Origin of the sequence: Streptomyces sp. NPDC005863 (genome assembly GCF_042871345.1) — a bacterium.
GTDB lineage: Bacteria > Actinomycetota > Actinomycetes > Streptomycetales > Streptomycetaceae > Streptomyces.
Genome location: NZ_JBIAII010000005.1, coordinates 461,374 through 519,044, shown reverse-complemented (window position 1 = coordinate 519,044; position 57,671 = coordinate 461,374). Strand labels below are relative to the sequence as shown.

Sequence of the window (57,671 nt, the reverse complement as noted above, 5' to 3'; positions counted from 1 at the left end):
CCCGTACGTCTCGAACGCGACCTCCCGCTCATCAGCCGCTGGATGAACGATCCGACCGTGGCCGCGTTCTGGGAGCTGTCGGGACCCGAGGCCGTCACCGAAGCCCACCTGCGCTCCCAGCTCGACGGCGACGGACGCAGCGTCCCCTGTCTGGGCGTGCTGGAGGGCATGCCGATGAGCTACTGGGAGATCTACCGCGCGGATCTCGACCCCTTGGCCCGTCACTATCCCTCCCGCCCGCACGACACCGGTATCCACCTCCTGATCGGCGGCGTCGCCAACCGGGGCCGTGGCCTCGGCACTTCGCTGCTCAGGGCCGTGGCCGACCACGTACTCGACCATCGCCCCGCGTGCACACGCGTCGTGGCAGAACCCGACCTGCGCAACACCCCCTCCGTCTCCGCATTCTTGAGCGCCGGCTTCCGCTTCTCCGCCGAAGTGGATCTGCCCGACAAACGCGCGGCGCTCATGATCCGTGACCGGGCCCTGCGCGCCGTGCTCTGACCCCGTCACTCTTAGTAACTCCGCACGACCCGATCCGGTTCCCTCCCTGAGGAGTCCCCGTGCCGAATCCGTCCGCCGGCCAGATCCCCCGCCCCGCCGCCGAGCTGCACGACCCGCCCGAGCTGACCCAGGACAGATGGCGGCAGGCAGGCCGCCGCCTGCTGGCGAAGATGATCGGCGAGTTCGCGTACGAGGAGGTCATCCACCCCGTACCGGCGGCGGGCGAGGAGGCGGACACCTACCGGCTCCGCCTCGAACCGGCCGGGCTGGACGGAGCCTCCGCCTCCGACGGAGGGCAGGACGCCTGCCTCACCTTCCGGGCCCGACGCGGCTCGTACGGCAGCTGGTACGTGGACGCGGCCGGCCTGACCCTCGCCGAGGGGGACGGGCCGGCCGTCGCCGTCGACGACCCGGTGCGTTTCCTCGTCCGGGCCCGCCGGACCCTCGGCCTGGACGGTGCCACACTCGGTCATCTCATCCGCGAGCTCACGGTCACGCTCAGTGCCGATGCCCGGATCGACCACACGGCGCTGAGCGCGGCCCAGCTCGCGGACCTCGGCTACGCGGAACTCGAAGGGCACCAGACCGGCCACCCCTGGATCGTCCTCAACAAGGGCCGCGTCGGCTTCTCCGCGGCCGACACCGACCGGTGGGCGCCCGAGGCCCGCCGCCCGACACCGCTCCCGTGGATCGCCGTCCACACCGACCTCGCCGAGTACCGCGGCGTCGCGGGACTGGACACGGCACAGCAGCTCTACGACGGCGAACTCACCGCCGACGCCAGGCAGGCCTTCGCCGACTTACTCCGGGCACGGGGACTGGACCCGCGGCAGTACCTGTACCTCCCCGTGCACCCCTGGCAGTGGGACGAGATCGTGCTGCCGCTCTTCGCCCCGTCCATCGCCGCGGACGCCATCGTGCCGCTCTGCAGCGACGGCGACCTGCGCCTGCCTCAGCAGTCCATCCGCACATTCCTCAACGTGTCCCGCCCCGACCGGCACACCGTGAAGCTGCCCCTGTCGGTCCTCAACACCCTGGTGTGGCGCGGGCTGCCGACAGGCCGTACGGTCGCCGCCCCCGCCGTGACGGCATGGATGCACGCGCTCCGCGACGGGGACCCCTTCCTCCGGGACGAGTGCGGGGTGATCCTGCTCGGCGAGGTGGCCTCGGTGGCCGTCGAACACCCCGTCTACGACGGGCTGCCCGAAGTCCCGTACCAGTACCGGGAACTCCTCGGAGCGATCTGGCGCGAGCCGGTCGACCGCCATCTCGCGCCGGGGGAGCGCGCCCGCACCCTCGCCTCGCTCACCCACACCGACCCCACAGGGCGGGCCTTCGTCGCGGAACTCGTGGAACGCTCGGGGCTGGCGCCGACGACCTGGCTGCGCCGGCTCCTCGCCGCGCTGCTGCCTCCCCTGCTGCACTTCCTGTACCGCTACGGCACGGTGTTCTCCCCTCACGGGGAGAACACGATCGTGGTCTTCGACGACAAGGACGTGCCCGTCCGCCTGGCGGTGAAGGACTTCGTGGACGACGTCAACGTCAGTGACATATCGCTGCCCGAACAGGACTCGATGCCGGCCGCCGTCCGCGACGTACTCCTCACCGAGCCGCCCGGCTTCCTCACGCAGTTCATCCACTCGGGTCTCTTCGTCGGGGTCTTCCGCTATCTCGCGCCGCTCTGCGAGGAGCAACTGGGGATCACGGAGGGCGACTTCTGGGCGTACGTGCGTGCCGAGATCCTCAGGTACCAGGCCCGCGCCCCGGAGCTCAAGGAGCGATACGAGATGTTCGACCTGCTCACGCCCCGTATCGAGCGGCTGTGCCTCAACCGGAACCGCCTCCACCTCGACGGTTACCGCGACCGGGCGCAGCGCCCGCACGCCGCCGTGCACGGGACCGTGGCCAACCCCCTCCATCAGCCTTGATCGGCGCAATGTCAGTGGGGCACCGTAGGGTGGTCGCGCTATGACGAAGCCCTCCCTCCCCGAGCTCCTGCACGCCGCCGTCACCGCCGTCGGCGGCACGGAACGCCCTGGCCAGGTGTCCATGGCCGAGACCGTCGCCGAGGCGATCGACGACGGCTCCCACCTGCTGGTCCAGGCCGGCACCGGCACCGGCAAGTCCCTCGGCTATCTGGTGCCCGCCCTGGCGCACGGCGAGCGCGTGGTGATCGCCACGGCCACCCTCGCCCTGCAGCGCCAGCTCGTGGAGCGGGACCTGCCGCGGACGGTGGACGCGCTGCATCCGCTGCTGCGCCGCCGCCCTCAGTTCGCGATGCTCAAGGGGCGCTCGAACTACCTCTGTCTGCACCGCCTCCACGAAGGCATGCCGCAGGACGAGGAGGAGGGGCTCTTCGACCAGTTCGAGGCGGCCGCCCCCACCAGCAAGCTGGGCCAGGACCTGCTGCGGATGCGGGACTGGGCGGACGAGACCGAGACCGGCGACCGCGACGACCTCACCCCGGGCGTGTCCGACCGTGCCTGGTCTCAGGTGTCCGTCTCCTCCAGGGAGTGCCTGGGCGCCTCGAAGTGTGCCTACGGGGCGGAGTGCTTCGCTGAGGCGGCCCGCGAGCGCGCCAAGCTCTCCGACGTCGTCGTCACCAACCACGCGCTGCTCGCCATCGACGCCATCGAGGGCGCCCCCGTCCTGCCCCAGCACGAGGTGCTGATCGTGGACGAGGCGCACGAGCTGGTCTCCCGGGTCACCGGCGTGGCCACGGGCGAGCTCACGCCGGGGCAGGTGAACCGTGCCGTGCGCCGCGTGGCCAAGCTGGTCAACGAAAAGGCGGCGGACCAGCTCCAGACCGCTTCGGAGGGCTTCGAGCGGCTGATGGAGCTGGCGCTGCCCGGCCGGCTGGAAGAGATCCCCGAAGACCTCGGGTACGCGCTGATGGCGCTGCGCGACGCCGCGCGGACGGTGATTTCCGCGCTCGGCTCGACCCGCGACAAGTCGGTGCAGGACGAGGACGCGGTCCGCAAGCAGGCGCTCGCCTCCGTGGAGTCGATCCATGACGTGTCGGAGCGCATCACGAACGGCTCCGAGTGGGACGTCGTCTGGTACGAGCGGCACGAGCGCTTCGGTGCCTCCCTGCGGGTGGCCCCCATGTCCGTGTCGGGGCTGCTCAGGGAGAAGCTCTTCGCCGACCGATCGGTGGTCCTCACCTCCGCCACGCTGAAGCTCGGCGGCGACTTCAACGGCGTGGGCGCGTCGCTCGGCCTCGCCCCCGAGGGCACGGAGTCCGAGGACGCTCCCGTCTGGAAGGGCCTCGACGTCGGCTCGCCGTTCGACTACGGCAAGCAGGGCATCCTGTACGTCGCCAAGCACCTGGCCCGTCCGGGCCGCGAGGGAACCCGCGGTGACATGCTGGACGAGCTGGCGGAGCTGATCGAGGCGGCCGGCGGCCGGACCCTCGGCCTGTTCTCCTCCATGCGCGCCGCTCAGGGGGCCGCTGAGGAACTGCGGGAGCGGCTGGACGTGCCCATCCTGCTGCAGGGCGAGGAGACCCTGGGCGAGCTGATCAAGGGCTTTGCGGCGGACCCCAGGACGTGTCTGTTCGGGACGCTCTCGCTCTGGCAGGGCGTCGATGTGCCGGGCCCCAGCTGCCAGCTGGTGATCATGGACAAGATCCCGTTCCCGCGCCCCGACGATCCGCTGATGAGCGCCCGCCAGAAGGCGGTGGACGACGCCGGCGGCAATGGCTTCATGGCCGTCGCGGCGACCCATGCGGCGTTGCTGATGGCGCAGGGGGCGGGGCGTCTGGTCCGGGCGTCCGGGGACCGCGGCGTGGTGGCCATCCTGGATCCCCGCCTGGCCACCGCCCGCTACGGCAGCTATCTGAAGGCCTCGCTGCCCGACTTCTGGTACACGACGGACCGCAATCAGGCGCGCCGCTCGCTGGCCGCCATCGACGCCGCGGCCAAGGCCGTCGAGGACGCGTAGGCACGGGCGGCCGGGGGCCCCGCAGTCAGGGGCGGCCGGGGCGCCTGGCGGGCGCGGGGTTTGGGCAGGGCACGGGTCGGCCGACCCACCCCCCTCCGGCCCACCCCCCTCCGGACGCAGCAGGGCCCCGGGACCGGCGCAGTTGGTCCCGGGGCCCGGTCAGGGCGGAGTCCTCAGACTCGCCGCAGCACCGCCACCACCTTGCCGAGGATCGTCGCCTCGTCACCGGGGATGGGCTGGTACGCGGAGTTGTGCGGGAGCAGCCAGACGTGGCCGTCCTCGCGCTTGAAGCGCTTGACCGTCGCTTCGCCGTCCAGCATGGCGGCCACGATGTCGCCGTTCTCCGCCACGGGCTGACGGCGGACCGTGACCCAGTCGCCGTCACAGATGGCGGCCTCGATCATCGAGTCGCCGACGACCTTCAGGACGAAGAGCTCGCCGTCGCCCACGAGCTGCCGGGGGAGGGGGAAGACGTCCTCCACCGACTCCTCGGCGAGGATCGGCCCGCCGGCCGCGATACGGCCGACAAGCGGGACGTACGAAGCGGCGGGCTTGCCGGTGGTGTCGGTGGGCTGGCTGCTCGGCTGGTCCGAGCCCCGCACCTCGTACGCCCGCGGGCGGTGCGGGTCGCGGCGCAGGAAGCCCTTGCGCTCCAGGGCCATCAGCTGATGGGCGACGGAGGAGGTGCTGGAAAGGCCGACGGCCTGACCGATCTCCCGCATCGACGGCGGGTAGCCGCGCCGCTGCACGGAGTCCCTGATGACCTCGATCACCCGGCGTTGCCGGTCGGTCAGTCCCGAACTGTCGGCGCGGATGCCTGGAGGTCGGCCCGGCAGGGAGCGGGTGGGCGCGGGCCCCTCCTGGTTCGTGGCTGCGTCATTCATGGCATGCACCGGCTCGAGTCGGCTCTGGGAACGGTCCTGGGCAGTGATGGTGGCGCTGTCAGCGGTGGTGGTCACGTCGGTCGGCCCCTCTCGAGATGTTCTCTCCCTAGCTAGCCAACGGTAGTTGCTTTCGAAAGGTTGCGCCAAACACACGTTCGAGTGAAAAAGTGCAGATTACCCGCCGCGATCATGTGTTTGGGTGTATGGCCGACGCTCTGGCCGAACGGCAATTCGGCTCATTACGGTACGCTTCACCGCCGGGACCGTGAGCCCCTCAGCGGGGCTCCCATAGTGCCATCCAGCACCCCGTCAACCCCGCACCGGCCCCCCCGCCGCGAGCGGCGTGCGGGGCGGTCGTGTCCGCCCGAGGCCCGATGGGGCGACACGACACGCGCGGTACCGAAAAAGCGGCCCAACCCCAGATCTAGTGGTTGGATTGCGGCAGCAGCCCAGAAGTTGTGGTCCATGGTCTTCCGGGGCCTCCCGGATCGCCTATGCTGGGGGCTGCTTCGAGGGCCCCAAGGGCCTGTTGAGGCTTATGAGTCGTGCCGTGAAGGAGGGTTGGGAGTTCCATGCACTGCCCCTTCTGCAGGCACCCCGACAGCCGCGTCGTCGACAGCCGGACCACCGACGACGGCACGTCGATCCGCCGGCGCCGTCAGTGCCCCGACTGCTCCCGCCGTTTCACGACGGTGGAGACGTGCTCACTGATGGTGGTCAAGCGCAGCGGCGTGACCGAGCCCTTCAGCCGTACCAAGGTCATCAACGGTGTCCGTAAGGCGTGCCAGGGCCGTCCGGTGACCGAGGACGCGCTCGCGCTGCTCGGCCAGCGGGTCGAGGAGGCCGTGCGTGCCACCGGGAGCGCGGAGCTGACCACGCACGACGTGGGCCTTGCCATACTGGGCCCGTTGCAGGAGCTCGACCTCGTCGCCTACCTGCGCTTCGCGTCCGTGTACCGGGCCTTCGACTCGCTCGAGGACTTCGAGGCCGCCATCGGGGAGCTCAGGGAACAGCGGCTGTACGCGGAGCCGCGCGACGCGGGCGGAGAGCGCGTCGTGAACGATCGCGGGCCCGGAGGGACTGCCGAAGTCCCGGTGCCCGCCACCGCCGCCGACTGACCGGCTGACCGACCGGCCGGCGGCGAACCAGACCTGTTGAGGGCGTCCTCTGCGACGTCCGCAACACCAGACACACATCCGTGCCACAGGGAAGAACGTGGCACTTCAGGGCGTTTTAGCCTGATACAGGGAGGCGGCATGACCGAGACGACGAGCGGCCCGGCACGAGGTTCCCGCGCCAAGGGGTCCAAGGCCAGCAAGGGTCTGCGTATCGAGCGCATCCACACGACCCCCGGCGTGCATCCGTACGACGAGGTGGTCTGGGAGCGCCGAGACGTCGTCATGACCAATTGGCGCGACGGCTCGGTCAACTTCGAGCAGCGTGGCGTCGAGTTCCCCGACTTCTGGTCGGTGAACGCGGTCAACATCGTCACCAGCAAGTACTTCCGCGGGGCCGTCGGCACCCCGCAGCGCGAGACCGGCCTCAAGCAGCTGATCGACCGCATCGTGAAGACGTACCGCAAGGCCGGTGAGGACTACAGCTACTTCGCCTCGCCCGCGGACGCCGAGATCTTCGAGCACGAGCTGGCGTACGCCCTCCTGCACCAGATCTTCAGCTTCAACTCGCCGGTCTGGTTCAACGTGGGCACGCCCCAGCCGCAGCAGGTGTCCGCCTGCTTCATCCTGGCCGTCGACGACTCCATGGAGTCGATCCTCGACTGGTACAAGGAAGAGGGCATGATCTTCAAGGGCGGCTCCGGCGCCGGCCTGAACCTCTCCCGCATCCGTTCCTCCAAGGAACTGCTGTCCTCCGGAGGCAACGCCTCGGGTCCCGTCTCCTTCATGCGCGGTGCCGACGCCTCCGCAGGAACGATCAAGTCCGGTGGCGCCACGCGCCGCGCGGCCAAGATGGTCATCCTCGACGTCGACCACCCCGACATCGAGGGCTTCATCGAGACCAAGGTGAAGGAAGAGGAGAAGATCCGCGCGCTCCGCGACGCGGGCTTCGACATGGACCTGGGTGGCGACGACATCACGTCGGTCCAGTACCAGAACGCCAACAACTCGGTCCGCGTGAACGACGAGTTCATGAAGGCCGTGGAGTCCGGCTCCAAGTTCGGTCTGCGGGGCCGGATGACCGGTGACGTCATCGAGGAGGTCGACGCCAAGTCGCTCTTCCGCAAGATGGCCGAGGCCGCGTGGGCGTGTGCCGACCCCGGCATCCAGTACGACGACACCATCAACGCCTGGCACACCTGCCCGGAGTCCGGCCGCATCAACGGCTCGAACCCGTGCAGCGAGTACATGCACCTGGACAACACGTCCTGCAACCTCGCCTCGCTGAACCTGATGAAGTTCCTGAAGGACGACGGCAAGGGCAACCAGTCCTTCGACGCCGAGCGCTTCTCCAAGGTCGTCGAGCTGGTCATCACCGCGATGGACATCTCCATCTGCTTCGCGGACTTCCCGACCCAGAAGATCGGCGAGAACACCCGCGCCTTCCGCCAGCTGGGCATCGGCTACGCCAACCTCGGCGCCCTGCTGATGGCCACCGGTCACGCGTACGACTCGGACGGCGGCCGCGCCCTCGCCGGCGCCATCACGTCGCTGATGACGGGTACCTCGTACAAGCGTTCCGCCGAGCTCGCCGCGGTCGTCGGTCCCTACGACGGGTACGCCAAGAACGCCACGCCGCACAACCGCGTGATGAAGCAGCACGCCGACGCCAACGCCTCGGCCATCCGCATGGACGACCTGGACTCGCCGATCTGGGCCGCCGCCACGGAGGCCTGGCAGGACGTGGTCCGCCTCGGCGAGAAGAACGGTTTCCGTAACTCCCAGGCGTCGGTCATCGCCCCGACCGGCACCATCGGTCTCGCGATGTCCTGCGACACCACGGGCCTGGAGCCCGACCTCGCCCTGGTGAAGTTCAAGAAGCTCGTCGGCGGCGGCTCGATGCAGATCGTCAACGGCACCGTGCCGCAGGCCCTGCGTCGCCTGGGCTACCAGGAGGAGCAGATCGAGGCGATCGTCGCCCACATCGCCGAGAACGGCAATGTGATCGACGCCCCGGGCCTCAAGCCCGAGCACTACGAGGTCTTCGACTGCGCCATGGGCGAGCGTTCCATCTCCGCGATGGGTCACGTCCGCATGATGGCCGCCATCCAGCCGTGGATCTCGGGCGCCCTCTCCAAGACGGTCAACCTCCCGGAGACCGCCACCGTCGAGGACGTCGAAGAGGTCTACTTCGAGGCGTGGAAGATGGGCGTCAAGGCGCTCGCCATCTACCGCGACAACTGCAAGGTCGGCCAGCCTCTCTCCGCCAAGACGAAGGAGAAGGAGAAGGCCGAGGTCACCGAGAAGGCCGAGGACACGATCCGTGCCGCGGTCGAGAAGGTGGTCGAGTACCGCCCGGTCCGCAAGCGTCTGCCGAAGGGGCGTCCCGGCATCACCACGTCCTTCACGGTGGGTGGCGCCGAGGGCTACATGACCGCCAACTCCTACCCGGACGACGGTCTCGGCGAGGTCTTCCTGAAGATGTCCAAGCAGGGCTCGACCCTCGCGGGCATGATGGACGCCTTCTCCATCGCCGTCTCGGTCGGTCTGCAGTACGGCGTGCCCCTGGAGACGTACGTCTCCAAGTTCACGAACATGCGGTTCGAGCCGGCCGGCATGACGGACGACCCGGACGTGCGGATGGCGCAGTCGATCGTCGACTACATCTTCCGCCGCCTGGCGCTCGACTTCCTGCCCTTCGAGACGCGCTCCGCGCTCGGCATCCACTCCGCCGAGGAGCGTCAGCGCCACCTGGAGACGGGGTCGTACGAGCCCAACGAGGACGAGGTCGACGTCGAGGGCCTGGCGCAGTCCGCCCCCCGGCAGACCGAGTCCCTGAAGGCCGTCGCCACGCCGCAGGCCGAGTCCGAGGCGGCCAAGGCCGCTCCGCAGCAGGCGCACACCAGCGCCGAGCTCGTGGAGATGCAGCTGGGCATCCAGGCCGACGCGCCTCTGTGCTTCTCCTGCGGTACGAAGATGCAGCGTGCGGGCTCCTGCTACATCTGCGAGGGCTGCGGCTCGACCAGCGGTTGCAGCTGACCGGGCGGATCAGCCGGAACCGGGTTGGATGGCGTCGGATGCGACACTCGACGTAGCTGAACCCGAAGCGCGTTCTCTGTGAGGGAGGGGCGATGGCCATGAGCCGTCGCCCCTCCCTTCTGCGTCGGGTCCCTGGACGCACGGCGGCAGGGGCTCAGCGCTCGGAGCCCATGACCGAGGCGAACGTCGTCGGGTCGGTGTCGAAGCCGCGGACGTCCTGACGGAACGACCAGGCCCCGGACTCGTCCCGGATGAACTCGGCGACGGTCGAAGCCGGGTACCCGGAGACCTCGGACAGGTCGAGCTGCGCCAGGTCCGTGTACCCCTCGCGGATGCGGACCGCGGTGTTCGGGATCTCTCCGAAGACCCGCTGCCCCTCCTGCTGCTGTATGGCCACACCTACGACGACCCGGACGAACGAGCCCGCCAGCCGGTCCAGTTCCAGGGTCATGACCTCGTCGAAGCCGAACCCCTGCCCCGTCGTGCTGTCCCGGTTGAGGGTGATCGTGCCGTCGGGGGAGCGGCTGTCGAAGTGCACCAGATAGACCGGGCTGCCGTACGGGGCGTCCGCCGCATACGTCGCGGCGATGATGTCGAGATCATTGGGCGGCGCCCCGGCCGGGCTCGGGTCCCACTTGAGCCCGACTTCGACCTTCTTGATTCCCTTGCTGACACTGCTCACCGGATATCCCCCTCCTCGTGACCTGGCCCTGCGGAGCCGCCAGGCATCTCCGACACCCACGCTACGACGTACCCCGGACAACGGGGGATCATGGGCGTATGACATGGAACGGGGAAGAACTCGATGTCGAGGCCTACTTGGCGAGACTCGGGCACACGGGCGGGACGAAGCCGGATCTGGACACGCTGCGCCTGCTCCACACGGAGCACGTGGCGGCCATCCCCTTCGAGAACCTCGAGATGATGCTCGGCCGGCCGGTCCCGCTGGACCTGCCCGCACTGCAGAACAAGCTGCTCCACAGCCGGCGGGGCGGCTACTGCTACGAGCAGAACCTGCTCTTCGCGGCCGCCCTCGAACGCCTCGGCTTCGACGTCACCGGGCTCGCCGCCCGCGTCAGGGCCGGAGCCTCCGTCACGCGCGCGGTGACGCACATGCTCCTGAAGGTCGAGGTGGACGGCGAGGCGTTCCACTGCGACGTCGGCTTCGGCGCCGACGGGCTGCTCGAACCCATTCCGCTGCGCGCCGGCGTGGAACGGCAACAAGGAGAGTGGCGTTACCGCGTCAAGCAGGAGGACGAAGGCGTCCTGGTGCTGCAGACGCAGAGCTCCGACGGCTGGTTCGACCTCTACGCGTACACACAGGAGCGCCGCCTTCCCGTCGACTACGTGGTGATGAACCACTACACGTCGACTCATCCCAGGTCGTCGTTCATCCGCCGCCCCGTACTGCAGAAGGCCGGCCCAACGGTCCGTCGGCGCCTTGTGGGCGATCAGCTAACGCTGACCCGCGCGGATGGCACGGTGGACGAACGAAGCGTTCCTGTGGGCGAATTGATGTCCGTTCTCGACCGGGAGTTCGGTATCGAACTCGATGCGGACGACTCTGCCGAGCTGATCAGGGCGCACTACGCCGGAGCGTGACCCGGGCCGGGCTCCGCGCCGTACGATGGCGCGGTGCTGGTCAAGTGGATTCGCTGCACCGTGGTGGACCGTCGGGGGTTCGAACGAGGACAGCGAAAGTGGGCGGGGCTGTTGGGAGAGCCGGGATTCCGGGGGCAGGGCGGGGGGTGGAGCCGGGGACGGCAAGGCGTCGCTCACGTCTTCGCGTTCTGGGAGAGCCGTGCCTTCTACGACTCCTTCATGGCCCGCTCGCACGACCGCCTCGCGGCCGCGCAGGCCGGCACGCACAAGAACCTCCGGGCCAAGCTCTTCGACCACCGTTTCGACGTGAAGACCGGGTTCGAACCGCGCTTCACGGACGCCGATGTGGTGCGTGTGGCGCACTGCAGGGTCCGTGAGCCGCGGGTCGAGCACTTCGCGCTGATGCAGGAGAAGGTCTGGAACCCGGCGATGGCCGGTTCACCGGGCATGGTACGCGGACTCTTCGGAGAGGCGCCGGGCCACGAGTTCCTGGTGCTCTCCATGTGGCAGTCGGCCGCCGAACACGGCAAGTACCGCGCCGAGCGGGTGGAACGCCTGTCTCTCCGGGCGCAGACGGACGCCGATGTGTCCGCGCTTGCGGGAGACATCGTGGAGTTGGAGCCGTCGTGGACGGTGTGACTCGGTGATTCAGTGATTCAGTGACTGGGCGGCTGGGTGACTGGCTCACTTGCCGTGCGTCACCTCCGAGCGAACGCGCCCCCGCGGGTCGCTGCGACGGCTGCCGCCGCCGACTGGTCGGCCAGCGCCGCGTCGACCGGTTCGCGGGTGATGAAGACGCGGAGCAGCAGCGGGGCCGAGACGGCGCGGACGAGCGCCGCCGCGTCCGTGTCCGGGGGAGCTTCGCCGCGGGCCACGGCGCGAGCCACGACCGTCTCGCAGCGTCCGAACCGCTCGGCGTAGAAGGCGTGCAGGGCGTCGGCGGCCCGCTGTGACTGGAACGCCGCCGCGACGAACGCGGTCGGTGCGGAGGCGGCCGTCTCGTCGGTGAAGGAGTCGACCACCTCGCGGGCCAGCTCACGCAGGTCACCCTCCAGGCTCCCCGTGTCCGGCGGGGTCCAGGTGTCCTCACCCGCCATGTCCAGGGCGTCCGCGACCATGCCCTCGAGGCCGCCCCAGCGCCGGTACAGCGTGGTCTTGTGCACCCCCGAGTGGTCGGCCACGTATTCGACGGTGAGGCCCGGGTAGCCGTGGTCGGCGAGGCCGCTCAGCACGGCGTCCCGAACGGCTGCGCGAGTGCGGGCCGTGCGGCCGCCGGGGCGGCGGGTGCCGGGGGCGGGGTTCGCCGGCTCCTCATCTCGCTCGCTCATCGCTTCGTTCCTCTCCTTCGGCATGCCGCGGCTCCCGCGGAATCTCGAGCCACAAATTTATCGCTACTCGCGTTGCATTAGCTCCGGCAGTGTGTCACACTCGTCGTAATGCGACAGCAGTTGCGTTTGCTTGGTGGATGTGAAACCGGGGGGTGCTTTGCCCATGCCTACTCAGATCTCTCTGCATGGTGTGACCAAGACTCGTGGGGAGCGCCTGCTCCTCGACGGGGTCTCACTCGCGATCCGCCCGGGCGAACGCATAGGGGTCGTGGGGGAGAACGGCGCGGGAAAGTCCACGCTGCTGCACCTGATGTCCGGCGACGAGCGGCCCGATGAGGGAGAAGTGGTGACCGTCGCAGAGGGAGGAGTCGGCCTCCTCGCGCAGACTCCGCGACTCCCGGCCGACCGCTGCGTCGCGGACGCGATCGACGCGGCGCTGGCCGAACTGCGGTCGATGGAAGCGCGGTTGCGCGATCTCGAATCCGGCCTCGGCGCCGCCACCGAGCGGGAGTTGGGCGAGTACGGCGACCTCCTGACCGCCTTCGAGCTGCGGGGTGGCTACGAGGCGGACGCACGCGTGGACAAGGCGATGCACGGACTGGGCCTCGCTCACATCGACCGGGACAGAGTCCTGGGCAGCCTGTCCGGTGGCGAACAGGCCCGGCTGGGCCTCGCCTGCCTGCTGGCCGCGTCACCCGAGCTCATGCTCCTGGACGAACCGACCAACCACTTGGACGAGAGCGCGCTGGACTGGCTGGAGGACGCCCTGTCCGCACACCGCGGGACGGTGGTCGCCGTCTCCCACGACCGCACGTTCCTGGAGCGCGTCACGACCGCGATCCTCGAAGTGGACGCGGACCGCCGCTCCGTCGTACGGCACGGCGGTGGCTACCAAGGACTCGTCGCGGGGAGGGCGGCCGCCAGACGGCGCTGGGAGCAGGAGTACGCGCAGTGGTGCGAGGAGACGAGTCGCCTCCAGGAGTTCATGGCGACGACGGCACACACCGTCGCCGGTGGCCGTGGCATGAAGGACAACAACAAGATGGCCTACGACCGGGCCGGAGGGCGGGTTCAGGCGTCCGTCTCCGGACGCGTGCGGAACGCCCAGGAGCGGCTCCGCAGACTGCGGGAACAGGAAGTGCCCCAACCTCCGGAACCGCTGCGGTTCGTGGCGCGACCCGTGACGGGCGCGGCCGAGGGAGCCCTGGTGGCCCTGCGGGACGTGCGCGTGGGCGAGCGCCTCACCGTGGACTCGCTCACCGTCTCGGCCGGCGAACGACTGCTGATCCATGGCGGGAACGGCGCAGGAAAGTCCACGCTGCTGCGCACCATGGCGGGCGTGCTCGGACCCGACGCGGGCACCGTCGTCCGCAGAGGCCGGATCGGCTACCTCGCCCAGGAAATACCGGTCCAACGACCCGCGGAACGTGTCCTGGACGTGTTCGGCAGAGGGCTCAGAGGGCTGGGGCTCGCCGTGGACGAGCAGCGGGAACTGCTCCTCTCGTTCGGCCTGTTCCACCCCCGCGACCTGCACGTCCCGGTGGGGTCCCTGTCCGCGGGGCAGCGGCGGCGGCTCGCCCTCGCGCGGCTGCTCGCCAGACCCGCCGACCTGCTCCTGCTCGACGAGCCCGCCAACCACTTGGCGCTCGGCCTGGTCGAGGAGCTGGAGGCAGCCCTCGAACAGTGGACCGGAGCCCTGGTGGTCGTCTCGCACGACCGATTGCTGCGCCGGCGTTTCACGGGCCGAATACGCCGGATGGAGGCCGGGCGGCTACCCGACTGAGCAGCCCGCCGGTGACCCGATCTAGGGTTTCCTTATGGCACGCCCGCGGCGCATCTTCCTCGTCCGGCACGGCGAGTCGGCCGGAAACGCCGACGACACCGTGTACGAGCGCGAGCCCGACCACGCACTCGCCCTCACCGAGACCGGTTGGTCCCAGGCTGAGGACACCGGCAAGCACCTGCGGGAACTGGTCGGACGCGAGCGGGTGAGCGTGTACGTCTCGCCCTACCGCCGCACCCACGAAACCTTCCAGGCGCTGCGGCTCGACCCCGAGCTGGTGCGGGTGCGGGAGGAACCGAGGCTGCGGGAGCAGGACTGGGGCAACTGGCAGGACAGGGACGACGTACGCCTGCAGAAGGCCTACCGCGACGCGTACGGGCACTTCTTCTACCGCTTCGCGCAGGGAGAGTCGGGAGCCGACGTCTACGACCGGGTGGGGGCCTTCCTGGAGAGCCTCTACCGGAGTTTCGAGGCCCCGGACCATCCGCCGAACGTCCTCCTTGTCACGCACGGACTGACCATGCGCTTGTTCTGCATGCGGTGGTTCCACTGGTCGGTCGCGGAGTTCGAGTCGTTGTCCAACCCGGGGAACGGAGAGATGAGGGTGCTGGTGCTCGGGGAGGACGGCAAGTACACGATGGACCGGCCGTTCGAGCAGTGGCGGGAGCCCGAGTCGTACGGCGTCACCGGATAGACATGGCCTCACCGCATGGGGACGGCCTCACCGCATGGGGACGGCCTCACCGAATGGATACGGCCTCACCGGATAGAGTGGCAGGGCGATGACCGCTGACTCCTCTCCCGACCTGCGCCTCGAGCGCGCTCTGGCCAGCCTGCGCGGACTGGCGGTGGGGGATGCGCTGGGCTCACAGTTCTTCGTGCCCGCGCACTACCCGCTACTCAAGCGCCGACAGCTGCCCGATGCCCCCTGGAAGTGGACCGACGACACGGAGATGGCTTGCTCCGTGCTGGCCGTCCTCATGAAGCATCGCCGGATCGACCAGGACGCACTGGCCCGGTCGTTCGCCGAGCACCATGATGTCGACCGTGGGTACGGTCCCGCGGTGAACCGGTTGCTGGGTCAGGTCCGGGAGGGCGGGGACTGGCGTGAGCTGGCCTCCGCGCTGTTCAAGGGGCAGGGGTCCTGGGGGAACGGGGCCGCGATGCGGATCGCTCCTCTCGGCGCCTGGTACGCGGACGACCCGGAGCAGGCGACGCACCAGGCGGAGATCTCGGCGTATCCCACGCACCAGCACCGTGAGGCGGTCGTCGGAGCCATGGCGGTGGCCGCGGCGGCGGCGCTGACGGCAACTCCCACCGGGCCGCCCACGCCGCAGCAGCTTCTCGACGGCGTGATCGACCTGGTGCCGCGCAGCGCGGTGGGGGCGGGACTGCGCAGGGCGCGGGACATGCTCGACTACGGCGATGCGGGGACGGTCGCGGCGGTTCTGGGGTGCGGGCGTCGTACGACGGCCCATGACACGGTGCCGTTCGCGTTGTGGTCGGCCGCGCGGGGGCTCGGATCGTACGAGCGCGCCGTCTGGGACACCGCGCGGGTGGGCGGGGACATGGACACGACCTGCGCCATCGTGGGCGGAGTGGTGGCGGCCGGCGAGGGCGGAGCGCCGCCCGCGGAGTGGCTGGAGCGGACCGAGGACCTGCCCGGGTGGGTTCCCGGGGGCGGGGTCTGACCGCAGGGCGGGGCGAGGCTCGGTAACGGCACGGCGTACCGACGCGGTGTAACGGCACGTCGCACTGTCACGGTCATGCCACAGGCATGGATCGGCCCGGGGCTTGGATGTCGCGCCCGGCTACGCTGAGGCGGGCCGCCAGTTGATCTTGGCGTTGGCCTGGCGTGCGTTGAACTGGATGCCGGTTCCGGCAGTCCCGAGGCCACCTGTGGGGGGCCGCGTGCTGTGAAGAGCCGGTCGGGGGAGGGGTCCCGTGTCAGACACATCAACTGGGCGTGGTGCGGCGGACAGACGTGATGCGGCGGAGGGACGTGCGGCGGCGCCGGGCGGTTCTCCGTCGGCTCAGGGTGAGGCTGAGACCGCCGAGACCCCCGGGACGACCGAGACCCCCGGGACGGCCGAGACCGCCGAGGTAGCTGCGCCTGCCGAGGTGGATGGCGGCGTCCCTCGTGCCGGGGGGCGTGGGCGTGCCACGAGGGCGGGTTCGTACGGTGCTGCGCGTGGCTATCCGCGGGCGGGAGAGCGTGCGGGGGAGCGGGTGAGGACGCAGGACGTGGAGGGGGCGAAGGAGCAGGTTCCGCCGCTCCTTGCGGATTTGCGGGGTGAGCCGGCGGAGGCTGTGGGGCCGGTGACGTTGGGCGCTGTGCTGGTCGCCGGGTTGTTGAGCATGGTGCTGCTCGGGGACGGGCTGGCGTGGAACCTGTTGATCGTCGCCGTTCCGGTCGGGGTCGCCGCGTGGTTCTCCGCGCAGCGGGACGGGCGTCGTGGGCGGTGGCCTCGTCCGTGGTCGTGGGTGTGGGTCGGGGGAGTGGCGGCGCTGTTGGTCGTGCCGGCGTTGCGGGACGCGGGGTGGCCGTCGTTTCTCGCGATCGTGGCCGCGTTCGCGCTCGGGTCGCTGGCGTTGCACGGTTCCCGGACGTGGACGGGCGTCATCCTGAGTCCGCTCGGTGTCTTCGAGGCGGTCGTCCCGGGGCTGCGCTGGGGCTGGTCCGGGGTGCGGGAGCGGGCGGGCGAGGTGCGGGGCGCCGCGCCCATGCTGCGGGCGGTCGCGGTGACCGTGGTGCTGTTGGCGGTGTTCGGGGCGTTGTTCGCGGGGGCGGACGCGGCCTTCGCGGACCTGCTCGGGGAGCTGATACCCGATGCGTCGGTCGCCGGGAGCCCGTGGCGGATAGTGCTTTTGGCCGCGGGGGTGGTCGGAGCGCTCGCCGTGGCACGTACGGCCGCGTCGCCCGTGTGCTGGGACCGGCTCGTGGTGGGGCCTGGACGGGCGCGGGGACGGGTCGAATGGGCGCTGCCGCTGGTCGTGCTCACCGCGCTGTTCGCGGCGTTCAACGCGGTGCAGCTGGCCATGCTGTTCGGGGGGGTACGACACCGTTCTCGACAAGACCGGGCTCTCGTACTCCGCCTATGCGCGGCAGGGGTTCTGGCAGTTGCTGCTCGCGACCTTGCTCACGTTGCTGGTGATCATGTTCGCGTTGCGCTGGTCGCCGCGTGACGGGGCGCGGGACCGCACGTTGGTGCGCGGGGTGCTCGGCACGCTCTGCGCGATGACGTTGGTGGTGGTGGCGTCGGCGGTGCGCCGCTTGGACATGTACGTGGAGGCGTACGGGCTGACCAGGCTGCGGATCTCGGTGGTCGCCGCGGAACTCTGGCTCGGCGTGATCCTCTTGTTGATCATGGCCGCGGGCGTCTGGGGTGCCCGGTGGCTGCCGCGTGCCGTGGCGGCCAGTGCGGCGGCGGGTGTGCTGGCGTTCGGGCTGCTGTCGCCCGACGCGCTGATAGCCGAGCGCAATGTGCAGCGCTACGAGGAGACTGGGAAGTTCGACTTCGACTACGCGCGCCAGCTGTCGGCCGACGCGGTGCCGGCGCTGGACGGGCTTCCGGAGCCGCAGCGCTCCTGCGCGCTGAAGGAGATGGCCGACGAGCTCGGTGACGAGCGTGGACCGTGGTTCGCGACCAGCGTGGGGGAGGCCAGAGCACGGCGGATCATCGAGAAGAGGCCGGTGGCTGCGGTGGACGCCACCCGGTGCGGCGGGAGTGACGCCGACCGCGACTTCGGCCCCTCCACCACCTCGTACTGAACGACAAGGCCCGGACGTCCGCACGCCTCATGCCGCCTGAAGTGTCCGCCTCATGTGCCGCACGAGCGGGTGCCGGGGCGGCCACGTTGTCGTGGTCGGCCCGGCACCCGTGTGCGAGGGACGTGCCGTCAGCCGGCGGCCGGGCCCGCGGCGCTCGCCGTGCCGGCCAGCGCGTCCAGGTCGCTCTTGCGGACGCGGATCACCAGCGCGGCGGTGAGCAGGGCGAGGACGGCCATGCCGACCGCCGGGATGAAGGCGGTCGAGATGCCCTCGGAGAGCACCTCGTGGCCCCAGGGCGCCGGCAGCTCGTGGGTCTTGGCGAACTGGGCCTTCTGCTCCGGGGAGGCGTGGGCCATGAAGTCCGCCATCTGGTCCTTGCCCTCGTTGCGGCTCGCCGTGCCGAAGACGGTGGTGAGGATGGACAGACCGAGCGAACCGCCCACCTGCTGGGTGGTGTTGAGGAGGCCGGAGGCGGCGCCCGCCTCGTGGAGGGCCACGCCGGAGACCGCCGTCAGCGTCAGCGTCACGAAGTTCAGGCCCATGCCGAAGCCGAACAGCAGCATCGGACCGAGCACGCCGCCCAGGTAGGAGCTGTCAGGACCGAGCAGGGTCAGCCAGCCGAGCCCCAGCGCGACGATGACCGAACCCGACACCATGAACGGCTTCGGGCCGAGCACCGGAAGGAACTTCTGCGACAGGCCCGCACCGACCGCGATGACCATCGTGACCGGCAGGAAGGCCAGGCCCGCCTCGATCGGGGTGTAGCCCAGGATGTTCTGCACGAAGAGCACGATGAAGAAGAAGATGCCGAACATCGCGGCGGCCAGGCTGAGCATGATCACATATGTGCCCGAGCGGTTGCGGTCGGCGAACATCCGCAGGGGCGTGATCGGTTCCTTCGCCCGCTTCTCGACGAAGACGAAGGCCGCGAGCAGGACGACCGCCGCGCCGAACGAGCCCAGCGTGATGCCGTCGCGCCAGCCTTCTTCGGCGGAACGGATGAATCCGTAGACCAGGGAGACCATGCCGAGCGTGGAGGTCAGGGCGCCCGTGAGGTCGAAGCGGCCGGGGTGACGCTCGGATTCGTTGATGTAGAGCGGGGTGAGGACGGCGATCAGGACGCCGATGGGTACGTTCACGAACAGGACCCAGCGCCAGTCGAGCCACTCGGTGAGCATGCCGCCCGCCAGCAGGCCGATCGCGCCGCCACCTGCGGAGACGGCGGCGAAAACGCCGAACGCGCGGTTCCGCTCGGGCCCTTCGGGGAAGGTCGTCGTGATGAGGGCCAGCGAGGTGGGCGAGGCTATCGCGCCACCGACGCCCTGCAGGGCGCGCGCGGCCAGCAGCTGCCAGGGTTCCTGGGCGAATCCGCCGAGGAGTGAGGCGAGCGTGAAGAGGAGGATGCCGGACATGAAGACGCGACGGCGTCCGAGGATGTCACCGGCGCGGCCGCCGAGCAGCAGCAGACCGCCGAAGGTGAGGGTGTACGCGCTGACGACCCACGTGAGGTCGGTCGTCGAGAAGTGGAGCGCTCCCTGGATGTGGGGGAGCGCGATGTTCACAATCGTCGCGTCCAGGACCACCATGAGTTGGCAGGCCGCGATGACGGTGAGGGCCAGGCCGGGATGCCCCTCCCGGCGGGCGGCTCCGGGCTTGTGATCGTGTGTCAGCTGAGAGGTCGTCGTCATGATCCCCCGCAAGTTCCTTAGTGAACGGGCCCGTTCACTGTTCACTACGACGGTAGTGACTCCTCTTGAGTGAACGCAAGCGTTCACTCACCTTTGTTCTCAGCACCTGGTTCTCGATGTGTCTGCTGGTTTCTGGCGCATCTGCTCGCTCAACGGAGAGAAATAGATGGCTACTTCGCGCTGGACGGCCGTTCCCGCCCGGACGGTGTCCCCGCGTCGGCGGGGGCCCGTCCTGGAGCGCGCGATCCTCGATGCCGCCCTCGAGCAGCTCAGCACGGTCGGCTGGAGCGGCCTGACGATGGAGGGCGTGGCCGCGGGGGCGCAGACCGGCAAGGCGGCCGTGTACCGCCGCTGGCCGTCCAAGGAGGACCTCGTCGTGCACGCCCTGCGGGCCGGGCTGCCCCGCCTGGACAGCGTTCCGGACCTCGGCGGCGTCCGGGAGGACCTGCTCCAGCTGTGCAAGCAGATGCGGGTCACGATGTTCTCGCGCACCGGGTTCGCCCTGCGCGCGGTGCTTCACGAATGCGACACAGCGACGGCCGAGCTCTTCCATGACGTGATCTTCGAGGGCGTCATCGAGCCGAGCGTGAAGCTGATCAAGGAGGTGCTGCGCCGTGGTGTCGAGCGCGGAGAGGTGCGTTCCGGCGGGACGGACGCGTATGTGTGCGATGTGATCCCGGCGATGTTCATGTACCGCACGAAGGTGTGCGCGAGCGAATGGCGGGACGAGGAGTTCGAGGCGCTCATCGACCAGGTGATGGTCCCGCTGCTGCGGCCGTGAGGGTTCCACCGCGACCGTAAGGGCGTCCACGGGGATGTCGGCGGGTGTCCACGAGAGGGCCCTCCGAGGGGCGGTGGGAGTCGTCGGCGTGGTTCGGGCGGGGCCTGGGTGTCGCGGGCGGTTCCCGGCGGCGTAGGCTGAGGACGCCATGCCGTACGAAGCACCCACCCACACCGTCGAGCGCTCCCTGCGCGCCACCACCGGAGCGAAGATCGTCGCCGGTGTCGACGAGGTCGGGCGCGGCGCCTGGGCCGGACCGGTCACCGTCTGTGCGGCGATCACCGGACTGCGCAGGCCGCCCGAGGGGCTCACCGACTCCAAGCTGATCACCCCCAAGCGGCGCACCGCGCTCGCGGTGGAGCTGGAGACCTGGGTCACCGCCCACGCCCTCGGTCACGCCTCGCACGAGGAGATCGACGACCTGGGCATGACGGCCGCGCTGCGGCTCGCCGCGGTGCGTGCTCTGGAGGGGCTGCCGGTCCGCCCGGACGCGGTCATCCTCGACGGAAAGCACAACTACCTCGGTGCTCCCTGGCAGGTCCGTACGGTGATCAAGGGGGACCAGTCCTGTGTGGCCGTCGCCGCGGCTTCCGTGATCGCGAAAGTCCGGCGCGACAAAATGATGGCCGAACTGGGCATCGAACATGCAGACTTCGGTTTTGCGGCCAACGCCGGCTATCCGTCGCCGGTGCACAAGACCGCGCTGGCGGAGCGGGGGCCCACCCCGTACCACCGGCTCACGTGGGCGTATCTTGATGCGCTGCCCCAGTGGCGGCACCTCAAGAAGGCCCGCAGCTGGGCGGACGGAAACGTTCCGGAAATCGAGGGCCAGCTCGGCTTTGAGTTCTGACGCTTTTCCGGCACGTCCGGTCGCACTCATGTGCCACCCGCCGACGCGATTCGCATCGGCGTTTGATAGACAACACTTCATGCCTCTCATTCCCGAGGAGCCTCAGATTCACGAGAGTGCCCAGGGTCCCCGCGCCACGCAGGCCAGCGGCCGCGTCGCGCCGACCCCCCGCCCCGTACCCGGTCCGCGTCCCGCGGCTCCGCCGCGTCCCGGCCGTCCGGGTCCTGCCCGGCCGATGCCGCCCGCGCAGCGAACCCCGCGCGACACGGCCGCCAAGCCCGGGCCGTCCGCCCCGGCTGCCCCTGCCGCCCCCGGTCCCGCCGTGGCCTCGGCTCCGCAGATCCAGCTCGTCCCGGCCTCGGCCGAGGGCGCGCTGGACGCGGCCGAGGAAGCCGTCGACCTGCTGCTCGACGCCGGGCGTGCCCCGGGTGAGGTCCTGGTGATCACCACCGGCGACCCCCACCCGTGGGCCACGCACGAGCTGTCGTTCGGCGAGAGCGCCTACTGGGCGCAGCACGACGCGGGCGACGACGTCTTCTACGCCGACGCCGCCGCGCTGTCCCGTGCCGCCGCCCGGCCCGTGGTCGTCGTCGCCGTCAACGGCGGCAGCGAAGAGACCGCGGTCGCGGCGCTGCCGACGGCGCTCACCCGCGCGAGCACCCTGTTGATCGTCTGCGGTGACCCGCAGCGCATCAACTCGACGCTCGGCGCGGGCGTCTGACACCGAGGCAGTGGACGTACGTCCTCGTGCGTTCTCGTGCGTTTTCGTACGGCGGTCGGCATCAGGGCACGGAGTTCGCGCGTACGCATTCGTACGCGCGTCTCCGTATGCGGGACCAGGTATGCGGGACCGGGTACGCAGGCGGGATCCTCAGCGTGCCGCCGCGCGGCGCAGGACGTCGGAGGCGGCGCCTCCGGTACGTGGTGCAGGCGGATCCGTCCCGGCGAAGGCCTCGGGCCGTGAACCGGCGCTCGGCCGACGACCGCCCCGCCCCTCGCCGAGCACCTGCCACCCGTCGCGCGTCAGCGTGATGTACGCGCCGCACCGCAGCCCGTGCAGGGTGCAGGCGTCCCGCAGGCCCCACATCCAGGCGCCGTCCTCGTGGGTCCAACGGGCGTCCCCGTCACGGCAGTAGAGCAGGACGGCGGTACGCACCGGGGTGCGGCGGCGCAGGTCGTGCGGGATGATCCGGCGCAACTGGGCGAGCAGCGCGTTACGGAAGACCCAGCCGTCGGTCGGAGTGGTCTGGCGGCGGAACGAGGCGCTGGCCCGCAGCCGTTCGTCCGGGTCGAGCACGGCCACGACGGCCGTCGACGGGGTCGGCCGGTGGCGGGTGTGCAGACCGGCCACGACCTCACGGGGGTTGCGCAGCAAGGGAATTCCCGCGGCCGACCACTCGGCGGGCTCCAGCATCCGGCCCAGGCGGTGGTCGGAGTCGGCGGACAGCTCGGCCGAACCCGGGGACTCCGGCACCGATGCCGCACCGGACGAGGCGAATCCGAAGGTCACGGTCCTCCCTTCGGCTACGCGCCCCAGACGGGCGGGGTCGGACTGCGGGAGCGCGCCACGGCGGACCCCTGCCGGTCGCAGGAGCCGCACGGGAGCGGTTCCAATTGTTCCCGCCCCGGTCGCTCGCGGCAATGAGCGGAGGGCGATGGATCAAGCGCGTGGATCACGGACAGGACGCGGGGATCACGAACAGAACGCGAGGTCGCGGCGGCTGACCGCGTACGGGTCCGGTACCTGACTGCCTACGGATCCGGTACCTGACCGCGTACGGGCCCAGCGTTCGGCGCCACGCGGGGTCCGATCACGTACTGCCTATTCCTGCCCAGCGCGTCCCCCTCCGACGCACCCCTTCCCCTCCTGCCGCCCGGACCCGGCGCAGACCCGCCGCAGACCCGCCGTGGATTCGGCGATTGTCAGTGGCATCGGGTTGCATGGGGGCATGGACAACCTGGAGCTCCGCACCGAAGCCGACGCCATCCTCGCCGAGCTCGTCGGCGATCCGGGCGGTTCGGCCCGGCTCCGCGAGGACCAGTGGCAGGCGGTCGGGGCCCTGGTGGAGGAGCGGCGCCGCGCCCTGGTGGTGCAGCGCACCGGCTGGGGCAAGTCGGCCGTGTACTTCGTGGCCACGGCCCTGCTGAGGCGGCGCGGCGCGGGGCCCACGGTGATCATCTCGCCGCTCCTCGCGCTGATGCGCAACCAGGTCGAGTCGGCCGCCCGCGCCGGCATCCAGGCGCGCACCATCAACTCGGCCAACCCGGAGGAGTGGGAGGCGATCTACGGAGAGGTCGAGCGCGGCGAGACCGACGTCCTGCTCGTCAGCCCGGAGCGGCTCAACTCGGTGGACTTCCGCGACCAGGTGCTGCCCAAGCTCGCGGCCACGACCGGCCTCCTCGTCGTGGACGAGGCGCACTGCATCTCCGACTGGGGGCATGACTTCCGGCCGGACTACCGGCGGCTGCGGTCGATGCTCACCGAGCTGCCGGCCGGCGTGCCGGTGCTCGCCACCACCGCGACGGCCAACGCGCGCGTGACCGCCGACGTGGCCGAGCAGCTGGGCACCGGCGCGGGCGAGGCGCTGGTGCTGCGCGGCCCGCTGGACCGGGAGAGCCTGCGCCTCGGCGTCGTCGAGCTGCCGGACGCCGCGCACCGGCTGGCCTGGCTCGCCGAGCACCTGGACGAGCTGCAGGGTTCCGGCATCATCTACGCCCTGACCGTCGCCGCGGCCGAGGAGGCCACCGCCTTCCTGCGCCAGCGCGGTTTCACGGTGGCGTCCTACACGGGCCGCACGGAGAACGCCGACCGGCTGCAGGCCGAGATCGACCTCCAGGAGAACCGGGTCAAGGCGCTGGTCGCCACCTCCGCGCTCGGCATGGGCTTCGACAAGCCGGACCTGGGCTTCGTCGTCCACCTCGGCTCGCCGTCCTCGCCGATCGCGTACTACCAGCAGGTGGGCCGTGCGGGCCGCGGGGTGGAGCACGCCGATGTGCTGCTGCTGCCGGGCAAGGAGGACGAGGCCATCTGGCGCTACTTCGCCGACACCGCCTTCCCGCCCGAGGAGCAGGTCCGCCAGACCCTGTCGGCGCTCGCCGGCGCCGGGCGGCCGCTGTCCGTGCCGGCGCTGGAGGCCCAGGTCGAGCTCCGGCGCACCCGCCTCGAGACCATGCTGAAGGTGCTCGACGTGGACGGAGCGGTCAAGCGGGTCAAGGGCGGCTGGATCTCCACCGGCGAGCCCTGGGTGTACGACGCGGAGCGGTACGCGTGGGTGGCCGGGCAGCGGCGGACCGAACAGCAGGCCATGCGGGACTACGTGAGCACGGACCGGTGCCGGATGGAGTTCCTGCGCCGGCAGCTGGACGACGAGGGGGCGGTTCCCTGCGGCCGCTGCGACAACTGCGCGGGCCCCTGGACCGACGCGTCCGTCTCCACGGAGGCGCTCACCGGAGCGACGAAGGAACTGGACCGCCCCGGCGTGGAGATCGAGCCGCGCCGCATGTGGCCGACCGGTATGGCCGCGCTGGGCGTGGACCTCAAGGGGCGCATTCCGGCCAGGGAGCAGTGCTCCACCGGCCGCGCGCTCGGGCGGCTCTCGGACATCGGCTGGGGCAACCGGCTGCGCCCGCTCCTCGCGGAGAGCGCGCCGGACGGCCCGGTCCCCGACGATGTGCTGCGGGCCGCGGTGGCGGTCATCGCCGACTGGGCGCGCTCGCCCGGCGGTTGGGCGCCCGGCGTCCCGGACGCCTCGCCCCGCCCGGTGGGCGTCGTCGCCGTGCCCTCGCAGACGCGCCCGCAGCTCGTCGGCTCGCTCGCCGAGGGGATCGCGACCATCGGCCGCCTCCCCCTCCTCGGCACCCTGGCGTACACCGGCCCGGACGGCGCGCACGCGGCCCGCCGCAGCAACTCCGCCCAGCGACTGCGGGCGTTGTCCGACGCGTTCGTGGTCCCGGACGAGCTGGCCGAGGCGTTGGCCGCGACGCCCGGCCCCGTCCTGCTCGTGGACGACCTCACCGACTCCGGGTGGACGCTGGCGGTCGCCGCCCGCCTGGTGCGGCGGGCGGGCGCCGAGCAGGTGCTGCCCCTGGTCCTCGCCGCGGCGGGCTGATCCACGGGGCGGGGACGGGGGTGCGTCAGGGGCGGCTGGTCAGGTAGCCGCCCATGGAGGTGAAGTACTCGGCGGCGGGCAGTTCCTGGCCGTCCTCGGTGCGGACACGCGTGATGGCCAGGCCGTGGTTGCGGCCGGTGCGCGCGTCGGCGCCGGCGACGATCACCACGCCCTCGCCCTCGCGGTAGAAGACGCGGCCCGGCGTGCCGCCGTACCGGCCCTCGGAGACCACGGCCGAGACGATCTCAAGCCGCTTGCCCTTGTGGAAGCAGAAGGCGCTCGGGTACGGCGCGGACTGCGCGCGGACGAGGCGCTCCAGGTCCGCGGCCGGCCAGGTCCAGTCGACGCGGATGTCCTCGACGGAGCGCTTGTGGAAGAAGGTCGCCTGCGAGCGGTCCTGCTTGGTGAACTCCGTCTTGCCGGCGGCGATGAGGTCGAGCGCGCCGATGGTGACGGGGGCGATGAGGTCGACGGTCTTGTGGAAGAGATCGGTGGCGGTGTCCTTCGGGCCGACGGCGACCGACTCCTGGCGGACGATGTCACCGGCGTCGAGCTCGTCGTCCATCATGTGCGCGGTGACGCCCACTTCGGGCTCGCCGTTGATCAGGGCCCAGATGATGGGGGAGAAGCCGGCGTACTTCGGCAGCAGCGAGTCGTGCACGTTCAGCGTGCCGTGCCGCGGCAGGTTGAAGATGCGCGGCGGAATCCACGTACGCCAGTTGTTGGCGACGATGATGTCCGCGTCGGCCTCCTTGAGGCGCTCGAACAGCTCCTCGTCGTCGGGGCGGTTGCGGATCACCACGGGTACGCCGTGCTCCTCGGCGAGGTCCGCGACGGAGTCGCTCCAGATCTTCTCGTACGCGTGCTCGCTCTTGGGGTGGGTCACGACCATCACCACGTCGTGTTCGGAGTCCAGGAGGGCTTGCAGGGTGCGGTGCCCCCAGGTCTGGTAACCGAACATGACGACCCGCATGGGGTTCCTCCTCAGAGCAGGGAATAGCCGACGACAAGTAAAGCAAGCCTTACCTTATTAGGCAACGCGTTGACTTTATACCCGAGTTGGAAGGCGGCTGCCCTCCGGCGGGTCGACAGCTCCGTCGGATTAGCTTAGGCTCACCTAAGTTCCGGTGGGTTGCTGTGTCGACGTGCTGCTGTGTCGACGTGCCCACCATCTGTACCTTCCCCACGCCTGACAGGCGGCTTCCCCGCACGATGGGAGTGACATGTCACAGGTTCTTCCTGGCGACGCACCACTGGTCCACGACCTCATTGGCATCGGCTTCGGCCCGTCCAATGTGGCCATGGCGATCGCGCTCAGCGAGCACAACGCAGGCGTCGGCAGGGAGGAGACGGTCACCGCCCACTTCTTCGAGCAGCAGCCGCGCTTCGGCTGGCACCGCGGCATGCTGATCGACGACGCGACCATGCAGGTGTCCTTCCTCAAGGACCTGGTGACCCAGCGGAACCCCACCAGTGAGTTCAGCTTCCTCTGCTATCTGAAGAGCAAGGGGCGCCTGACCGACTTCATCAACCACAAGAACCTCTTCCCGCTGCGCGTGGAGTTCCACGACTACCTGGAGTGGGCCGCGGCCAAGGTCGACGACCAGGTCTCCTACGGCCACGAGGTCGTCGGCGTCACGCCGCACCACCGCGACGGCGTCGTGGAGTACCTCGACGTGACGGTCCGTTCGGCCGAGGGCCTCGCGGTCCACCGCGCGCGCAACCTCGTCGTCGGCACCGGCCTGCGCCCCCTCATGCCGGAGGGCGTGGAGCGCGGCGAGCACGTCTGGCACAACTCCGACCTGCTGACGAAGGTCGACACCCTGGAGGGCACCGCCCCCTCCCGCTTCGTCGTCGTGGGCGCCGGACAGAGCGCCGCGGAGAACGTCGCGTACCTGCACCGCCGCTTCCCCGACGCCGAGGTCTGCGCGGTCTTCTCCCGCTACGGCTACAGCCCCGCCGACGACAGCAGCTTCGCCAACCGGATCTTCGACCCCGACGCGGTCGACGAGTACTACGCCGCTCCCGAGGGCGTCAAGCGGCGGCTGATGGACTACCACGGCAACACCAACTACTCCGTGGTGGACATCGACCTGATCGACGACCTGTACCGGGAGATGTACCGCGAGAAGGTGCTCGGCACCGAGCGGCTGCGCTTCATCAACGTCTCGCGGCTCACCGGCGTCAAGGAGACGGACGACGGCGCCCGCGCCACCATCACCTCCCTCGTCACGGGGGAGGAGACCTCCCTCGACGCCGACGTCGTGGTCTTCGCCACCGGCTACAGCCCCGCCGACCCGGTCGGCATCCTCGGCGAGGTCGCCGACCACTGCCTGCGCGACGACGAGGGCCGCGTCCGCGTCGAGCGCGACTACCGCATCGCGACCGACCCCGAACTGCGCTGCGGCATCTACCTGCAGGGCGGTACGGAGCACACGCACGGCATCACGTCGTCGCTGCTGTCCAACATCGCGATACGGGTCGGCGAGATCCTCGACTCGCTGCGCGCCCGCACCGCGGAGTTCGCCCCCGACGGAGCCCGCCCGGTGGCCGACGAGACCGGCAGCGCCGCACGGTAGCCGCGGTCCCGCGTCGGCCCACCGGCCGTGCGTCCCGGTCCGATCAAAGGGATAACGTACGTCGAATGAGCACGACTGCAGTGGAGCGCCCCCTGGCGAGAGGGGCGACGGACGCCCGCCGGAAGCGGCTCGTGGGGCTCGCGGTGCTCGCCGCCGCCCTGGTGATCGCGGCCGCGCTCTCGCTGGCCGTCGGCGCGCGCTCGCTGAGCCCCACCGAGGTCTGGCACGGGCTGTTCGCGGCGCCGGAGTCGGACCAGCGGCTCACCGAGATCCGGCTCATCGTGCAGACCGTGCGGCTGCCCCGGACGGTGCTCGCGATCGTGGCGGGCATCGCCCTGGGCGTCGGCGGCGCCCTGATCCAGGGGTACACGCGCAATCCGATCGCGGACACCGGTCTGCTGGGGGTGAACGCCGGCGCCTCGTTCGCCGTGGTGTCGGTGATCGCCGTGTTCGGGCTCTCCAACCCGTTCCAGTACGTCTGGTTCGCGTTCCTCGGCGCCGCGGTCTCCGGGGTCGTCGTGTTCGGCCTCGCCAGCATCGGCCGCGGGGCCGGCAATCCGCTGACGCTCGCGCTCGCCGGGCAGGGGATCACCGTGTTCCTCGCCGCGATGACCACGGCGGTCGCGCTCTCCGACCAGAAGTCGCTGAACGCCCTGCGGTTCTGGAACGCCGGCTCGGTCGCGGGCGTCGGCTTCGACGTCATCTGGCCGGTGACGCTCTTCATCGGCGTCGGTCTCGTCCTCGCGCTGAGCCGGCTGCCCTCGCTCAACCTGCTCAACCTCGGCGAGGACGTGGCGCGCGGGCTCGGCGTGAACATCGCGCTGAGCCGCACCATCGGCATCCTCGCGATCACCCTGCTCGCCGGCGCGGCCACGGCGGCCTGCGGACCCATCGCCTTCCTCGGCCTGATGGTCGCCCATGTCGCCCGTCATCTGACCGGCCCGGACTACCGCTGGCTCGTCCCGTACGCGGGGCTGCTCGGCGCCGTCGTCCTGCTGGTCTGCGACATCGTGGGCCGACTGGTCGTGCGGCCGGGCGAGTTGGAGGCGGGGGTGGTCGTGGCCCTGCTCGGGGCGCCCTTCTTCGCGGTCATGGTGTGGCGAGGAAAGTTCAAGAACGCATGAGCGGGACAGCCCATGAGCGGGACAAGCGCATGACCGGGACGGACGAGCGCACGGACGGAATGCGGGAGCCGATGAGCGGGACGGACGTGCGGGCCCCGGTGGCGTCGGGCGTACGGCTCGGCCGGATGTCGTTCGTGTGGCGGCCCTGGCTCGTGCTCGTCACGCTGCTCCTCGCGGCCGCCACCTTCCTGGTGTTCTGCCTCTCGATCAGCGTCGGTGACTTCCCCATCGACCTGTCGCGCGTGCTGGCGACGATCGTCGGACGGGGCGAGCAGGTCGACGAGTTCGTCATCATGGACCTGCGGATGCCGCGGGCCCTGGCCGGGCTCGTCGTCGGCGTCGCCCTCGGCGTTTCCGGGGCCATCACGCAGTCGGTCGCGCGCAACCCGCTGGCCAGCCCCGACATCCTGGGCATCACCGGCGGCGCAGGCGCGGTCGCGGTGTTCTCCGTCACGGTGTCGGGCGGCGCCGCGGCGGCGGCCGTCGACTCCGTGGGCCTGTCGGCGGCGGCGCTCGGCGGCGGTCTCGCCACCGGACTGCTCGTGTACTTCCTGGCCTGGCGGCGCGGGGTCGACGGGTTCCGCCTCATCCTCATCGGCATCTCGGTGAGCGCCGTGATGGAGGCGGTCACGACGTGGCTGCTCGTCTCCGCCGACATCAGGGACGTGGCCAGGGCCCAGGCGTGGCTGGTCGGTTCGCTGGACAACCGGTCCTGGGACGAGGTCCGGGTGGCGCTCTGGTGCTCGCTCGCCCTGCTCGTCGTGGTGGCCGCCGCGTCCTTCCAGTTCAAGCCGCTGCACCTGGGTGACGACGTCGCGGCGGGGCTCGGCGTGCGCCACTCCCGGGTGCGGGCGGTCCTGCTGCTGTGCGCGGTGCTCCTTGCCGCCGTGGCGGTGAGCGCGGCGGGACCCGTTCCGTTCGTCGCCCTGGTGGCGCCGCAGGTGGCGATGCGGCTCGCGCGCCGTCCGACGCCGCCGATGGTGGCCTCGGGGCTGGTGGGCGCGCTGCTGCTGATCGGCGCGGACCTCACCGCGCGCGCAGGCCTGCCGGTCAGCCTTCCGGTCGGCGTGGTCACCGCCGCGATCGGCGGCCCCTTCCTCGTCTATCTGTTGGTCCGGGCGAACCTCAAATAGCCGGTGCGGCACCGATAGCTGGTACAAAGGTGAGGCAAACCTAATATTAGGGGGGCTTGTGGCCACGCAGTTCATCACCGAGATCGAGTCCGACGCCGGGTCCGGGGTCGGGGACGCGGCACGCCTCGCGGCCCGGGGCATCTCCGTCGGCTACGGCAGCCGTACGGTCATCGACGACCTCGACGTGGCCATTCCGCCCGGGGTGATCACCACGATCATCGGCCCCAACGGCTGCGGGAAGTCGACCCTGTTGCGCACCCTGACCCGGCTGCTCAAGCCGGCGAAGGGCTCGGTCGTCCTGGACGGCGAGGACATCGACAAGCTCAAGACCCGGGACGTGGCGAAGAAGATGGGCCTGCTGCCGCAGGCGCCGGTCGCCCCCGAGGGGCTCACCGTGGCCGACCTGGTCGCCCGTGGCCGCCACCCGCACCAGAGCTGGCTGCGGCAGTGGTCGTCGGACGACGCCGACGTCGTGGCGCACGCCCTGGCCATGACCGGGGTGTCCGACCTGGCCGACCGCCCCGTCGACTCGCTCTCCGGCGGGCAGCGGCAGCGGGTCTGGATCTCCATGACCCTGGCCCAGGGCACCGATCTGCTCCTCCTCGACGAGCCGACCACCTACCTCGACCTCGCGCACGCCATCGACGTGCTCGACCTGGTGGACGACCTGCACGAGTCGGGCAACACCGTGGTGATGGTCCTGCACGACCTCAACCTGGCCACCCGCTACAGCGACAACCTCGTGGTGATGAAGGCGGGTTCGATCCTCGCGCAGGGCCACCCGCGCGAGGTGATCACGGCGGATCTGCTGTACGAGGCCTTCGGACTGCGCGCCCGGGTGGTCGACGACCCGGCGAGCGACCGGCCGTTGATCGTGCCGATCGGCCGTACGCACGTGCAACTCGACTGACCCCGCGAAGGAAAGCACCGGTAAGGCTAGGCTAACCTCACCTGTACGGGTTAAGGTTTGGCTCGCTCTGCATCAGGGCGCAGCGGTCAGCGCGAAAGCAAGGGAATCCGGATGCTCCTCCATCGAACGACGCTCACGAAGCCTTGGCGGCGGCTGGCCGCGGTGCTCGCCGCCACGACGCTCGGCGTCGGCCTCCTCGCCGGATGCGGTTCCGACTCGGAGGACAAGGCGAGCGACACCCCGGCGGCCGCCGGCGGCGGCACGTTCCCGGTCACCGTGGAGCACGCGTTCGGATCCACCAAGATCACCAAGGCGCCCCAGCGGGTCGTCACCGTCGGCTACACCGACGACCAGGCCGCCCTGGCGCTCGGCACCAAGCCGGTCGGCATGGTCGACCAGTACCCGAACCCCTCGGGCAAGTCCCCCGACATCAACACCCAGTGGCCCTGGGTCAAGGACAAGTGGGGCGACACCAAGCCCGAGGTCGTCATGAAGAACGGCGACTCCGGCCCCAACTACGAGAAGATCGCCGCCCTGCGGCCCGACCTGATCATCGCCGTGTACTCGGAGATCGACAAGGCCGGCTACGACAAGCTCTCCAAGATCGCCCCGACCGTGGGCCGCACCAAGGGCGAGAAGGAGCTCTTCAGCGCCCCGTGGCAGGACAACACGGTGCACATCGCCAAGGCGCTGGGCAAGGAGGACGAGGGCAAGAAGCTCGTCAGCGGCATCGAGGACAAGCTCGCCGCGGCCAAGAAGGCGCACCCGAAGTTCGCGGACCAGAAGGCCGTCGCGCTCTCCTGGTACAAGGACTCCATCAACCCGTTCACCTCCAAGGACGTGCGCGGCCGGCTCCTGACGGGCATGGGCTTCTCGTACCAGACCAAGATCGACGAGATCGCGGGCGGCAAGTTCTCCACCGAACTCTCGCCCGAGCGCACGGACCTGGTCGACGTCGACCGCGTCGTCGTCATCAACGACAAGGCGGACACGGCGGCGTTGAAGAAGTTCGAGCTGTTCAAGAACCTGAAGGCCGTGAAGAAGGGCCACGTGTCCTACCTCCTGGACAGCGAGGGCCCCGCCGTCGGCGCTGCGATGTCCCAGGGCACCGCGCTCTCCCTGCCGTACGCGATCGACGAGCTCGTCAAGTCGGTCTCCTAGCGATGCCGTTCGACCCCTCCCGCCCCCACCCCGACTTGGCCAGCGTGTGAGCACCATCGAGACATCGACCACCGAGACCCCCGCCGCCCCGGCGACCCTGCGCACGGCGACCGGACGCGAGGCCACCCGGTGGGTCTCGGTCCACTGCCGCGAAGTGCCCTGGCTGTCGGCCGCCACCGTGCTCAGCACGGTGGCGGGGGCCGCGCTCCAAGTACTCCCGGTCCTCCTGCTCGGCCGGGTGGTCGACGGGGTGGCCGGGGGCGAGTCGCGCTCGGTCCTCACCACGATCGGCGTGCTGATGGGGGCCGCCGCGCTGCTCGGCGCGGTGGCCACCGCCCTGTCGACCTATCTGATCGGCCGCCTTGGCGCGGATCTGCTCGCCCGGCTGCGCGAGGGCGCCGTCCGCGCGGTGCTCGGGATGCCGAGCGCGCGGATAGAGCAGGTCGGCAGGGGAGACGTGCTCTCCCGGGTCGGTGACGACGTGGCCGTGCTGTCCAAGGGCATCCGCACGGCCATCCCCACGGTGTTCTCCGCCGGGGTGCTGGTCTTCATAGCGACCGTCGGCATGTTCGGTCTCGACTGGCGGCTCGGCCTCGCGGGCGCCGGCGCGCTGCCCGCGTACGCGCTGGCCCTGCGCTGGTACCTGCCGCGGTCCGCCCCGCTCTACCGCAAGCAACGGGTGGCCCAGGCCGACCGTGCGCAGGCGCTGATCAGCGGTCTGGACGGGATCGACACCGTGCGGGCGTACCGCCTGGAGGACGGGGTCCGCGACAAGGTCACCCAGGAGTCCTGGCGGGTGCGCAACCTCGGGATCGAGGTGTTCCGCTTCTTCGGCCGGTTCGTCGGCCGGGAGAACCGCGCCGAGTTCATCGGGCTCGTCCTGATCCTCGTCGTGGGATACGCCCTGCTGGAGGCGGACGCCGCCACCCTGGGCGAGGTGTCGGCGGCCCCGCTGATGTTCCACCGGCTGTTCACACCGCTCGGCGCCATCATGTTCACCTTCGACGAGGCGCAGAAGTCGGGCGCGAGCCTGACCCGTCTCGTCGGGGTGCTCGGGGAGTCCGGGCAGGAGCGGCTCGTGGGTGACGCCTCGGTCGAGGCGGCCGGCGCCGGGCCCCACCCGGTGACGGTACGAGGCCTTACGTTCAGCTATCCCGGCACCGACGAACCGGTGCTGCGGGACGTCGACCTGACGATTCCGGCGGGCGGTTCGCTGGCCCTGGTGGGCGCGACGGGCGCGGGCAAGTCCACGCTGGCCGCGCTGATCGCGGGCATCGGTACGCCGCAGAGCGGGTCGGTGCGGGTCGGTGCGCAGGACCTCGGTGAGCTGGACGAGGCGGGGGCGCGGGCCCTGGTGAGCATTCTGACGCAGGAGACGCACGTGTTCTCCGGTCCGCTCGCCGAGGACCTGAGGCTCGCCGCGCCGACGGCGACCGACGCCGAACTGATGGACGCGTTGCGCACGGTCGGCGCCGCCGACTGGGTCGACGCGCTGCCCGAGGGGCTGGACACCCCGGTCGGCGAGGGCGGCGAGCGCCTCGACGTCACCAAAGTCGCCCATATCGCCCTGGCCCGCCTTGTGTTGGGCCGCACCCCGGTGGTCGTGCTCGACGAGTCGACCGCCGAGGCGGGCAGTGAGGGCGCCGCGGAGCTGGAGCGTGCGGTGCTGGCCGCGTGCGCGGGCCGGACCACGCTGTTCGTGGCGCACCGGCTGACGCAGGCGATGGCGGCGGACCGGATCGCCGTGCTTGACGCGGGGCGGGTGGTGGAGCAGGGCACCCACGACGAGTTGGTGGCTCTGGGCGGCCGGTACGCGCGTCTGTGGCGGGCCTGGCGAGAGGGTAGTTAGGCAACCCTTATTTAGGTTAGCCTAACTGCGATGACCTGGAAGGGACGCTGTCTTCGATGATGGAACCGAGCGCTCGCCTCGTACTGCTTCCTCCCCCGCGCCTGGCCGATCTGCGTCGGCGGGCCGGTGACCACCGCGACCGGACCCTCGCCGACGCGTGTGCCGTCGCGCTGACGTACTGGGCCACCGGACGGAGTCCCGAAGGCATCGAGCTCACCGACGCCACGCTCTTCGCCGACGTGCTCGGCTGGGTCGCCAACGGCGGCACCGGGCCCGGCAGTCGGGACGCCGGCGAGGACGGCCGGAGCATCGCCGTCCCGGACGGCGTCACGCAGGCCGACGCGCAGCTCGCCCTGGACGACCTGGCCGACTTCCCCGACCGGCCGCTGGGCACCATCGGCGCGACGGGCGCCGAGGAGCGGCTGCGGACCCTCCTCGCGTGGAACGACACCGACGCGGAGCGGGTCCGCCCGACCATCGTCGAGATGTTCCGGGAGCAGGCGCGCAGCCGCCCCGACGCCGTCGCGATCGTCGACGAACACCGGTCCCTGACCTACCGCGAGGCCGCCGAGCGCTCCGCCCAGCTGGCCCACCACCTCGTCGGCCGCGGGCTCACCGCCGAACAGGTCGTCGGCATCTCGCTCGGCCGCTCCGCGGACATGGTGATCGGCCTGCTCGGCGTGTTGCAGGCGGGCTGCGCCTTCGTGCCGCTCGACCCGCAGTGGCCCGCCGCGCGCCGCGCCGTCGTCATCGAGGACGCCCGCGTCGTGGTGCAGCTCAACGACTCCGGCTCCGGCGACCCGGACGAGCCCGAGGCCGTCCAGGTGGACCTCGGCGACTGGCGGTTCGGCGCCGAGCCGACCGAGGCGCCCGCGCTCCCCGTGCCGGGTGCCGCCCTCGCGTACGTCATCTTCACGTCCGGCTCCACCGGGCGGCCCAAGGGCGCGATGATCCGTCACGAGGCCATCGCCGAGCGGCTGCTCTGGCAGGTCGACGAGATCCTGCACTTCGGCCACGACGACGCCTCGCTCTTCAAGGCGCCGCTGTCCTTCGACATCTCCATCAACGAGATCTTCCTGCCGCTGGTCAGCGGCGGCCGCCTGGTCGTCCTGCGCCCCGGCGGCGAACGCGACCCGCACCACCTGCTCGGCGTGATCGCCGAACAGCGCGTCACCTTCACGTACTTGGTCTCGTCCATGCTGGACGTGCTCCTGGAGATGGCCGGCGACTCCGGACGCCTGGACAGCCTGCGGCACGTCTGGTGCGGCGGCGAGGTGCTCACCCCCGAGCTGTACGAGCGGTTCCGCACCCGGCTCGACATCCCGATGTACCACGGCTACGGCCCGGCCGAGACGACCATCGGCGTCTCGCACGTCATCTACCGGGGCGCCGCGGAACGCCTGTCGACCTCCATCGGCAAGGCCAACCCCAACACTCAGTTGTACGTCCTGGACGACGAGCTGCGCCCGGTGCCGGTCGGCGTCGGCGGCGAGCTGTACGCGGGCGGCTTCCTGCTCGGCCGCGGCTACGTCAACGCCCCCGGCCTGACCGCCTCCCGCTTCGTCGCGAACCCTTTCGCCGCGGACGGCTCCCGGCTCTACCGCACCGGCGACCTCGCCCGGTTCCAGCCGGACGGCTCCCTGGACTTCCTCGGCCGCGCCGACAACCAGATCAAGATCCGCGGCATGCGCCTGGAGATCGAGGACGTCGAGGTCGGCCTCGCCGAGCACCCCGGCGTCCGGCACACCTGCGTCGTCGCCAAGAAGAACACCGCGGGCGGCACCTACCTCGTCGGATACGTGATCCCGGCCGCCGGCCACGAGGGGCTGCGCGCCGACGACGTCAAGGCGTGGGCCACCGCGCACATGGTCGAGTACATGGTGCCCGCCCACCTCGTCGTGATGACGGAGTTCCCGCTCACCGCCAACGGCAAGCTCGACCGCAAGGCACTGCCCGAGCCCACCACCGGCACCGGCGCCGTCGTCCCGCCCGCCACCGAGGACGAACGCGCGGTCTGCGCGGCGGTCGCGGCCGTCCTGCAGCTCGACGAAGTCGGCGTCGACCAGGACTTCTTCCAGCTCGGCGGCGACAGCATCCTGACCATCTCGCTGCTGAGCGCGCTGCGCGAGGCGGGCCTCTACGTCACCGCGCGCCAGATCTTCGACCACAGTGTCGTCGGCGCCCTGGCGGCGGTGGCGAGCCGCGAGGACGTCTCCACCGTCGACCACGGCGACGTCGCGACCGGGCCCGTCGAGGGCTCGCCGATCGTGCAGTGGCTCGGCGAGACCACCGACGCGATCGACGGCTTCGTGCAGTCCGTGGTGCTCAACACCCCCGCCGACCTGACCCCCGAAGCGCTCGACGAGATCCTCTCCGCGCTCCTCGCCCGGCACCCCATGCTCCGCGCCCGCCTGGTGCGCGGCGAGCGCTGGAGCTTCGACATCCCGGAGACGGCCCCGGCCGCCCCGGTGTGGCGGGAGAGCGACCTGCCGCTCGACGCGTGCGTCACGCTCGCGACCGACGGGCTCGACCCCGACGGCGGCGCGATGTTGCGCGCCGTCTGGCGCCGCGCCGAGCGCCAACTGGTCGTCGTCGCCCACCACGTGGTCGTCGACGGCGTCTCCTGGCGGGTCCTGATGGAGGACCTGGCCACGGCCTGGCGCCAGTGCGCCGCGGGCACGCCCGTCGAACTGCCGCCGGAGGGCACCTCGTTCCGCCGCTGGACCCAGCTGCTCGGACGCCCCGGCTTCGAGGCCGACCACGCGTACTTCCGGCGCCCCCTGCCGGGCGAGGACCGTCCGGTGGGCCGGCGCCCGCTGGCCGCGGACGACACCGTCGCACGGGAGCGGCTGCGCACCGTCTCGGTCGGCCCCGAGGTCACCGCCGCGCTGCTCGGCGAGGTCCCCGCCAAGTTCCACGCGGGCGTCAACGACGTGCTGCTCACCGCGCTCGCCGTCGCCCTCGCCCGCTGGCGCCGCGACCTCGGCCAGGACCAGACGTTCGCCCACATCGAGCTGGAGGGCCACGGCCGCGAGGGCCGGTACGTGGCGGACGCCGCCGGTTTCGAGCCCGAACTCTCGCGCACCGTCGGCTGGTTCACCACCCTCTTCCCGGTGACCGTCGACCCCGGCACCGCCCCCGACCTCACCTCACCCGCGTACCTCGCCGCCGCCCTGAAGGCGGTCAAGGAGGACCTCGCACGGGTGCCGAGCAACGGCATCTCGTACGGCGCGCTGCGCTACCTCGGCGACACCGCGTTCGACGCTCCCGCGCCGCAGGTGCTCTTCAACTACCTCGGCCGTTTCGACGCGGGCGCGCAGGGCGACTGGAACCTCGCGGGCACCACCGGCCAGCTCGGCGAGAAGCGCGACCCCGCCATGCGGCTGCCGCGCGCCCTGGAGTTCAACGCGATCGCCGAACCGGCCGCGGGCGGCGGCGAGTACGAGCTCGTCACGACCATCTCCTGGCCCGACGGTCTGTTCACCGACGAGGACGTCGAGACCCTCGGCGGCTACTTCCGGGTGGCCCTGGCCGGTCTCGCCGCGCTCGACGCGGGCGGCCACACACCCAGCGACTTCCCCCTGGTGCCGCTCACCCAGGCCGACGTGGACGCCCTGGACGGCGCGTCGCTGCGGGACGTCCTGCCGCTGACCCCGCTGCAGGAAGGCCTGTACTTCCACTCGGTGTTCGACGACGACTCGGCGGGCGCGTACGTCGAACAGCAGCTCCTCACCCTTGAGACACCGGACGGCGAGGTGGACGCCGACCGGCTCGCGGCCGCCGCCACCCGGCTCCTCGCCCTCCACCCGAACCTCGCGGCACGCTTCACGGCCCTCGCCGACGGACGCGTCGTCTCCGTCCTGGAGCACGGCGTCGAGCCGCCCTTCACCACGCTGGACCGCCCCGGCATCACCGACGCCGAGATACGCGAGCTCGCCGAGCGCGACCGCCGCGCCGGATTCGACCTCGCCACCGGCCCGTTGATGCGGTACACGCTCATCCGCGCGGGGGAGGGGCGCACCGTCCTGGTGCAGACCGTGCACCACATCATCGCCGACGGCTGGTCGGTGCCGCCGATGCTGCGCGCGCTGCTCGCCGAGTACCACGCGCCGGGCACCGTGTACCCGGTCGGCGGCTTCGCCGACTACGTGCACTGGCTCGCCGGACGCGACGACGACGAGAGCGACCGGGTGTGGCGCGAGGAGCTCGCCGGGCTGCCCGGCGCCTCACTGGTCGCCGAGGGGCACACGCCGTCCGACCGGTTCGCCGACACCGCCGCCGAGGCGCAGGCCGACGTCGACGCGGCGGTCCGGGACGCCGGTGTCCCGCTGAGCGTGGCCGTGCACAGCGCCTGGGCGGTGACGCTGGGCGGCATCCTGCACGCCGACGACGTGGTCTTCGGCTCCACCGTCTCCGGACGCGACGCCGACGTGCCCGGCATCGGCGACATGGTGGGTCTGTTCATCAACACGATCCCCGTCCGCGCCCACTGGTCCGGGTCGACCACCGCACGCGACCTGCTCGCCTCCGTACGCGAGCACCAGGGCGCCGTCCTGCCCCACCAGCACGTCTCGCTGGCCCGGATCGGCCGCCAGGCGGGCGCCGGATCGCTCTTCGACACGCTGGTCGTCTTCGACGTCGCGACCGACCTGGACAGCCTGCGGACCCCCGACGCCGAGCTCGTCATCACCGACCTCGTGAACGAGGGCGCCCCGCACTACCCGCTCACCCTCGTCGTCGAGCGCGCCCTCGACGGCCGCCCCCGCTTCAACCTCATCTACGACGGTGAACTGCTGCGCGAGGAGAGCGCCCAGGAGATTTTGCGGACGTTCGGCCAGACCCTCACGAGCCTGCTCACCCGCCCCGACGCCCTGGTCCACGACCTCGTGCCCGGAGACTCCCGGCTGCCCGTACGCGTCGAACCGACCACCCTGGGCGGCCTGTTCGACGCCGCCGCCCACCGCGACCCGGCGGCCATCGCCGTGACCCAGTGCGCCCTGGACGGCGGCACCCGCTCCCTCACGTACGGTGAACTGGCGCACGCCAAGGACGAGTTGGCCGCCACCCTGCGCGCCGCCGGGGTCGGCCCGGGACGACGGGTCGCCGTCGCCGTGCCCCGCTCCGTCGAGCAGGTCACCGCGCTGGTCGCGATCGTCACCGCGGGCGGCGCGTACGTCCCGCTGGACCTCGCCTACCCGGACGAGCGCCTGGAGTACATCCTCACCGACGCCGCCCCACAGGTCGTCCTCGTCGACCGCGAGCAGCGGGACCGCTTCACCGCGCTCCTCGACCGGACCGGGCTGCGCGCCCGCGTCCTCGTCCAGGGCGAGGAGCCGCCGCACGACGCGACGGACGCGCCCGCACCGGAGGCCGGCTGGCACGACCCCGCGTACGTCATCTACACCTCCGGCTCGACCGGCCGCCCCAAGGGCGTCGTCGTCCCGCACTCCAGCGTCGTGACGTTGCTCGCCGACACCCGGCCCGACATGGGCTTCGGGCCGGACGACGTGTGGGTGCAGTTCCACTCCTTCTCCTTCGACTTCGCGGTCTGGGAGCTGTGGGGCGCGCTGGCCCACGGCGGTGAGCTGCTGGTGCCGGAGTACGGCCTGACCCGCTCGCCCGTCGACTTCCACCGCCTGGTCCGCGAGCGCGGTGTGACCGTGCTCAACCAGACACCGTCGGCCTTCTACCAGTTCATCGAGGCCGACCGGCACGCCGACGAGCCGGCCGGTGCGCTGCGCCGGATCATCTTCGGCGGCGAGGCGCTGGACCTCGGGCGGCTGCGCGGCTGGGTCGACCGGCACGGCACCGCATCGCCCGAGCTGGTCAACATGTACGGCATCACCGAGACCACGGTCCACGTCACGCACCGGGTGCTGACGGACGCGGACTTCGGCGGCGCGGACCTCGCCGGTGCGGGTGACGTCAGCCCGATCGGTGGGCCCATCCCGGGTCTGGTCGTGCATCTGCTCGACGACCGGCTGCGGCCGGTGCCGCCGGGCAAGGTGGGCGCCATCTACGTCGCGGGCGACCAGGTGTCGCTCGGCTATCTGGGCAGGCCGGGGCTGACCGCGGGCCGCTTCGTGGCGAACCCGTTCGCCGGCGACGGCTCCCGGATGTACCACACGGGCGACCTCGCCCTGCGTACCCTCGACGGCGAGCTGGAGTTCGCCGGGCGCGCCGACGACCAGGTGCAGCTCAAGGGGTTCCGCATCGAGCTCGGCGAGGTGGAGTCCGCGGTCCGTGAGCTGGACGGCGTCGTCGACGTGGCGGTCACCGTCGCGGACAGCGGCGACCACCTGGTCGCGCACGTCGTGGGCCGGGCCCCCGGCGACTTCGCCGAACGGCTCGCCGCGAAGCTGCCCGTGCACATGGTGCCGGGCCGGGTGCTGGCGCTCGACGCGCTGCCGCTGACCGTCAACGGCAAGCTGGACCGGAAGGCCCTGGTGGCACGGGCGGCTGCGACCGCCGACGACACCGGCGTGCGCGGCCCCGTTCAGGACGCGCCCGCGTGCCCCGGTCAGGACGCGCCCGCGACCGAAGGCTCCTCGGCCCTCTCCCAGTTGACCGGTGTCTTCGCGGACGCGCTGCCCGGCTCCGCCGTCGACGCCGACACCGACTTCTTCGCCGCCGGGGGCGACAGCATCGTCGCCATCACGGTCATCAACCGGGCCCGCGCCCTCGGCCTGCCGATCGCGCCCCGGGACGTGTTCCTGCTCAGGACGCCGCGTGCCCTCGCCGCCCACCTGGGGTCGAGCACACCGCAGACGCCCGCGCCCGCCTCCGAGCGGCACGCCGACGGACCCCTGCCGCCGACGCCGATCATCCTGCGCCAGCGTGAACTGGGCGGCTCCCTCGACCGGTTCGTGCAGGCCAGGACCGTCCCGGCGCCGGAGGGCGCCGGCTTCGCCGAGGCCGAGCGGGCCGCGCACGCCGTCGTCGCCGCACACCCGGCGCTGCGGCTGCGGCTGCGCGTCGAGCACGGCGTGTGGGCCCTGAGCACCGAGCCCGCGCGCGAGGTCACCGTCGTCCGCAGCGACGCGGCCGACGCGACGGCGGCGGCGCACGAGGCGGCCGACCGGCTCGACCCCGAGGCCGGGGACGTCATCGCGTTCTCCTGGCTGGAGTCGAGCCGCACCCTGGTCGTCACCGTGCACCACCTCGCCGTCGACGCGGTGTCCTGGCTGGTCCTCGCCGACGACCTGACCGCCGCCATGCGCGGCGCGGAACTCGCGCCGCCGACCACGTCCTACGCGGAGTACGCCGAGGCGCTGACGCTGCGGGCCACCGAGCCGGCCGACTCCCTCGGCCACTGGGTCGACACGCTCCGGGCGGCCGAACTGCTGCCTGCCGTCGGCGCGTTGCGCGAGAGGACCGTCGTCCTGCCGCCCGAGGTGAGCGACCGCGTCACCCGCACCGCGCCCGCCGCCCTGGGCGTCGGCCTCACCGAACTGCTCTGCGGCGCGCTGCGCACCGCGCTGACCCACGTCCAGGAGGACCCCACCGACCTCGCGGTCGAGCTGGAGCGGCACGGCCGGGTCCCGGCGCTCGCCCACCACGACTACACGCGCACGGTCGGCTGGTTCACCTCCATCGCGCCGGTGCGCCTCACGGCGCACACCGACCCCGTCGCCGCCGCCCACGAGGTCGCCGCGCGCCAGCCGGACGAGGAGGGCCACACCGCGTACGGCAGGCTCCGCTACCTCAACCCGCAGACGGCGCCGCTGCTGACCGCACGCCCGCAGGTGCTGTTCAACTACCTCGGCCGGGGCGGCGAGTCCCGGGCGGTGCACGTCACCGGCGGCGACCAGCGAAGCCCGTACGCCGTCGAGGTCAACGCCTGGACCGACGAGGCGACCGGCAGCCTGCACGCCGCCTTCACCCTCGCCGAGGGCGTGCCCGACGAGATCACCGGGCACTGGACGAGCGCCCTGGAACACCTCGCGGACGCCGCCGCGACCGCCGAGCGCACCGCGCCGGTCACCCCGCTGCAGCGCGGCCTGTTCTTCCAGGCGCAACTGGCGGGCGCCGCGGGCCACTACGTCGCGCAGAGCTGGTTCACCTTCGACCGGCGGCTCGACACCGACGCGCTCGCCGACGCGATGGCGCACGTCATCGCACGCCACCCGATCGTCGGCGCCGGCTTCACCACCGACGACGACGGCAACCCCGTCCAGGTCCTCAAGGCGGGCCGCCGCGTCCCCGTCCGCACGGTCGAGCTCACCGGTGAGGCCGAGGTCGACGCGCTGCGCACCCGCGACCGCGACACGGGCTTCGACCCGGGCGAGCCGCCGCTGATCCGGCTGACCGTGGTGCGGCTTCCGGACGGCCGCGACGGCCTGCTGCTCAGCTACCACCTGCTGCTGTGGGACGGCTGGTCCCGCGAGATCGTGCTGCGCGACCTCTTCGACGCCTACGAGGCCGTCGTCGCGGGCGAGCCGCTCGACGCGAGCCCGGCCACGCCCGGCTTCGAGGAGTACGCGCGGGAGCTCGCCGCCAAGGACCCGGAGGTGTCGACCCGCTTCTGGGCGGAGCACCTTGCGGAACTGCCGGGCCCGACCCTGCTCGCCGGACCGGGCCCGGCCCTGACCGAGGAGCTGCCGCCCGCGCTCGTGCACACCCTCTCCGCCGAACAGTCGGAGCTGCTGCGGGACGCGGCCAAGAAGCACGGCGTCACGCTGAACTCGGTGCTGACCGGTGCCTTCGGCCTCCTGCTCGGTGCGCACACCGGCCGCGGTGACGCGGTGTTCGGCGTGACCGTCTCCGGGCGCGACGGCGAGGGCCTGTCCGACATCGTCGGCGTGCTGCTCAACACCGTGCCGATGTGGACGAGGGCGCGGCCCGACGACACCGTCGGGGGCTATCTGTCGGCCGTGCAGGCCTCCCGGGTCGACGCGATGGAGCACGAGCACCTCGGGCTCGGCGAGATCCAGCGGGCCAGCGGGCACGACACCCTCTTCGACAACCTGTTCGTGCTCCAGAACTTCCTGGACATGGATGCCTTCGCGGAGATGAACTCCCGGCACGGCATCACCTCGGTGAAGGCCGACGACTCCACGCACTATCCGTACACCTGGGTCGTCACGCCCGGTGAGAAGCTCACGATCAAGCTGGAGCACCGCCACGGCGACACCGCGGACGCCCGGCGCCTCCTCGACGACTACGTGCGCGTCCTTCAGGACCTGGCCCGCGCGAGGGGCCCGCTCGGCGCGCTGCCGGGCCTCGGCGAGCACCCCGAACCCGCCGGGCGCACGGACATCGGCACGGACACCGTCGTCGACCGGTTCGACCGCGCGGCCGACCGTGACCCGGACCGGATCGCCCTCGTCGCCCACGGCGCGACGCTGACCTTCGCCGGGCTGCGGGACCGCAGCCGCGCGGTGGCGGGTGTCCTCGCCGCACGCGGCATCGGCCCCGAGACCACGGTGGGCCTCGCGATTCCGCGCTCCCTCGACTCGATCGTGGCGCTCTTCGCGGTGCTGCGCGTCGGCGCCGCGTACGTACCGCTGGAGCTCGACCACCCGGACGAGCGGATCGCGGCGATCGTCGCGGACGCCCGTCCGGAGGTGATCCTCACGGTGAGCCCCGTGTCCCCGCGCCTGGCGGGCGCCTGCGAACTGATCGAACTGGACCGGCCGTTGCCCGCGGCCGACCCCTTCGTGACGTTCGCGCCGGACGACCCGGACCGGCTGCGCCACCCCGCGTACACGATCTACACCTCGGGATCGACCGGCAAGCCCAAGGGCGTGGTGACCGAGTACGCCGGTCTCACCAACATGCTGATCAACCACCAGCGCCGGATCTTCGAGCCGGTCCTCGCGGTCCACGGCCACCGGCGCTTCAGGATCGCGCACACCGTGTCGTTCGCGTTCGACATGTCGTGGGAGGAGCTCCTGTGGCTCGCCGACGGCCACGAGGTGCACATCTGCGACGAGGAGCTGCGGCGTGACGCGCCAGGACTGGTCGCGTACTGCGCCGAACACGGCATCGACGTCATCAACGTGACGCCGACGTACGCCCAGCAGCTGGTGGCCGAGGGCCTTCTCGACCGCCCGGGGCGGCGCCCCGCGCTGGTCCTGCTCGGCGGCGAGGCCGTCACCCCGTCGCTGTGGCAGCGGCTGGCGGACACCGAGGGCACGGTCGGCTACAACCTCTACGGACCTACCGAGTACACGATCAACACCCTGGGCGTCGGCACCTTCGAGTGCCAGGACCCGGTGGTGGGCGTCGCCATCGACAACACCGACGTGTACGTCCTCGACCCGTGGCTGCGCCCCCTGCCCGACGGCGTCCCCGGCGAGTTGTACGTGGCCGGCGTCGGCATCGCCCGCGGCTACCTCGGACAGCCAGGGCAGAGCGCGCACCGCTTCGTCGCCTGCCCGTTCGGCGCACCCGGCGAGCGCATGTACCGCACCGGCGACTTGGTGGTCCGCAGGCCCGACGGGAACCTGACGTACCTCGGCCGCACCGACCAGCAGGTCAAGATCCGCGGCCACCGGGTCGAACTGGGCGAGGTCGAGGCGGCGTTCGCGGCCCACCCCGCGGTCCGGTTCGCCGCGGCGGTGGCCCAGGCCGACCCGCAGGTCGACGGCGCGTACCGGCTGGCCGCCTACCTCGTCCTGGACGGCGCCGACCTGGCCGCCGTCGCCGCCGAGGTGGGCGCCGCCCTGCCGGACTTCCTGCGCCCGACCCACTACGCCGAGGTCGACGGCATCCCGCTCACCGTGAACGGGAAGGCTGACACCAAGGCGCTGCCGGAGCCCAAGCCCCTCGGCGCGCTGACCACGGCGGGGGAGCGCGGCCCTGAGACCGAGACGGAGAGCGTGGTCTGCGAGTTCTTCGCCGAAGCCCTGGACCTCGACGACGACGAGGTGAGCGCGGTGAGCGATTTCGTGTCCCTCGGCGGACACTCCATGCTGGCGGTGCGCCTCATCGGGCTGCTCCGCCGCGAGTACGGCCCCGTGGTCACCATCCGTGACCTGTTCACCCTGCGAACCCCGGAAGCGATTGCCCGCCATCTCGATGACAACTCCTGACACGACTCCCGACCCGCCGCGGCCCCGCAAGGGATCCGACATCCTCAAGACCGCCCTGCGCCGCAACATCGGCGCCATGGCCCTGGGCACCCTGCTCATGGGCCTGTACCAGGCGGGCGAGACGGCCTTCCCCATCGCGCTCGGCATGATCGTCGAGCACACGATGAAGGACGACCGGACCCTCGGCGCCCTCGGCCTGTCGATCGCCGCGCTCGCCGTGATCATCACGACCGTCTCGCTGTCGTGGCGGTTCGGGATGCGCGTCCTGCAGAAGGCCAACACGACGGAGGCGCACCGTTGGCGGGTGCGGGTCGCGGGGTGCGGGCTGCAGCCGGTGGCCCGGGACGTCGACCTCAAGTCCGGCGAGGTGCTGACCATCGCCACCGAGGACGCCGACCAGACCGCGGACATCATCGAGGTGGTGCCGCTCCTGGTCAGCTCGCTGGTCGCGGTGGTGGTCGCGGCGGTCGCCCTGGGCCTGGCCGACCTGCGGCTCGGCCTGCTCGTGATGGTGGGGACGGTCGCGATCCTGTCGATCCTGAGCGTGATGTCCAAGCGCATCGGCTCCAGCACCCGGGAGCAGCAGGCCCGGGTGGCGCGGGCGGGTGCGAAGGTCGCCGACCTGATCAGCGGCCTGCGTCCGCTGCACGGCTTCGGCGGCAACCACGCGGCGTTCCGCTCGTACCGCGAGGTCAGCGCGGAGGCGATGCACCAGTCGGTCACCGTCGCCCGGGTGAACGGCGTGTACGCGGGCACCGCGCAGGCCCTCAACGCCGTCCTTGCCGCCGCGGTGACCCTGACGGCGGGCTGGCTGGCGTTCGAGGGCCGGATCACCATCGGTGAGCTCGTGATGGCCGTGGGCCTCGCGCAGTTCATCATGGAGCCGCTCAAGATGTTCTCGGAGATGCCCAAGTACGTGATGATCGCGCGGGCGTCGGCGGAGCGGATGGCGCTGGTCCTCGCCGCGCCGCCGGTGACGGACCCGGGGACGGGGCGCCCGGCCGCGGGCGGCGGCCTGGAGGTCGACTGCGTCCGGTACGGGTCGCTGCGCGAGCTCAAGTTCACGGTGGCGCCGGGCGAGTTCGTGGCCATCGCCGGCTACCAGCCACGCGCGGTCGCCGACCTCGCCTCGATCCTGGCGGTGAACGTGCCGCCCGAGGCGTACGAGGGTGTGGTGCGGGTCAGCGGGCAGGAGATCGCCGACCTGTCGGTGGAGTCGGTCCGCGAACACCTGCTGGTGAATCCGTACGACGGCGAGATCTTCGCGGGCACGCTCCGCAGCAACATCGATCCCTCGGGCACGAGTGGTTCGGTCCCCGAGGCGGTCGAGGCGTCCATGCTGACCGATGTGGTCGCGCTGCACCGCGAGGGACTCGACTACGCGGTCCGCGACCGCGGCGCGAACCTCTCCGGCGGGCAGCGCCAACGGCTCTCCCTGGCCCGCGCCCTGGCCGCGGACACGGACGTCCTCGTCCTGCACAACCCGACGACGGCCGTCGACGCGGTCACGGAACAGCTGATCGCCCGCAACGTGGCGAAGTTCCGTCGGGGCCGGACCACACTGGTGATCACCAGCAGCCCGGCCCTGCTGGACACGGCAGACCGAGTCCTGATCCTGTCCGACGGCATCATCACAGCAGAGAACACCCACCGAAACCTCTTGGCCCACGACGAGGACTACTGCGCGGCGGTGGCACGCTGAGGGTGGGGTGAGGGGTGAGGGGTGAGGGGTGGGGGATGCGGGGGGTGAGGGTCGGCGCTGGTCTGGGGCGGGAACGTACGAGGTCGCGTACGGTGCGGGTGAAGGGGCGCGGGGAACGGCGCGAGCACCCCCCACCGGGCGGACGGCTAATTCGCGCACCCCGTCGCGGGGGCCGGGACGTACGAGGCGCGTACGGCGCAGGTAAGGGGCGCGGGGAACTGCGCGACCAACCCCCACCGGGCGGACAGCCGATCCACGGGCCCCGTCGCGGGGACCGGAACGGGCAAGGCCACACACGGCGCAGGTGAAGGCGCGCGGGGAACGGCGCGAGCAACCCCCACCGGGCGGACAGCCGATCCACGGGCTCCGTCGTGGGGGCCGGGACGGGCGAGGCCACACACGGTGCAGGTAAGGGGCGCGGGGAACTGCGCAATCACCCCCCACCGGAGGGACGGCCGATCCACGCGCCCCGTCGCGGGGGCCGGGGCGTACGAGGTCGCGTACGGCGCAGGGGAAGGGGCGCGGGGAACTGCGCAATCACCCCCCACCGGAGGGACGGCCGATCCACGCGCCCCGTCGCGGGGGCCGGGGCGTACGAGGTCGCGTACGGCGCAGGGGAAGGGGCGCGGGGAACGGCGCAAGCACCCCCCACCGGGCGGACAGCCAACTCGCCCACCCCGCCGGGGGGACCACGCAAGGTCACGCCCCTCAGGGGCTACCCCAAAGCCCAGGCAACATCCCGAAGCACCGCCCCCCGCCACCCCGCCCGATCATGCCCAAACGCCCCCCGGGCGACCCGCACCCGCGCCCCCGCCTCCCCAACCAGCCCCTCGACCACCTCACAGTGCGGCAACATCCCCACCTCGTGCTCCCCGACGTCGAACGCGATCCGCAGCCCCGACAGGTCAGCCCGGCGCTCCCGCAACCGCTCGGCGACGGCACCGCCCAGCGGCCCCGCCAGCAGATCCGCCCGCCCCAACGCATCCCGCGTCCACCAGAACGACGCCGACTGACAGGCGACCCGGGAGACCAACTCGGGGAACTCCAACGCCGCGTACATCGCGCTCAGCCCGCCGAGGCTCTGCCCGACGACCACGAGCCGCCCCGGATCGCCCGGGACGCCGCTCTCCGCGACCAACGGGAGCAATTCGTCGCGGACCGCCTCCCAGAGCGCGGGGTCACAGCCGAACTCGGCCGCGCGGTCCTTGGCCGGCAGGAAGACGAGCGTGACGGGAGGCATCTCGCCCGCGGCCACGGCCGCGTCGAAGGCGGTCATGGCCGGATGCAGATAGAGCCAGTCGTCCCCGTCGAGCAGCAGCACCAACGGCCCGCCGCCGCCCACCGGATGGACCCGTACGGTCCGCCGCCCGCCGAGCCGTTCGCTGGCCCAGCGGATCCGGGTGCGCGGCACGGGCAGGACGTCATCGGCGCCGACGAGCGGCCAGTGCGGCGCGGCCGGCACGTCGGGCGTGGCGGCGATGGACCGATCACCGCCCGCACCGGCCGGATTAAAGGGATCGGCGTACGCGCCACCGTCCAAGCCCATGACCCCGCCCCCGCCCCCATCCCCGTCCCCGTCCACGAGGAATTGATAGGTCACACACAACCGCTCGGGCATCGCCACCTCGGCGTACCAGCAGTCCGAATCCCGCCAGCGTCGCAGCGGGACGGGGTCGGACCAGCTCTCGAAGGAGAGGGTCGCCGGCGCCCCGCGCCACAGGAACAACATCGTCCAACCGCCACCGCCACCGCCGTCGGCGTCAGTGGGAACGGAGACGGGCGCACCGACCCCGGCCCAGAACGCGTCGGTGCCGGGTTCCCCGGCTAGCCCGTACGCGCCGAAGGCGGGGGAAGCGTTCTCCGTGTCGGCACCCGGGCGCATGAACGTCTCCTTGTGAGAGGGAAGGGGAAGAGGCTAAGCTCGCAGTAATTTAGGGGAGCCTAACCTAATCAAGCTCTCCCCTTCCATCCCTGGTCAGCCCAAGGAGGCACTCACCCATGAGCACCAACCCCTTCGACGACCCCGAGGGCCGCTTCCTCGTCCTGGTGAACGACGAGGGCCAGCACTCGCTCTGGCCGTCGTTCGCCGAGGTGCCCGGCGGGTGGACGACCGCCTTCCCGGAGAACTCACGGGAGGCCTGCCTCGAGTACATCGAGACCAACTGGACGGATCTGCGCCCCAAGTCCCTCATCGCCTCGATGGACAGCTGACCCACGGGGGTCCACACCGCGGAGGAACCCCGTCGATGCTCATCACCAGACTGACCAACGCGCGCTTCCTCACCATGGATCCGGACCACCCCGTCGCCCATGACCTCGGCATCTGGCGGGGCCGGATCGTCGGCCTCGACGAGGCCGTGACGTCACTGCCCGCGGCCGAGGTGGTCGACCTCCAGGGCGCCACCGTGCTGCCGGGGTTCATCGACGCCCATGTGCACCTGGCCTGGACGGGGTTCAAGGAGCGGACCCCGAGCATCGCGGGCCGTACCCGGATCGACGACGTGCTCGCCGTCGTGGCCGAGGCCGTCGCCGAGAGCCCGCCCGGCGCCTGGGTGAACGTCGCCGGCTACGACCAGCGGGCCCTCGGTCGCCATCTGACCGCCGCCGACCTGGACCGGGTCAGCCGCGGACGCAAGGTGTACCTGCTGCACGACTCTGGCCACGGCTGCGTCGTCAACTCCGCCGTCCTCGCGCAGTTGCCCGGCGACCTCCCGCACGAGAACGGTTTCCTCGCCGAGGGTGCCATGGGCGCCGCCCGCGCGCTGCGCCTGCCGTACTCCCAGCGCGAACTGGCCGACGCCATCGGCCGCGCCGCCCGGACCTGTCTGGCCGAGGGCATCACCGCCTGCGCCGAGGCGGGCATCGGCGGCACCCTCTTCGGCCACAGCCCGGTCGAGCTCGGCGCCTACCAACTCGCCCGCGAAGAAGGTCTCTTGCCGCTGCGCGTGCAGCTCATGGTCTCCGCCGACCGGCTGCGCCCGGTCGCCGCGCACCGCGCCGACGGCATCCCGCGCGCCCTCGACCTGGGCCTGCGCACCGGCTTCGGCGACGACCGGCTCTCGGTGGGCGCGCTGAAGATCTACACGGACGGCGGGATGATGGCCCGTACCGCCGCGCTCAGCAGCCCGTACGAAGGCCTCGACCACGCAGGCCAGTTGCAGGACGACCCGCAGACGCTCGCGGACACCATCGTGGCGGGGCACCTCGCGGGCTGGCAGCTCGCCGTCCACGCGATCGGCGACCGCGCGGTCGACCTCGCGCTGGACGCACTGGAAGAGGCCCAACGCCGCCGCCCCCGACCGGACGCCCGGCACCGCATCGAGCACGCGGGCCTGATCCGCCCCGACCAACTGCCGCGCATGGCACGGCTCGGCGTCGCCGCGGTCGTCCAGCCCAACTTCCTGCGGTACTTCGGCGACGACTACGCCACGATCATGGGCGAGGAACGCGCTCCCTGGCTCTACCGGGGCAGGGCATTCCTGGACCACGGCATCCCCCTCGTCGGCAGCTCCGACCGCCCGGTCACGGACGGATCCCCGCTGCGCGCCGTCCAGTTCATGGTCGAGCGCGCCGCCGCGTCCGGCCGGCCGATCGGCCCCGACGAGGGCATTACGGTCGACGATGCCCTGCACGCCTACACGGTCGCCGCCGCCAGAGCCTGCCACTGGGAGGACACCCTGGGCACCCTCACGCCGGGCAAACTCGCCGACCTGACGGTGCTCGCCGACGACCCGCACCACGTCGACGTGGCGCGGATCGGCGACATCGAGGTGGTGGCCACGTACGTGGGCGGAGAATGCGGCGACCTCTAGGGAGACCTAGGGGGATTTAGAGGGACGACGACTCCGCGGACGCCCGGGAACTCCTGAGCACCACGAGCCGCTGGGTCGCCCGGGTCATCGCGACATAGCGGTCGACGGCCCCCTCGATACCGTCGCCGAACGTCTCCGGGTCGACGAGGACGACGAGGTCGAACTCCAGCCCCTTCGACAGCTCCGGGGTCAGCGACCGCACCCGGGACATGGCCCGGAACGTGGGGTCGCCGATGACGCAGGCGACCCCTTCGGCGTGCTCGTCGAGCCACGCCGCGAGGATCGCGTCCCGATCCGCCACCGGCCCGTGGACGACGGGAACTCCGCTGCTGCGGATCGACGTCGGCACGTTCGCGTCGGGCAGCGCGGCCCGGATGACCGGCTCGGCCTCCGCCATGACCTCTTCCGGCGTACGGTAGTTGACGCCTAGCGAGGCCATCTCGATCCGGTCGAGCCCGACCCGCTTCAGCCGTTCCTCCCACGACTCGGCGAACCCGTGCCGCGCCTGCGCCCGGTCCCCGACGACGGTGAAGCTCCGCGACGGACACCGCAGCAGCAGCATCTGCCACTCCGCGTCGGTCAGTTCCTGCGCCTCGTCCACGACGACGTGCGCGAACGGCCCGGCGAGCCGGTCCGGGGCGGCGGTGGGCAGCGCGCTCTCGTCGATCAGGCTGTCCTGGAGGTCCTTGCCGCGCAGCATCCGTACCGCGCCCTCGCTGTCGTCACCCGCGGAGTTGAAGTCGGCGGCCGCGATGATGTCGTCGATGACCAGCGCCATGCGCGCACGCTCGGCGGCGACGGCGGCATCCTGACGGCGCTTGAGCCGCGCCGCCTCCGGATCGCCGAGCCGCTGCCGAGCCGCGTCCAGGAGCGGCAGATCGGAGACGGTCCAGGCCTGCGGCCCGGCCTTGCGCTGCAGCTTCGCCACCTCGTCGCGGTCGAGCCAGGGCGCGCACAGACGCAGATATGCGGGGACCGTCCACAGGTCGGACACGAGATCGGCCGCCTCCAGCAGCGGCCACGCGCGGTGGAGGGCGGTGACGAGCTCCCTGTCCTGACGCAGCGCCCGCAGGAACTGGTCCGGCGCGACACCGTCCTCGTCCTCGTCCATGCCCTGCTTGTCCATCAGGATCGTGGCGAGCTCCTCCCAGATCTGCTCACGCGCCTCGTTGTGCGGGGTCCCCGGGCTCGGCGCCCGGAACGCCTCGGTCCAGTCGTCGGTGCTCACCCTGACCTCGCACCACGGTGTCGTGACCGTCATGCTCTCGGCGGGCGCCTCCTCGTAGAACGCGACGGCCTTCTCGATCGCCCGCACCATGCCCGCCGACGACTTCAGACGGGCCACCTGCGGATCCCTCTCGGCCACCGCGGCGGCACCCTCGGCGACGAGATCCCGCAGCGTGCAGGTCTGGACGCCCTCCTCGCCGAGGCTGGGCAGGACGTCCGCCACGTACCCCAGGTAGGGCTCGTGCGGGCCGACGAAGAGCACCCCACCGCGCCGGTGCCCGAGGCGGGGATCGGAGTAGAGCAGGTAGGCGGAACGGTGCAGAGCCACCACCGTCTTGCCGGTGCCCGGACCGCCGTCCACCACGAGGGCGCCGCGCGAGCCCGCGCGGATGATGGCGTCCTGGTCGGCCTGGATGGTACCGAGCACGTCGCGCATCCGCGCCGAACGGTTGCTGCCCAGGCTCGCGATGAAGGCCGACTGGTCGTCCAGCGCGGCGTGGTGTTCGAGCCCGTCGACGGTGAACACCTCGTCCCAGTAGTCGCTGATCCGCCCGCCGGCCCAGCGGTATCTGCGGCGGCTCGCCAGCCCCATGGGGTGGGCGTGCGTCGCCGCGAAGAACGGCTCGGCGGCGGGGGAGCGCCAGTCGACGAGCAGCCGCCGGCCCTCGCTGTCGGTGAGGCCGAGGCGTCCGATGTAGAGGGGCTCGGCGTCGTCGGCACCGACGACGTGCCCGAGACACAGGTCGAGACCGAACCGGCGCAGGGCACGCAGCCGGCTGCTGACCCGGTGGATCTCCGAGTCCCGCTCCAGCGCCTCCCGGCCGATGCCGCCGGGCGCCCTGCGCAAGTCGTCGAGCCGTCCGGAGAGTTCGGCGACGGTCTGGTCGAGGCTCTCCGCGATGGCCGCGAAGTGCCGGTCGTCCGCGGCGATCAACGCCGGGTCGGCCTTGGCCGAGAGGTTGTCGGGAAGGTTGAAAGCACTGGTGGCCAGGGGATTCACGTCGTCACTCCGTTCCGAGGCCAGTGATTGTGCGGCAGAACGGGGGCCTTGCCGCAAGCCCCCCGGTGCGCTATAAGTTGAGAGTGGCAAGAGGTGGGCACTCCCTCTTGCCTTTTGTTTTGCGCCGTTCTGTACGGCTGATGTCGTGTCAGTCGTGTCCGGCGGTCGAGCATCGTCTCCCCCCGACTCCTGACTCCCGCCCCCTCGCGGCGGCTCCCTGAGGCTGAGGCCCCCTGCGGTCCCACTGAGGTCCCCCTGAGGCTCCTGATGGTCCTGAGTCGGTTGGACTCAAGACTTAGGTAAGGCTAGCCTTATCAATCTCGGTTCGTCGGGGCTGCGCCTCGGCGCCGAGCCACCCTCCGACCGCGGAACCGGAAAGGTACAGCCTTGATCACGGCTACGCCGCGCCCTGCCCAGCTGCCGCACGCACGCATCGCAAGGACACCGTCCGCCGCGTCGGAACCCTCGGCGCCATCAACCACTGCCTACGTGCCGACGCCTTCCGGTCCCCAGACGGCACCCTCCGTGCGCTCCGCCCGAGCGGAGGACGCCCCGGCCCTCGTGGCTCTGTCCCGCCCCTTCGTACGCTCTGGCGCGCTGCGCGAACGACCGGCCTCGTTGTACGCCGCCCAGTCCGCCGACTTCCTAGTGGCGGACGCCTCCGCCGACTCCCCGGACTCCCTGGCGGGCTGCGTGGGGCTGCGGTTGTACCCGGCGGGGCCGGGAGGATTGGAGGGCCCGGGGGAGGGCCCCGGACCTGTGGGCGTGCTGTACAACTTCTGCGTCGCCGGGCACCGCCAGGGTCGCGGTGTGGGAGCGGGGCTGCTGCGCGCCGTTCTGATGGTGGCACGCGCCCGTTCGCTGAGCGCGCTGTTCACGGCGACGACCGGTGGCGGCGACCTCTTCCTGCGGTACGGCTTCGCCCCCACGACCGCGCACAGGGCACCCACCGCTTGGGCGGCATCCCTCGACCCCCGGCGCAACGCACGGATCCTAACGATGAGTTTGTGAGGTGCGGCGCGAGGTGTGAGGTGCGGCGCGAGGTGTGAGGTGCGGCGCGAGGTGTGAGGTGCGGCGCGAGGTGTGAGGTCCGGGGGCACGGCCTGAAACGGCGCCCCGGCGTGCCCGTCCTCGGCACGCCTCCCCGGCGTGCCTATCCATGGCGGCCCCTGGCGCGCCCCCAGCGTCCCCCCTGACGTCACATCCGACTCCTCAGATCACATCTGCCCCCTCTCCACACACTCCCCAAACGGACTGGGCTGACTTCACGACGGCGCGGGCGCCATGGCGGTGTCGCCGAGCAGGACGACCTCGGGGGCACCGGAGGCACCTGGGGTCCCGGCGACACTGGGGGTCCCGGCGACACTGGGGGTTCCGGCGACACCAGAGGCACCGGGGTCCCCGGCGACACTGGAGGCCCCCGCGCCACCGGCGACACCGGAGGACCCGGCGACACCGGAGGCCCCAGAGACACCGGAGATCCCGACAGCCATACCGTCACCCCCGTCACCGGCAACAACCGTCGTGCCAGGACTCGTCTCCCCCAGAACCCCCCGCAACACCGCGTGCGCCACACGCCCGTCAAGTACGTGTGCCTTACGCACGCCCCCGCGGACGGCCCGCAGGCAGCCCTCCATCTTCGGCAACATCCCGCTCGCCAGACCCGGCAGCAGCCCCTCCAACTCGTCGGCCGTCAGGCGCCCGATCACCTCGGTGCTGCGCGGCCAGTCCGCGTACAGGCCCTCCACATCGGTCAGCATCACGACGCGCTCGGCGTCCAGGGCGACCGCCAAGGCCGACGCCGCGAGATCGGCGTTGACGTTGTAGACCTCGCCCTCCTCACCACGCGCCACCGGGGAGACCACGGGTATGTGCCCCTGCTCCAGCAGCGTGCGCACCATGCCCGGGTTCACGTCCACGACGTCGCCGACGAGGCCGATGTCCACCGGCCGGCCGTCCACCCAGGCCGGCCGCCGCACGGCCGTCATTGTGTGGGCGTCCTCGCCCGTCATCCCCACGGCGAACGGTCCGTGCGCGTTGATGTGACCGACCAACTCCCGCTGCACCCGGCCGGTCAGCACCATGCGGACGACCTCCATGGTCTCCGGCGTGGTCACCCGCAGGCCCGCCTCGAAGCGGCTCTCCAGGGCGAGTCGGTCGAGCATCGCGCTGATCTGCGGCCCGCCGCCGTGCACGACGACCGGTCGCAGCCCGGCGCGCCACAACTCCACGACATCGCGCGCGAACGTCCGCTGCAGGGTCGCGTCCACCATGGCGTGACCGCCGAACTTGACGACGACCACGCTGCCTCGCAGTTCCTCGGGCACCCCCGGAAGGTGGGGGAGAGCTCCGACGGCGGCCGGGTCCGCGTCCATGTCCGCGTGCATGTCTTCCCTTACTCCGTTCACGAGCTGTACGCGCTGTTCTCGTGGACGTACGCGGCGGTGAGATCGTTCGTCCAGATCGTCGCCGACGCCGTCCCGGAGCGCAGGTCGATGACCACCGTCACCTGACGCCCCGACAGGTCCACCAGGTCGCGGGACTCCCCGGCCGCACCGTCCCGGCACACGTGGATGCCGTTGATCGTCACGTCCAGGCGGTCGGGTTCGAAGGCGGCGTCAGTCGTGCCGATCGCCGACAGCACCCGGCCCCAGTTCGGGTCCTCGCCGTGCAGGGCGCACTTGAGGAGGTTGTTCCGGGCCACCGACCGGCCGACCTCGACGGCGTCCCGTTCCGAGGCCGCTCCGATCACGCGCACCTCGATCTCCTTCGACGCGCCTTCCGCGTCCGCTATGAGCATGCGCGCCAGGTCGTGGCAGACGTCGTGCACGGCCTGAGCGAAGGCTGCCGGGTCGGGCCGTATCCCCGAGGCGCCCGAAGCGAGCAGCAGCCCGGTGTCGTTGGTCGACATGCAGCCGTCGGAATCCACCCGGTCGAAGGTGGTGCGCACCGCTTCCCGCAGCGCGGAGTCGAGTTCGGGCGCACTCACGTCCGCGTCGGTGGTGAGCACCACCAGCATGGTCGCGAGGCCGGGCGCGAGCATGCCCGCACCCTTCGCCATGCCGCCCACGGCCCAGCCTGATCCTGACGCCACCGCCGTCTTGTGCACGGAATCGGTCGTCTTGATCGCCATGGCGGCGTCCTCGCCACCGTCGTCCGAGAGGCGGGCCGCGGCGGCGTCGATCCCCGCCGTCACCCGGTCCATGGGCAGCGGAACGCCGATGAGCCCGGTGGAGCACACCGCGACCCGATCCGCCTCGGCACCGACCGCCCGCGCCGTGCGCCCCGCCATCTCCCGGGCGTCGTCCTCGCCCGCAGGCCCGGTACAGGCGTTGGCGCCACCGGAGTTCAGGACGACAGCCGACAGCGCGCCGCCGGCCACCACGCGCCGGGACCAGCGCACGGGCGCGGCCTGCACGCGGTTCGAAGTGAACACGGCGGCCGCCGCGGTCGACGGCCCACGGTTCACCACCAATGCCAGATCCGGGTCCCCGGATCCCTTGATACCGGCGGAGACCCCGCTGGCGAGGAACCCCCGGGCAGCGGTCACGCTCACGGAGCCACTCCGTTCGTGGGCAGGCCCGTCCGTTCCGGCAGGCCGAGGGCGATGTTCATGCTCTGCACCGCGCCACCGGCGGTGCCCTTGGTCAGGTTGTCGATCGCGCTGACACAGACGAGCCGGTGGGCGGCGGCGTCGACGGTGACCTGTATCTGGGCGGTGTTGGACCCGAGGACGGCGGAGGTGGACGGCCAGGTGCCGGGCGGCAACAGGCGGACGAACGGCTCGTCGGCGTAGGCGGTCTCGTACGCGGCACGCACGTCGTCCTCCGCTGCGGCGACCGTCAGACCAGGGCGCAGACGCGCCGAGCAGGTGGCGAGGATGCCCCGAGGCATGGGGGCCAAGCTGGGCGTGAAGGAGACGGTCACGCGTTCGCCTGCGACCTGCGACAGATTCTGGGTCAGCTCCGGCGTGTGCCGGTGCCCGCCCCCGACCCCGTACGGCGCCATCGAGCCCATCACTTCGGCGCCGACCAGATGGGGTTTGGCCACCCGGCCCGCTCCCGACGTCCCGCTGGCGGCGACGACGACGGCCTCCGGCTCCACCAACTGCGCCAGGAAGGCCGGGAACAGGGCCAGCGTCACGGCTGTGGGGTAACAGCCGGGCACGGCGATCCGGCGACTGCCCTTCAACTCGTCTCGCGCGCCCGGGAGTTCGGGGAGTCCGTAAGGCCATGATCCGGCGTGCGGGGTGCCGTAGAACCGTTCCCAGTCGGCCGGCTCGCGCAGTCGGAAGTCCGCGCCGCAGTCCACGACGAGGGTGTCGTCCCCCAACTCCCGCGCGACCTCGGCGGACCGGCCGTGGGGCAGTGCGAGGAAGACGACGTCGTGACCGCGCAGCTGGTCCACCGATGTCTCGGCCAGAACCCGGTCCGCGAGGCGCGACAGATTCAGGTGCGGCTGTACGTCCCCGAGCCTGTGCCCGGCGCTGCTGTGCGCGGTCACCGCACCGATCTCGACCTCCGGGTGCGACGTCAGCAGCCGGAGGATCTCCCCGCCCGCATAGCCACTCGCCCCGGCCATCGCGGCCCGTACTGTCATGGTCCCCGTCTCTCGTGCGTGCCTGTCTCGCTGCGATGTTGACCTTAGCTTAGCCTAACCTAATTAACTGATCCGCTGGTGTGGCATGACCCTCCGTCACCTCCCGGGTTCGGTTGCGAGACATCAACTCTGCGCTCGAAGG

35 protein-coding genes and 2 pseudogenes (1 of these 37 running past the window's edge) are annotated in these 57,671 nt (G+C 71.5%); 26 read left to right on the top strand and 11 right to left on the bottom strand.

The window, feature by feature from the left end; all coding sequences use genetic code 11:
• The 3 genes in view from ACFYO9_RS21290 to ACFYO9_RS21280 are tightly spaced (at most 59 nt apart) and all read left to right on the top strand, a layout consistent with a single transcriptional unit that may run on beyond the window.
• Positions 1-504, top strand: partial view of a GNAT family N-acetyltransferase gene (locus ACFYO9_RS21290; protein WP_358777100.1) — the 3' portion only. 213 nt of this gene lie to the left of the window's left edge; 504 of the gene's 717 nt are visible here — the last part of the coding sequence; its start codon lies off the left edge, out of view; it ends in the stop codon at positions 502-504.
• A gap of 59 nt (positions 505-563) precedes the next feature.
• The gene (locus ACFYO9_RS21285) at positions 564-2,432 is read left to right on the top strand and encodes an IucA/IucC family siderophore biosynthesis protein (protein WP_358777101.1); all 1,869 of its coding nucleotides are present in this window, start codon (positions 564-566) and stop codon (positions 2,430-2,432) included.
• Positions 2,433-2,472: 40 nt separating this feature from the next.
• Positions 2,473-4,446: an ATP-dependent DNA helicase gene (locus ACFYO9_RS21280; RefSeq protein ID WP_358777102.1), complete on the top strand. Its 1,974-nt coding sequence runs from the start codon at positions 2,473-2,475 to the stop codon at positions 4,444-4,446.
• Between the two features lie 173 nt (positions 4,447-4,619).
• Here ACFYO9_RS21280 and lexA read toward each other — a convergent pair whose 3' ends face one another.
• Positions 4,620-5,405 carry a transcriptional repressor LexA gene (gene lexA, locus ACFYO9_RS21275; protein ID WP_355804345.1) on the bottom strand — a complete coding sequence of 262 codons (786 nt, stop codon included), beginning with the start codon at positions 5,403-5,405 and terminating at the stop codon, positions 4,620-4,622.
• Positions 5,406-5,902: 497 nt separating this feature from the next.
• On the opposite strand from lexA, the gene nrdR reads away from it, so the two are divergent.
• Both nrdR and ACFYO9_RS21265 read left to right on the top strand, forming a co-directional pair.
• Entirely contained in the window at positions 5,903-6,448 is a 546-nt protein-coding gene (gene nrdR / locus ACFYO9_RS21270) for a transcriptional regulator NrdR (RefSeq protein ID WP_355804347.1), read from the top strand.
• A gap of 138 nt (positions 6,449-6,586) precedes the next feature.
• A complete protein-coding gene (locus ACFYO9_RS21265) occupies positions 6,587-9,484 on the top strand; it encodes a vitamin B12-dependent ribonucleotide reductase (RefSeq protein WP_358777103.1) in 2,898 nt (965 codons plus the stop codon).
• Between the two features lie 154 nt (positions 9,485-9,638).
• On the opposite strand, the gene ACFYO9_RS21260 is transcribed toward ACFYO9_RS21265, so the two are convergent.
• Positions 9,639-10,271: a TerD family protein gene (locus ACFYO9_RS21260; protein ID WP_355804351.1), complete on the bottom strand. Its 633-nt coding sequence runs from the start codon at positions 10,269-10,271 to the stop codon at positions 9,639-9,641.
• Between ACFYO9_RS21260 and ACFYO9_RS21255 the strand changes: the two genes are divergently transcribed.
• Together ACFYO9_RS21255 and ACFYO9_RS21250 are read left to right on the top strand one after the other, a co-directional pair.
• Positions 10,265-11,086 carry an arylamine N-acetyltransferase gene (locus tag ACFYO9_RS21255; protein ID WP_358777104.1) on the top strand — a complete coding sequence of 274 codons (822 nt, stop codon included), beginning with the start codon at positions 10,265-10,267 and terminating at the stop codon, positions 11,084-11,086. The genes ACFYO9_RS21260 and ACFYO9_RS21255 overlap by 7 nt on opposite strands.
• Positions 11,087-11,119: 33 nt before the next feature.
• The gene (locus ACFYO9_RS21250) at positions 11,120-11,725 is read left to right on the top strand and encodes a YdbC family protein (RefSeq protein WP_355804355.1); all 606 of its coding nucleotides are present in this window, start codon (positions 11,120-11,122) and stop codon (positions 11,723-11,725) included.
• Positions 11,726-11,784: 59 nt separating this feature from the next.
• Here the strand turns inward: ACFYO9_RS21250 and ACFYO9_RS21245 are convergent, their stop codons facing one another.
• Positions 11,785-12,414, bottom strand: a complete 630-nt coding sequence (locus ACFYO9_RS21245) for a TetR/AcrR family transcriptional regulator C-terminal ligand-binding domain-containing protein (RefSeq protein WP_358777105.1) — start codon at positions 12,412-12,414, stop codon at positions 11,785-11,787.
• A 163-nt stretch (positions 12,415-12,577) separates the two neighbouring features.
• On the opposite strand from ACFYO9_RS21245, the gene ACFYO9_RS21240 reads away from it, so the two are divergent.
• The 4 genes and pseudogenes from ACFYO9_RS21240 (at position 12,578) to ACFYO9_RS21225 (ending at position 17,969) form a co-directional block, all read left to right on the top strand.
• A complete protein-coding gene (locus ACFYO9_RS21240) occupies positions 12,578-14,197 on the top strand; it encodes an ABC-F family ATP-binding cassette domain-containing protein (RefSeq protein ID WP_358777106.1) in 1,620 nt (539 codons plus the stop codon).
• A gap of 34 nt (positions 14,198-14,231) precedes the next feature.
• Positions 14,232-14,891 (top strand): histidine phosphatase family protein, encoded by a 660-nt coding sequence (locus ACFYO9_RS21235; protein ID WP_355804360.1) that lies wholly within the window; start codon positions 14,232-14,234, stop codon positions 14,889-14,891.
• Between the two features lie 88 nt (positions 14,892-14,979).
• Positions 14,980-15,888, top strand: a complete 909-nt coding sequence (locus ACFYO9_RS21230; RefSeq protein WP_358777107.1) for an ADP-ribosylglycohydrolase family protein — start codon at positions 14,980-14,982, stop codon at positions 15,886-15,888.
• 253 nt (positions 15,889-16,141) lie between these two features.
• Positions 16,142-17,969 (top strand): annotated as a pseudogene (locus tag ACFYO9_RS21225) (DUF4153 domain-containing protein).
• Between the two features lie 128 nt (positions 17,970-18,097).
• On the opposite strand, the gene ACFYO9_RS21220 reads toward ACFYO9_RS21225, so the two are convergent.
• Positions 18,098-19,657: an MFS transporter gene (locus ACFYO9_RS21220; protein ID WP_358777108.1), complete on the bottom strand. Its 1,560-nt coding sequence runs from the start codon at positions 19,655-19,657 to the stop codon at positions 18,098-18,100.
• Between the two features lie 166 nt (positions 19,658-19,823).
• Here ACFYO9_RS21220 and ACFYO9_RS21215 point away from each other — a divergent pair, with 166 nt between their 5' ends.
• The 3 genes from ACFYO9_RS21215 (at position 19,824) to ACFYO9_RS21205 (ending at position 22,009) form a co-directional block, all read left to right on the top strand.
• Positions 19,824-20,438: a TetR/AcrR family transcriptional regulator gene (locus ACFYO9_RS21215; protein WP_358712997.1), complete on the top strand. Its 615-nt coding sequence runs from the start codon at positions 19,824-19,826 to the stop codon at positions 20,436-20,438.
• Between the two features lie 148 nt (positions 20,439-20,586).
• Complete coding sequence (locus tag ACFYO9_RS21210; protein ID WP_355804368.1) at positions 20,587-21,288, top strand: ribonuclease HII; 702 nt, start codon at positions 20,587-20,589, stop codon at positions 21,286-21,288.
• 79 nt (positions 21,289-21,367) lie between these two features.
• Entirely contained in the window at positions 21,368-22,009 is a 642-nt protein-coding gene (locus ACFYO9_RS21205; protein WP_358712996.1) for a hypothetical protein, read from the top strand.
• 150 nt (positions 22,010-22,159) lie between these two features.
• Here the strand turns inward: ACFYO9_RS21205 and ACFYO9_RS21200 are convergent, their stop codons facing one another.
• On the bottom strand, positions 22,160-22,798 hold the full coding sequence (locus ACFYO9_RS21200) for a hypothetical protein (protein WP_355804372.1): 639 nt from the start codon (positions 22,796-22,798) through the stop codon (positions 22,160-22,162).
• 439 nt (positions 22,799-23,237) lie between these two features.
• Between ACFYO9_RS21200 and ACFYO9_RS21195 the strand changes: the two genes are divergently transcribed.
• Positions 23,238-25,397: a RecQ family ATP-dependent DNA helicase gene (locus tag ACFYO9_RS21195; protein ID WP_358777109.1), complete on the top strand. Its 2,160-nt coding sequence runs from the start codon at positions 23,238-23,240 to the stop codon at positions 25,395-25,397.
• Positions 25,398-25,422: 25 nt separating this feature from the next.
• Here the strand turns inward: ACFYO9_RS21195 and ACFYO9_RS21190 are convergent, their stop codons facing one another.
• Positions 25,423-26,370: a methionyl-tRNA formyltransferase gene (locus tag ACFYO9_RS21190; RefSeq protein WP_358777110.1), complete on the bottom strand. Its 948-nt coding sequence runs from the start codon at positions 26,368-26,370 to the stop codon at positions 25,423-25,425.
• Positions 26,371-26,620: 250 nt separating this feature from the next.
• On the opposite strand from ACFYO9_RS21190, the gene ACFYO9_RS21185 reads away from it, so the two are divergent.
• The 8 genes from ACFYO9_RS21185 (at position 26,621) to ACFYO9_RS21150 (ending at position 46,891) form a co-directional block, all read left to right on the top strand.
• Complete coding sequence (locus ACFYO9_RS21185; RefSeq protein WP_358777111.1) at positions 26,621-27,976, top strand: lysine N(6)-hydroxylase/L-ornithine N(5)-oxygenase family protein; 1,356 nt, start codon at positions 26,621-26,623, stop codon at positions 27,974-27,976.
• Positions 27,977-28,041: 65 nt separating this feature from the next.
• Positions 28,042-29,100, top strand: a complete 1,059-nt coding sequence (locus tag ACFYO9_RS21180; RefSeq protein ID WP_358777112.1) for an iron ABC transporter permease — start codon at positions 28,042-28,044, stop codon at positions 29,098-29,100.
• A gap of 71 nt (positions 29,101-29,171) precedes the next feature.
• A complete protein-coding gene (locus ACFYO9_RS21175; protein ID WP_355806213.1) occupies positions 29,172-30,233 on the top strand; it encodes an iron ABC transporter permease in 1,062 nt (353 codons plus the stop codon).
• A gap of 58 nt (positions 30,234-30,291) precedes the next feature.
• Positions 30,292-31,143: an ABC transporter ATP-binding protein gene (locus tag ACFYO9_RS21170; RefSeq protein WP_358777113.1), complete on the top strand. Its 852-nt coding sequence runs from the start codon at positions 30,292-30,294 to the stop codon at positions 31,141-31,143.
• 111 nt (positions 31,144-31,254) lie between these two features.
• Positions 31,255-32,304 carry an iron-siderophore ABC transporter substrate-binding protein gene (locus tag ACFYO9_RS21165; protein ID WP_355804384.1) on the top strand — a complete coding sequence of 350 codons (1,050 nt, stop codon included), beginning with the start codon at positions 31,255-31,257 and terminating at the stop codon, positions 32,302-32,304.
• Positions 32,305-32,350: 46 nt separating this feature from the next.
• A complete protein-coding gene (locus ACFYO9_RS21160; RefSeq protein ID WP_358777114.1) occupies positions 32,351-34,153 on the top strand; it encodes an ABC transporter ATP-binding protein in 1,803 nt (600 codons plus the stop codon).
• Positions 34,154-34,209: 56 nt separating this feature from the next.
• Positions 34,210-45,189, top strand: coding sequence for an amino acid adenylation domain-containing protein (locus tag ACFYO9_RS21155; RefSeq protein ID WP_358777115.1), 10,980 nt, complete (start codon positions 34,210-34,212; stop codon positions 45,187-45,189).
• Positions 45,176-46,891 (top strand): ABC transporter ATP-binding protein, encoded by a 1,716-nt coding sequence (locus ACFYO9_RS21150; RefSeq protein WP_358777116.1) that lies wholly within the window; start codon positions 45,176-45,178, stop codon positions 46,889-46,891. Before ACFYO9_RS21155 ends, ACFYO9_RS21150 begins: the two co-directional genes overlap by 14 nt.
• A 715-nt stretch (positions 46,892-47,606) precedes the next feature.
• On the opposite strand, the gene ACFYO9_RS21145 is transcribed toward ACFYO9_RS21150, so the two are convergent.
• Complete coding sequence (locus tag ACFYO9_RS21145) at positions 47,607-48,773, bottom strand: alpha/beta fold hydrolase (protein ID WP_358777117.1); 1,167 nt, start codon at positions 48,771-48,773, stop codon at positions 47,607-47,609.
• Positions 48,774-48,889: 116 nt separating this feature from the next.
• Between ACFYO9_RS21145 and ACFYO9_RS21140 the strand changes: the two genes are divergently transcribed.
• Together ACFYO9_RS21140 and ACFYO9_RS21135 are read left to right on the top strand one after the other, a co-directional pair.
• On the top strand, positions 48,890-49,102 hold the full coding sequence (locus tag ACFYO9_RS21140; protein WP_355804394.1) for an MbtH family protein: 213 nt from the start codon (positions 48,890-48,892) through the stop codon (positions 49,100-49,102).
• Positions 49,103-49,137: 35 nt separating this feature from the next.
• Entirely contained in the window at positions 49,138-50,703 is a 1,566-nt protein-coding gene (locus tag ACFYO9_RS21135; protein ID WP_358777118.1) for an amidohydrolase, read from the top strand.
• Positions 50,704-50,719: 16 nt separating this feature from the next.
• On the opposite strand, the gene helR is transcribed toward ACFYO9_RS21135, so the two are convergent.
• Positions 50,720-52,930: an RNA polymerase recycling motor ATPase HelR gene (gene helR, locus ACFYO9_RS21130; RefSeq protein WP_358777119.1), complete on the bottom strand. Its 2,211-nt coding sequence runs from the start codon at positions 52,928-52,930 to the stop codon at positions 50,720-50,722.
• Between the two features lie 525 nt (positions 52,931-53,455).
• On the opposite strand from helR, the gene ACFYO9_RS21125 reads away from it, so the two are divergent.
• Entirely contained in the window at positions 53,456-53,941 is a 486-nt protein-coding gene (locus ACFYO9_RS21125; RefSeq protein WP_358777120.1) for a GNAT family N-acetyltransferase, read from the top strand.
• Between the two features lie 503 nt (positions 53,942-54,444).
• Here the strand turns inward: ACFYO9_RS21125 and argB are convergent.
• The 3 genes and pseudogenes from argB to argC form a co-directional block, all read right to left on the bottom strand.
• Positions 54,445-55,305, bottom strand: a pseudogene (argB, locus tag ACFYO9_RS21120) (acetylglutamate kinase); the annotation flags it as partial.
• A gap of 29 nt (positions 55,306-55,334) precedes the next feature.
• A complete protein-coding gene (gene argJ, locus ACFYO9_RS21115) occupies positions 55,335-56,486 on the bottom strand; it encodes a bifunctional glutamate N-acetyltransferase/amino-acid acetyltransferase ArgJ (RefSeq protein WP_358777121.1) in 1,152 nt (383 codons plus the stop codon).
• Positions 56,483-57,529, bottom strand: coding sequence for an N-acetyl-gamma-glutamyl-phosphate reductase (gene argC / locus ACFYO9_RS21110; protein WP_358777122.1), 1,047 nt, complete (start codon positions 57,527-57,529; stop codon positions 56,483-56,485). Before argC ends, argJ begins: the two co-directional genes overlap by 4 nt.
• Between the last annotated feature and the right edge of the window lie 142 nt (positions 57,530-57,671).

Excerpts from the sequence above, each read along its gene's own strand:
- ACFYO9_RS21280 (WP_358777102.1), top strand. The coding sequence starts at position 2,473 with ATGACGAAGCCCTCCCTCCCCGAGCTCCTGCACGCCGCCGTCACCGCC.
- nrdR (WP_355804347.1), top strand. The coding sequence starts at position 5,903 with ATGCACTGCCCCTTCTGCAGGCACCCCGACAGCCGCGTCGTCGACAGC.
- ACFYO9_RS21265 (WP_358777103.1), top strand. The coding sequence starts at position 6,587 with ATGACCGAGACGACGAGCGGCCCGGCACGAGGTTCCCGCGCCAAGGGG.
- ACFYO9_RS21255 (WP_358777104.1), top strand. The coding sequence starts at position 10,265 with ATGACATGGAACGGGGAAGAACTCGATGTCGAGGCCTACTTGGCGAGA.
- ACFYO9_RS21260 (WP_355804351.1), bottom strand. The coding sequence starts at position 10,271 with ATGTCATACGCCCATGATCCCCCGTTGTCCGGGGTACGTCGTAGCGTG.
- ACFYO9_RS21245 (WP_358777105.1), bottom strand. The coding sequence starts at position 12,414 with ATGAGCGAGCGAGATGAGGAGCCGGCGAACCCCGCCCCCGGCACCCGC.
- ACFYO9_RS21240 (WP_358777106.1), top strand. The coding sequence starts at position 12,578 with ATGCCTACTCAGATCTCTCTGCATGGTGTGACCAAGACTCGTGGGGAG.
- ACFYO9_RS21235 (WP_355804360.1), top strand. The coding sequence starts at position 14,232 with ATGGCACGCCCGCGGCGCATCTTCCTCGTCCGGCACGGCGAGTCGGCC.
- ACFYO9_RS21230 (WP_358777107.1), top strand. The coding sequence starts at position 14,980 with ATGACCGCTGACTCCTCTCCCGACCTGCGCCTCGAGCGCGCTCTGGCC.
- ACFYO9_RS21220 (WP_358777108.1), bottom strand. The coding sequence starts at position 19,657 with ATGACGACGACCTCTCAGCTGACACACGATCACAAGCCCGGAGCCGCC.
- ACFYO9_RS21215 (WP_358712997.1), top strand. The coding sequence starts at position 19,824 with ATGGCTACTTCGCGCTGGACGGCCGTTCCCGCCCGGACGGTGTCCCCG.
- ACFYO9_RS21210 (WP_355804368.1), top strand. The coding sequence starts at position 20,587 with ATGCCGTACGAAGCACCCACCCACACCGTCGAGCGCTCCCTGCGCGCC.
- ACFYO9_RS21205 (WP_358712996.1), top strand. The coding sequence starts at position 21,368 with ATGCCTCTCATTCCCGAGGAGCCTCAGATTCACGAGAGTGCCCAGGGT.
- ACFYO9_RS21195 (WP_358777109.1), top strand. The coding sequence starts at position 23,238 with ATGGACAACCTGGAGCTCCGCACCGAAGCCGACGCCATCCTCGCCGAG.
- ACFYO9_RS21190 (WP_358777110.1), bottom strand. The coding sequence starts at position 26,370 with ATGCGGGTCGTCATGTTCGGTTACCAGACCTGGGGGCACCGCACCCTG.
- ACFYO9_RS21185 (WP_358777111.1), top strand. The coding sequence starts at position 26,621 with ATGTCACAGGTTCTTCCTGGCGACGCACCACTGGTCCACGACCTCATT.
- ACFYO9_RS21180 (WP_358777112.1), top strand. The coding sequence starts at position 28,042 with ATGAGCACGACTGCAGTGGAGCGCCCCCTGGCGAGAGGGGCGACGGAC.
- ACFYO9_RS21175 (WP_355806213.1), top strand. The coding sequence starts at position 29,172 with ATGAGCGGGACGGACGTGCGGGCCCCGGTGGCGTCGGGCGTACGGCTC.
- ACFYO9_RS21165 (WP_355804384.1), top strand. The coding sequence starts at position 31,255 with ATGCTCCTCCATCGAACGACGCTCACGAAGCCTTGGCGGCGGCTGGCC.
- ACFYO9_RS21155 (WP_358777115.1), top strand. The coding sequence starts at position 34,210 with ATGATGGAACCGAGCGCTCGCCTCGTACTGCTTCCTCCCCCGCGCCTG.
- ACFYO9_RS21150 (WP_358777116.1), top strand. The coding sequence starts at position 45,176 with ATGACAACTCCTGACACGACTCCCGACCCGCCGCGGCCCCGCAAGGGA.
- ACFYO9_RS21145 (WP_358777117.1), bottom strand. The coding sequence starts at position 48,773 with ATGCGCCCGGGTGCCGACACGGAGAACGCTTCCCCCGCCTTCGGCGCG.
- ACFYO9_RS21140 (WP_355804394.1), top strand. The coding sequence starts at position 48,890 with ATGAGCACCAACCCCTTCGACGACCCCGAGGGCCGCTTCCTCGTCCTG.
- ACFYO9_RS21135 (WP_358777118.1), top strand. The coding sequence starts at position 49,138 with ATGCTCATCACCAGACTGACCAACGCGCGCTTCCTCACCATGGATCCG.
- argC (WP_358777122.1), bottom strand. The coding sequence starts at position 57,529 with ATGACAGTACGGGCCGCGATGGCCGGGGCGAGTGGCTATGCGGGCGGG.